Source organism: Erwinia sp. S38, from assembly GCF_016624545.1.
GTDB lineage: Bacteria > Pseudomonadota > Gammaproteobacteria > Enterobacterales > Enterobacteriaceae > Erwinia > Erwinia coffeiphila.
The window spans coordinates 115343-173013 of sequence record NZ_JACVTS010000005.1; the positions used below are offsets into that span (position 1 = coordinate 115343).

At 56.3% G+C, this 57671-nt stretch carries 49 protein-coding genes and 1 riboswitch (2 of these 50 running past the window's edge); of the genes, 28 read left to right on the top strand and 21 right to left on the bottom strand.

Annotated features, from left to right (window positions below):
* The 3 genes in view from IBT46_RS07705 to IBT46_RS07715 are tightly spaced (at most 10 nt apart) and all read left to right on the top strand, a layout consistent with a single transcriptional unit that may run on beyond the window.
* On the top strand, nucleotides 1-810 hold the 3' portion of the coding sequence (locus tag IBT46_RS07705) for a carbohydrate ABC transporter permease (RefSeq protein WP_123337309.1). 114 nt of this gene lie to the left of the window's left edge; only the last 810 of its 924 coding nucleotides appear in the window; the start codon falls outside the window, past its left edge; the stop codon is at nucleotides 808-810.
* Nucleotides 811-820: 10 nt separating this feature from the next.
* Complete coding sequence (locus tag IBT46_RS07710; RefSeq protein WP_105594759.1) at nucleotides 821-1648, top strand: carbohydrate ABC transporter permease; 828 nt, start codon at nucleotides 821-823, stop codon at nucleotides 1646-1648.
* 5 nt (nucleotides 1649-1653) lie between these two features.
* Nucleotides 1654-2730, top strand: a complete 1077-nt coding sequence (locus IBT46_RS07715) for an ABC transporter ATP-binding protein (RefSeq protein ID WP_200545150.1) — start codon at nucleotides 1654-1656, stop codon at nucleotides 2728-2730.
* 3 nt (nucleotides 2731-2733) lie between these two features.
* On the opposite strand, the gene IBT46_RS07720 is transcribed toward IBT46_RS07715, so the two are convergent.
* A complete protein-coding gene (locus IBT46_RS07720) occupies nucleotides 2734-3348 on the bottom strand; it encodes a LysE family translocator (protein WP_200545151.1) in 615 nt (204 codons plus the stop codon).
* Between the two features lie 189 nt (nucleotides 3349-3537).
* Between IBT46_RS07720 and folA the strand changes: the two genes are divergently transcribed.
* Complete coding sequence (gene folA, locus IBT46_RS07725; protein WP_200545152.1) at nucleotides 3538-4020, top strand: type 3 dihydrofolate reductase; 483 nt, start codon at nucleotides 3538-3540, stop codon at nucleotides 4018-4020.
* Nucleotides 4021-4096: 76 nt separating this feature from the next.
* Here folA and apaH read toward each other — a convergent pair whose 3' ends face one another.
* The 6 genes from apaH to lptD all read right to left on the bottom strand — a co-directional run bounded on the left by apaH (nucleotide 4097) and on the right by lptD (nucleotide 10913).
* Complete coding sequence (gene apaH / locus IBT46_RS07730; protein ID WP_105594756.1) at nucleotides 4097-4924, bottom strand: bis(5'-nucleosyl)-tetraphosphatase (symmetrical) ApaH; 828 nt, start codon at nucleotides 4922-4924, stop codon at nucleotides 4097-4099.
* Between the two features lie 83 nt (nucleotides 4925-5007).
* Entirely contained in the window at nucleotides 5008-5385 is a 378-nt protein-coding gene (apaG, locus tag IBT46_RS07735) for a Co2+/Mg2+ efflux protein ApaG (protein WP_200545153.1), read from the bottom strand.
* Nucleotides 5386-5387: 2 nt separating this feature from the next.
* The gene (gene rsmA, locus IBT46_RS07740; protein WP_200545154.1) at nucleotides 5388-6209 is read right to left on the bottom strand and encodes a 16S rRNA (adenine(1518)-N(6)/adenine(1519)-N(6))-dimethyltransferase RsmA; all 822 of its coding nucleotides are present in this window, start codon (nucleotides 6207-6209) and stop codon (nucleotides 5388-5390) included.
* Nucleotides 6202-7194, bottom strand: coding sequence for a 4-hydroxythreonine-4-phosphate dehydrogenase PdxA (gene pdxA / locus IBT46_RS07745; RefSeq protein WP_200545155.1), 993 nt, complete (start codon nucleotides 7192-7194; stop codon nucleotides 6202-6204). Before pdxA ends, rsmA begins: the two co-directional genes overlap by 8 nt.
* Nucleotides 7184-8479 carry a peptidylprolyl isomerase SurA gene (gene surA / locus IBT46_RS07750; protein WP_200545156.1) on the bottom strand — a complete coding sequence of 432 codons (1296 nt, stop codon included), beginning with the start codon at nucleotides 8477-8479 and terminating at the stop codon, nucleotides 7184-7186. The genes pdxA and surA overlap by 11 nt, the downstream gene beginning before the upstream one ends.
* A gap of 55 nt (nucleotides 8480-8534) precedes the next feature.
* Nucleotides 8535-10913 (bottom strand): LPS assembly protein LptD, encoded by a 2379-nt coding sequence (gene lptD / locus IBT46_RS07755; protein WP_200545157.1) that lies wholly within the window; start codon nucleotides 10911-10913, stop codon nucleotides 8535-8537.
* Nucleotides 10914-11135: 222 nt separating this feature from the next.
* Here lptD and djlA point away from each other — a divergent pair, with 222 nt between their 5' ends.
* On the top strand, nucleotides 11136-11960 hold the full coding sequence (gene djlA, locus IBT46_RS07760; RefSeq protein ID WP_105594750.1) for a co-chaperone DjlA: 825 nt from the start codon (nucleotides 11136-11138) through the stop codon (nucleotides 11958-11960).
* Between the two features lie 19 nt (nucleotides 11961-11979).
* Here the strand turns inward: djlA and rluA are convergent, their stop codons facing one another.
* From rluA to polB, 3 genes are all read right to left on the bottom strand, one after another.
* Nucleotides 11980-12639 (bottom strand): bifunctional tRNA pseudouridine(32) synthase/23S rRNA pseudouridine(746) synthase RluA, encoded by a 660-nt coding sequence (gene rluA, locus IBT46_RS07765; protein WP_105594749.1) that lies wholly within the window; start codon nucleotides 12637-12639, stop codon nucleotides 11980-11982.
* Nucleotides 12640-12680: 41 nt separating this feature from the next.
* On the bottom strand, nucleotides 12681-15587 hold the full coding sequence (gene rapA, locus IBT46_RS07770) for an RNA polymerase-associated protein RapA (protein ID WP_200545158.1): 2907 nt from the start codon (nucleotides 15585-15587) through the stop codon (nucleotides 12681-12683).
* A 139-nt stretch (nucleotides 15588-15726) separates the two neighbouring features.
* A complete protein-coding gene (gene polB / locus IBT46_RS07775; RefSeq protein WP_200545159.1) occupies nucleotides 15727-18090 on the bottom strand; it encodes a DNA polymerase II in 2364 nt (787 codons plus the stop codon).
* 170 nt (nucleotides 18091-18260) lie between these two features.
* Here polB and IBT46_RS07780 point away from each other — a divergent pair, with 170 nt between their 5' ends.
* Entirely contained in the window at nucleotides 18261-19022 is a 762-nt protein-coding gene (locus IBT46_RS07780; protein WP_200545160.1) for a DedA family protein, read from the top strand.
* A gap of 12 nt (nucleotides 19023-19034) precedes the next feature.
* On the opposite strand, the gene thiQ is transcribed toward IBT46_RS07780, so the two are convergent.
* The 4 genes from thiQ to sgrR all read right to left on the bottom strand — a co-directional run bounded on the left by thiQ (nucleotide 19035) and on the right by sgrR (nucleotide 24150).
* Nucleotides 19035-19736 (bottom strand): thiamine ABC transporter ATP-binding protein ThiQ, encoded by a 702-nt coding sequence (thiQ, locus tag IBT46_RS07785; protein WP_200545161.1) that lies wholly within the window; start codon nucleotides 19734-19736, stop codon nucleotides 19035-19037.
* Entirely contained in the window at nucleotides 19720-21330 is a 1611-nt protein-coding gene (gene thiP / locus IBT46_RS07790; protein WP_200545162.1) for a thiamine/thiamine pyrophosphate ABC transporter permease ThiP, read from the bottom strand. The genes thiQ and thiP overlap by 17 nt, the downstream gene beginning before the upstream one ends.
* A complete protein-coding gene (gene thiB / locus IBT46_RS07795; protein ID WP_200545163.1) occupies nucleotides 21306-22292 on the bottom strand; it encodes a thiamine ABC transporter substrate binding subunit in 987 nt (328 codons plus the stop codon). The genes thiP and thiB overlap by 25 nt, the downstream gene beginning before the upstream one ends.
* 38 nt (nucleotides 22293-22330) lie before the next feature.
* A riboswitch (TPP riboswitch) is annotated at nucleotides 22331-22449 on the bottom strand.
* A 36-nt stretch (nucleotides 22450-22485) separates the two neighbouring features.
* Nucleotides 22486-24150, bottom strand: coding sequence for an HTH-type transcriptional regulator SgrR (gene sgrR, locus IBT46_RS07800; RefSeq protein ID WP_200545164.1), 1665 nt, complete (start codon nucleotides 24148-24150; stop codon nucleotides 22486-22488).
* Nucleotides 24151-24400: 250 nt separating this feature from the next.
* On the opposite strand from sgrR, the gene IBT46_RS07805 reads away from it, so the two are divergent.
* Nucleotides 24401-25585: an MFS transporter gene (locus IBT46_RS07805; RefSeq protein WP_200545165.1), complete on the top strand. Its 1185-nt coding sequence runs from the start codon at nucleotides 24401-24403 to the stop codon at nucleotides 25583-25585.
* A 440-nt stretch (nucleotides 25586-26025) separates the two neighbouring features.
* Here the strand turns inward: IBT46_RS07805 and leuD are convergent, their stop codons facing one another.
* The 5 genes from leuD to leuL all read right to left on the bottom strand — a co-directional run bounded on the left by leuD (nucleotide 26026) and on the right by leuL (nucleotide 30893).
* A complete protein-coding gene (gene leuD / locus IBT46_RS07810) occupies nucleotides 26026-26631 on the bottom strand; it encodes a 3-isopropylmalate dehydratase small subunit (RefSeq protein ID WP_105595336.1) in 606 nt (201 codons plus the stop codon).
* A 9-nt stretch (nucleotides 26632-26640) separates the two neighbouring features.
* Complete coding sequence (leuC, locus tag IBT46_RS07815) at nucleotides 26641-28038, bottom strand: 3-isopropylmalate dehydratase large subunit (RefSeq protein ID WP_200545166.1); 1398 nt, start codon at nucleotides 28036-28038, stop codon at nucleotides 26641-26643.
* Nucleotides 28039-28040: 2 nt separating this feature from the next.
* Complete coding sequence (gene leuB / locus IBT46_RS07820) at nucleotides 28041-29129, bottom strand: 3-isopropylmalate dehydrogenase (RefSeq protein ID WP_200545168.1); 1089 nt, start codon at nucleotides 29127-29129, stop codon at nucleotides 28041-28043.
* A 2-nt stretch (nucleotides 29130-29131) separates the two neighbouring features.
* Nucleotides 29132-30700, bottom strand: coding sequence for a 2-isopropylmalate synthase (gene leuA, locus IBT46_RS07825; protein ID WP_105595339.1), 1569 nt, complete (start codon nucleotides 30698-30700; stop codon nucleotides 29132-29134).
* A gap of 94 nt (nucleotides 30701-30794) precedes the next feature.
* Nucleotides 30795-30893: a leu operon leader peptide gene (leuL, locus tag IBT46_RS27690; RefSeq protein ID WP_200545169.1), complete on the bottom strand. Its 99-nt coding sequence runs from the start codon at nucleotides 30891-30893 to the stop codon at nucleotides 30795-30797.
* Between the two features lie 728 nt (nucleotides 30894-31621).
* Between leuL and ilvI the strand changes: the two genes are divergently transcribed.
* The 19 genes from ilvI (at nucleotide 31622) to lpxC (ending at nucleotide 53406) form a co-directional block, all read left to right on the top strand.
* Nucleotides 31622-33346, top strand: coding sequence for an acetolactate synthase 3 large subunit (gene ilvI, locus IBT46_RS07835; RefSeq protein ID WP_200545171.1), 1725 nt, complete (start codon nucleotides 31622-31624; stop codon nucleotides 33344-33346).
* Between the two features lie 2 nt (nucleotides 33347-33348).
* A complete protein-coding gene (ilvN, locus tag IBT46_RS07840; RefSeq protein ID WP_105595341.1) occupies nucleotides 33349-33840 on the top strand; it encodes an acetolactate synthase small subunit in 492 nt (163 codons plus the stop codon).
* A gap of 197 nt (nucleotides 33841-34037) precedes the next feature.
* Nucleotides 34038-35048 carry a catabolite repressor/activator gene (cra, locus tag IBT46_RS07845; protein ID WP_105595342.1) on the top strand — a complete coding sequence of 337 codons (1011 nt, stop codon included), beginning with the start codon at nucleotides 34038-34040 and terminating at the stop codon, nucleotides 35046-35048.
* A 562-nt stretch (nucleotides 35049-35610) separates the two neighbouring features.
* Entirely contained in the window at nucleotides 35611-36069 is a 459-nt protein-coding gene (gene mraZ / locus IBT46_RS07850) for a division/cell wall cluster transcriptional repressor MraZ (RefSeq protein ID WP_105595343.1), read from the top strand.
* Nucleotides 36070-36071: 2 nt separating this feature from the next.
* Nucleotides 36072-37013 carry a 16S rRNA (cytosine(1402)-N(4))-methyltransferase RsmH gene (rsmH, locus tag IBT46_RS07855; protein WP_105595344.1) on the top strand — a complete coding sequence of 314 codons (942 nt, stop codon included), beginning with the start codon at nucleotides 36072-36074 and terminating at the stop codon, nucleotides 37011-37013.
* Nucleotides 37010-37330: a cell division protein FtsL gene (ftsL, locus tag IBT46_RS07860; protein WP_105595345.1), complete on the top strand. Its 321-nt coding sequence runs from the start codon at nucleotides 37010-37012 to the stop codon at nucleotides 37328-37330. The genes rsmH and ftsL overlap by 4 nt, the downstream gene beginning before the upstream one ends.
* Nucleotides 37331-37345: 15 nt before the next feature.
* Entirely contained in the window at nucleotides 37346-39112 is a 1767-nt protein-coding gene (locus IBT46_RS07865) for a peptidoglycan glycosyltransferase FtsI (RefSeq protein WP_200545173.1), read from the top strand.
* A complete protein-coding gene (gene murE / locus IBT46_RS07870) occupies nucleotides 39099-40586 on the top strand; it encodes a UDP-N-acetylmuramoyl-L-alanyl-D-glutamate--2,6-diaminopimelate ligase (protein WP_200545174.1) in 1488 nt (495 codons plus the stop codon). Before IBT46_RS07865 ends, murE begins: the two co-directional genes overlap by 14 nt.
* Nucleotides 40583-41944 carry a UDP-N-acetylmuramoyl-tripeptide--D-alanyl-D-alanine ligase gene (murF, locus tag IBT46_RS07875; RefSeq protein ID WP_200545175.1) on the top strand — a complete coding sequence of 454 codons (1362 nt, stop codon included), beginning with the start codon at nucleotides 40583-40585 and terminating at the stop codon, nucleotides 41942-41944. Before murE ends, murF begins: the two co-directional genes overlap by 4 nt.
* Nucleotides 41938-43020: a phospho-N-acetylmuramoyl-pentapeptide-transferase gene (gene mraY, locus IBT46_RS07880; protein ID WP_105595349.1), complete on the top strand. Its 1083-nt coding sequence runs from the start codon at nucleotides 41938-41940 to the stop codon at nucleotides 43018-43020. The genes murF and mraY overlap by 7 nt, the downstream gene beginning before the upstream one ends.
* 2 nt (nucleotides 43021-43022) lie before the next feature.
* Entirely contained in the window at nucleotides 43023-44339 is a 1317-nt protein-coding gene (gene murD / locus IBT46_RS07885) for a UDP-N-acetylmuramoyl-L-alanine--D-glutamate ligase (protein WP_200545176.1), read from the top strand.
* The gene (gene ftsW, locus IBT46_RS07890) at nucleotides 44339-45547 is read left to right on the top strand and encodes a cell division protein FtsW (RefSeq protein ID WP_200545177.1); all 1209 of its coding nucleotides are present in this window, start codon (nucleotides 44339-44341) and stop codon (nucleotides 45545-45547) included. The genes murD and ftsW overlap by 1 nt, the downstream gene beginning before the upstream one ends.
* A gap of 3 nt (nucleotides 45548-45550) precedes the next feature.
* The gene (gene murG, locus IBT46_RS07895) at nucleotides 45551-46609 is read left to right on the top strand and encodes an undecaprenyldiphospho-muramoylpentapeptide beta-N-acetylglucosaminyltransferase (RefSeq protein WP_200545178.1); all 1059 of its coding nucleotides are present in this window, start codon (nucleotides 45551-45553) and stop codon (nucleotides 46607-46609) included.
* Nucleotides 46610-46669: 60 nt separating this feature from the next.
* Nucleotides 46670-48145 carry a UDP-N-acetylmuramate--L-alanine ligase gene (gene murC / locus IBT46_RS07900; protein ID WP_105595353.1) on the top strand — a complete coding sequence of 492 codons (1476 nt, stop codon included), beginning with the start codon at nucleotides 46670-46672 and terminating at the stop codon, nucleotides 48143-48145.
* On the top strand, nucleotides 48138-49058 hold the full coding sequence (locus IBT46_RS07905; RefSeq protein ID WP_200545179.1) for a D-alanine--D-alanine ligase: 921 nt from the start codon (nucleotides 48138-48140) through the stop codon (nucleotides 49056-49058). Before murC ends, IBT46_RS07905 begins: the two co-directional genes overlap by 8 nt.
* Before the next feature lies 1 nt (nucleotide 49059).
* On the top strand, nucleotides 49060-49899 hold the full coding sequence (ftsQ, locus tag IBT46_RS07910; RefSeq protein ID WP_200545180.1) for a cell division protein FtsQ: 840 nt from the start codon (nucleotides 49060-49062) through the stop codon (nucleotides 49897-49899).
* Nucleotides 49896-51152, top strand: coding sequence for a cell division protein FtsA (gene ftsA / locus IBT46_RS07915; protein WP_105595356.1), 1257 nt, complete (start codon nucleotides 49896-49898; stop codon nucleotides 51150-51152). The genes ftsQ and ftsA overlap by 4 nt, the downstream gene beginning before the upstream one ends.
* A gap of 78 nt (nucleotides 51153-51230) precedes the next feature.
* Nucleotides 51231-52385 carry a cell division protein FtsZ gene (ftsZ, locus tag IBT46_RS07920; RefSeq protein ID WP_105595357.1) on the top strand — a complete coding sequence of 385 codons (1155 nt, stop codon included), beginning with the start codon at nucleotides 51231-51233 and terminating at the stop codon, nucleotides 52383-52385.
* 103 nt (nucleotides 52386-52488) lie between these two features.
* On the top strand, nucleotides 52489-53406 hold the full coding sequence (lpxC, locus tag IBT46_RS07925) for a UDP-3-O-acyl-N-acetylglucosamine deacetylase (protein ID WP_105595358.1): 918 nt from the start codon (nucleotides 52489-52491) through the stop codon (nucleotides 53404-53406).
* Between the two features lie 12 nt (nucleotides 53407-53418).
* Here lpxC and IBT46_RS07930 read toward each other — a convergent pair whose 3' ends face one another.
* Nucleotides 53419-53928: a DUF721 domain-containing protein gene (locus tag IBT46_RS07930; RefSeq protein ID WP_200545182.1), complete on the bottom strand. Its 510-nt coding sequence runs from the start codon at nucleotides 53926-53928 to the stop codon at nucleotides 53419-53421.
* A gap of 21 nt (nucleotides 53929-53949) precedes the next feature.
* Between IBT46_RS07930 and secM the strand changes: the two genes are divergently transcribed.
* Complete coding sequence (secM, locus tag IBT46_RS07935; protein WP_200545184.1) at nucleotides 53950-54453, top strand: secA translation cis-regulator SecM; 504 nt, start codon at nucleotides 53950-53952, stop codon at nucleotides 54451-54453.
* Between the two features lie 72 nt (nucleotides 54454-54525).
* Nucleotides 54526-57231: a preprotein translocase subunit SecA gene (gene secA / locus IBT46_RS07940; protein ID WP_200545186.1), complete on the top strand. Its 2706-nt coding sequence runs from the start codon at nucleotides 54526-54528 to the stop codon at nucleotides 57229-57231.
* Between the two features lie 114 nt (nucleotides 57232-57345).
* Here the strand turns inward: secA and IBT46_RS07945 are convergent, their stop codons facing one another.
* On the bottom strand, nucleotides 57346-57671 hold the 3' end of the coding sequence (locus tag IBT46_RS07945; protein ID WP_370569421.1) for an A24 family peptidase. Its footprint extends 451 nt past the window's final position; the window shows 326 of its 777 coding nt (coding positions 452-777); the start codon falls outside the window, past its right edge — the gene reads right to left on this strand; it ends in the stop codon at nucleotides 57346-57348.

The following is a 57671-nucleotide window of genomic DNA, read 5'->3' on the forward strand; positions in this document are numbered from 1 at the left end:
TTTATTTTTGTGCCGATGATGATCGGCATTTCCTACGCCTTCCAGAATATTCAGCTGTTGAATCCCATGGACAGCGGCTGGGTCGGTCTGGATAACTTTCGCCAGATGTTTGACGATCGGCGGTTCTTTAAGGCGCTGGGCCATACCGTGAACTGGACGCTGACCTCGCTGGCGCTGCAGTTCGCGCTGGGCCTGGGGCTGGCGCTGCTGCTGAATCGCGAGTTCCCGCTGCGCCGCTGGGCGCAGGCCTTGGTGTTTCTGCCGTGGGCAGTACCGGCATTTTTATCCGGCCTGACCTGGTCGTGGCTGCTTAACCCGGTAATCGGTATTTTGCCGCACTGGCTGGTGGATCTGCACGTGCTCAGCGAGCCGTACAATATCCTCTCCGATCCGCAGCTGGCACTGTACGGACCGGTGATCGCCAACGTCTGGTTTGGCATTCCCTTTTTTGCCATCACTCTGCTTGCTGCCTTGCAGTCGATCCCGAAGGATCTCTATGAAGCCGCGTCGATGGACGGTGCCAGCGGCTGGCAGCAGTTTAAGCGCGTGACGCTGCCGTTCCTGGCTCCGATGATCGCGATTACCGTGATGCTGCGAACCATCTGGATCGCCAACTTTGCCGATCTGATCGTGGTGATGACCGACGGCGGCCCCGCCGGTTCCACCTCGATCCTCTCCAGCTACATCTTTACCACCGCCTACCGCAAGCTGGACTTCGGCTATGCCTCGGCGATGGCGGTATTCCTGCTGGTGCTGATGACCTGCTACGCGCTGGTGCTGCTACGCATTCGCCAGCGTCTGTTGAAATAAGGAGGCGACGATGAGTGCTCTGTTACGTTTGATTGGCCATCGTGCCGGTATCCTGTGTTATCTGTTATTTGCGCTGTTCCCGCTGTACTGGGTGATCAAAATTTCGCTGACCCCCGATCCCCTGTTGTTCAGCGAGGGCGTCCGGCTGTGGCCAGCGTCGCTGACCCTGGACCACTTCCGCCGGGTGCTGGTGGAGAGTGACTTCCCGACCTTCTTCACCAACAGTCTGATCGTCTCGTTCGGCACCGCTGCGCTGTCGACTGTGGTGGCGGCCGCTGCGGGCTACGCGTTTTCCCGCTTTGGCTTTCGCGGCAAAACGGTGATGGCTGCGGCGCTGCTGTTTACCCAGATGTTCCCGCTGGTGATGATCCTGGCGCCGATTTATAAGGTGATGGCGCCGCTGGGGCTGACCAACAGTCTGTTCGGTCTGATCCTGGTTTACAGCGCGTTCAACGTACCGTTTGCCACCTTTCTGATGCAGTCGTTTTTCGATGCGATCCCGAAAGATCTGGAAGAGTCCGCGATGCTGGAAGGGTGCACCCGCTTCCAGGCGCTGTATCGGGTGCTGATGCCACTGACCCTGCCGGGGATGGCCGCCACGCTGGGGTTTGTCTTTACCGCCGCGTGGAGCGAACTGCTGTTCTCGCTGATGCTGATTAATAAAAACGAAGTGATGACCTTCCCGGTCGGTCTGCTGAGCTTCGTGTCTAAATTCGCCGTTTCCTGGGGAGATATGATGGCCGCCGCCGTGCTGGCGCTGATCCCCGCCTGTCTGTTTTTCGCCTTCATTCAGCGCTACCTGATCCAGGGGCTGACGGCTGGCGCGGTAAAAGGATAATCGTTATGGCTCAAATTTCTCTGTCTCAAATCCAGAAGCGCTACGGCAACGTTGAGGTGCTGCGCAATATCGATCTGACTATCGCCGACGGCGAGTTTGTGGTGCTGGTAGGGCCGTCGGGATGCGGTAAATCCACCCTGCTGCGCACCATCGCCGGGCTGGAGCTGGCCAGCAGCGGGGATATCCGCATCGGCAGCCGCCTGATGAATCAGGTTGCGCCAAAGGATCGCGATATCTCAATGGTGTTTCAGAGCTATGCGCTCTATCCGCACCTGACCGTGGCGCGCAATATGGGCTTCAGCCTGGAAGTACAAAAGCGCCCGAAGGCGGAAATTGATGCAGCGGTGCAGCGCGCGGCGGAGATCCTCAGCCTGACGCACCTGTTGGATCGACGGCCCAAAGAGCTGTCCGGCGGCCAGCGCCAGCGCGTGGCGATGGGACGGGCGATTGTGCGCCAGCCGCAGGTGTTTCTGTTTGATGAGCCGCTCTCTAACCTTGATGCTCAGCTGCGCGGGCAGATGCGGGTGGAGATAAAAAAACTGCATCAGCAGCTGAGTAATACCATTGTTTACGTCACCCACGATCAGGTGGAGGCGATGACGCTGGCCGATCGCATCGTGGTGCTGAATCACGGGGTGATTCAGCAGGTGGGCACGCCGCTGGAGCTGTACGACACGCCAGCGAATAAATTTGTCGCCAGCTTTATCGGTTCCCCGCCGATGAACTTTATTAACGGGCGGGTACAGAGAGGCGATCGCGGCGCGTGTGTGGAAGTGAATACCCGACTGGTGCTGCCGCTGGGCGAACGCGATGGCATCGCGGCAGGTAAAGAGGTGATTTACGGCATTCGCCCGGAAAATATTACGCTGTGCGATCTGGCCGACGAGGGCGCGCTGCCGCTACAGGTGTCGCTGGTGGAGCCGACCGGGCTGTCCGAACTGATTCACGGCACGCTGCACGGCATCCCGCTGATGATTTACAGCACGCTGCGCTCGGGTGCACAGGCCGGGGATACCATCGGTATCGCGCTGGACGTGGCGCGAGTGCAGCTGTTTGATGCGGACAGCCAGATCCGCCTGTAGCGGTCAGGAAAGCGCGACCTTGATACCCAGCGCGATAAGCACGCCGCCCAGCAGCTTATCAACAATGCGCTGGGCCTTAGCCAGCCCGCGACGCACCGGAGCGCTCTGGATCAGCACCACCAGCAGCGGCCACCATAGCGCCGACAGGCCAAGGATGATACCGGCATACAGCAGTTTTTCGCTGATGTCGGAATTCACGCTCAGTACCTGGGTAAAGATCGACAGGAAGAACAGCGTGGCCTTGGGGTTCAGCAGATTGCACAGATAGCCCTGCAGGAACGCTTTCTTCAGCGAGGTCTGTTCCGGGGCAACCTGGCTGAGATCCATCTTGCTGCCGCCGCGAGAAATCAGTGCCTGAATGCCGATGTAAATAAGATAGCCCGCACCGGCATACTTCAGCAGCATAAACAGCCACGGCGTGGTGGTGATCACCACCGCCAGTCCGGCGACGCAGTAGGCCATATGGGTGGCGACGGCGCAGTTAACGCCGAGTGCACTCATCAGCGCCGCGCTGCGGCGATAGCGAGCGGCGTTCTTGATAATCAGGAAAAAATCGGGTCCGGGAGAGAGCATTCCCAGTGCCGCAATGGTCGCGACAAATAAACTGGTTTCTAACATGATGGTGGTCTGCATCTTAACGAAAGCAGAATTTTAGCACGCCGTCGGGGAATTTCATGGCGAAAATGGTGGGGAAAGTGACGCAACCGATAACCTGATAAACCTTTACTGAATAAGCTACGCTTTGCTATCGACGAAACTTTCGCCTTTCCGTATGATGGCGCCAATTTTACCCCTGTTGAGTTTTATATGATGATTAGCCTGATTGCGGCCCTGGCGGCCGATCGTGTAATTGGGATGGAAAATGCCATGCCGTGGCATCTGCCAGCGGATCTGGCCTGGTTTAAGCGCCACACCCTGAACAAGCCGGTGGTGATGGGGCGTCGTACCTGGGAATCCATTGGTCGCCCGCTGCCGGGACGCCTGAATATCGTGATTAGCAGTAAAAAAGGCGATGCGGAAGGGGTGACCTGGGTGACTTCTATCGAAGACGCGCTGAAAGCCGCTGGTGATGTTGAAGAACTGATGGTGATTGGCGGTGGTCGTATTTACGAGCAGCTGTTGCCGCGTGCCGATCGCCTGTATCTGACCCACATCGATGCGGAAGTGGAAGGGGATACCCATTTCCCTGACTATGAGCCGGACGAGTGGCAGTCAACCTTCAGCGAGTTCCACGATGCTGACGACAAAAACTCCCACAGCTTCTGCTTTGAGATTTTGGACCGTCGTTAACGATCGTCGTTAATCGTGAGAAGTTAAAAAGGGCGGACAATGCTGTCCGCCCTTTTGCTTTAAACAAGGCCCGTGCTTACAGGATTTCACTTTCGCGGCTGGAAACCTGGGTAAATACCCGCTTATCTTCCCAGCGCAGCATGGTCAGCGTGCCGCCCCAGCAGCAGCCCGTGTCCAGGCCAATAATTCCTTCCGGAGTCCCTTTACCTTCCAGCGACGCCCAGTGGCCGAATACGATGGTGTATTCACGCGAGACCGGGCCCGGAATGTTGAACCATGGTTTTAACGGTGGCGGGGCGCTTTCCGGCGATTCTTTACTGATCATATCCAGTTGACCGTTGGGGAAGCAGAAGCGCATCCGCGTCAGGGCGTTGCTGCTGAACCGCAACCGTGCCAGGCCACTCAGCTCCGGCGACCAGTTGTTGGGCATATCACCGTACATGGCATCAAGGAACAAAGGATAGGTATCGCTGCTCAGTACCGATTCCACCTCTCGTGCGCACATTTTGGCAGTTTCAATATCCCACTGCGGTGTGATGCCAGCATGCGCCATGACCAGCTTTTTCTCTTCATCGACCTGCAGCAGCGGCTGGCGACGCAGCCAGTTGATCAGCTCATCGGCATCGTCCGCCTGGAGCAGGGGTGAAATGCGATCCTTGGGCTTATTGCGGCTGATGCCGGCATACACTGCCAGCAAGTGCAAATCGTGGTTGCCCAGCACCAGTCTGACGCAGTCTCCCAGCGAACGCACAAAACGCAGTACTTCCAGTGAGTCCGGACCGCGCGCGACCAAATCACCGGTCAGCCATAGCTGGTCCTGCTGCGGATCGAAGGCAACCTGACCCAGCAGCGACCGCAGCTCGTCATAGCAGCCGTGAACATCCCCGATTAGATAAGTACTCATGCATCTGTCCTGAAAATATGAAAGCAGCCCTGGCGATCCCCGGCGATAAGCAGGGTAGTAGAGGCTGAAGGGAAAAGAGCGGATTAATGAATATGGCTGGCAATGGCCAGACGAAATACCGGGATATCCACCCGTAGTTTTTCGCCTTCGCTGTCCACCATCTGATAGTGGCCCTGCATGGTGCCCATTGGCGTTTCCAGCACTGCACCGCTGGTGTACTGGTATTCGCCGCCGGGTTCAATATGCGGCTGTTCACCGATAACGCCTTCGCCCTGAACTTCGGTTTCACGACCGTTACCGTTGGTGATCAGCCAGTAGCGGCCGAGAAGCTGAACGGAAACACGCCCCAGATTGCGGATGGTGATGGTGTAGGCAAAAACATAGCGATCTTCATCAGGTGCGGACTGCGACTCGATATAGACACTCTGTACCTGTACACAAACACGGGGCGTATCGTTCATATTCAGCTCTCCTGCGGCTGTGGATTCGCAGATAACCAGTTAGCCAGCTGGCAGTACTGCGCCACCGTAATGTTCTCGGCGCGCAGGGTGGGATCGATATTCATCTCTTCCAGCGCTTCCAGCGTGAACAGATGGCCCAGGCTGTTGCGCAGCGTTTTACGGCGTTTACCGAAGGCTTCTGTCGTGATGCGGCTCAGCACTCGAACGCTTTCTACCGGGTTAGGCAGCGTGGCGTAAGGCACCAGACGCACTACGGCGGAATCAACTTTCGGTGCCGGGGTGAAGGACTCCGGCGGGACTTCCAGCACCGGGATCACCTGGCAGTAGTACTGCGCCATTACCGTCAGACGACCATACGCCTTACTACCCGGACCGGCAACCAGACGATTCACCACTTCCTTTTGCAGCATAAAGTGCATGTCGCGAATTGAACCGACGTAGCTGAACAGGTGGAACATCAGCGGCGTGGAAATATTATACGGCAGGTTGCCGAACACGCGCAGCGGCTGGCCTTTTTCTGCGGCGAGCGCCGCAAAATCAAAGGTCATCGCATCCTGCTGGAAGATCGTCAGTTTCGGGCCAAGGAACGGATGGGTTTGCAGGCGCGCAGCCAGATCGCGGTCAAGCTCTACCACGGTCATTTCGTCAATGCGCTCGCCAACCGGCTCGGTCAGTGCGCCAAGGCCGGGGCCGATTTCGACAATCGCCTCGCCGCGCTGGGGGTGGATAGCGTTGACAATACTGTCGATAATATACTGATCGTTAAGGAAGTTCTGGCCAAAACGTTTGCGGGCAAAATGGCCCTGATGGACGCGACTATTCATTACTGCTCTTAATCATGGTGATGGCGAGGTTAAGCGCCGTTTTAAAGCTGCCCGCATCGGCCTGCCCGCTTCCGGCCAGCTCAAGAGCCGTACCGTGATCGACAGACGTGCGGATAAATGGCAGACCGAGGGTGATGTTCACCGCGCGGCCAAAGCCCTGATATTTTAGCACCGGGAGGCCCTGATCGTGATACATCGCCAGTACCGCGTCTGCATTTTGCAGATACTTGGGCTGGAACAGCGTATCGGCAGGGAGCGGGCCGGTCAGGTTTAACCCGCGCTGACGCAGTTCGTCCAGCGCCGGGATAATGGTATCAATTTCTTCGCGGCCCATATGGCCGCCTTCTCCGGCGTGGGGATTCAGCCCGCAGACCAGAATATGCGGTTCCCGGCTGCCGAACTTACTTTGCAGATCGGCATGCAGAATTGTAATCACTTCATGCAGGCTTTCACGCGTAATGGCGGCGGAAACGTCCTTCAGCGGCAGATGTGTGGTTGCCAGCGCTACGCGCAGCTCTTCCGTTGCCAGCATCATGACCACGCGATCGCAGCCCGCGCGTTCGGCAAAGAATTCGGTATGGCCACTGAATGGGATACCGGCATCGTTAATGACACCCTTGTGGACCGGTCCGGTGATCAGCGCGGCAAACTCGCCGTTCAGACAGCCATCGCAGGCGCGGGCGAGGGAAGCCAGCACGTAATGGCTGTTGTCCACGCACAGCTCACCGGCGGTCACCGGCTGTGCCAGCGGCAGCGGCAATACGGTCAGCGTGCCCGCGCTCTGAGGCTGAGCGGGCATATCCGGCTGGTATTCACGCAGGGTCAGGGGTAAATGCAAAGCTGCCGCGCGGGTGCGCAGCAGCTCGGAGTCGGCACAGATAACCAGTTCAACCGGCCAGGCCTGCTGGGCCAGCTGAACGATTAAATCGGGACCAATCCCGGCGGGTTCGCCGGGCGTGATAACGACGCGAAAGTTATTGCGCATTGGCATCCAGAATCTTCACGTAGGCGGCCGCACGCTCTTCCTGCATCCAGGTCTGTGCTTCTTCCGCAAACTTGCGGTTGAACAGCAGGCGGTAAGCCCGCTCTTTCTTCGCCGCGTCGGTCTTATCCACCTGGCGCGTATCCAGCAGCTGAATTAAATGCCAGCCGAAAGAAGAGTGAACCGGGGCGCTCATCTGGCCCTTTTGCAGACGCAGGAGCGCATCGCGGAAGGCCGGATCGAAGGTTTCCGGAGAAGCCCAGCCGAGGTCGCCGCCCTGATTCGCAGAGCCCGGATCCTGTGACAGCTGCTTAGCCGCATTGGCAAAGCTCAGCTTGCCGCTGTTGATTTCGTTGGCAACTTCCTGCAGCTTCTGGCGAGCCTGGTCATCGGTCATAATTGGTGACGGCTTCAGCAGAATATGGCGGGCATGCACTTCGGTTACGGAGATGCTCTGGCTGTCGCCGCGCATGTCGTTCACTTTCAGGATATGGAAGCCAACGCCGGAACGGATTGGACCGATAATGTCGCCTTTTTTGGCAGTAATCAGCGCCTGGCCGAACAGTGACGGCAGTTCCTGAATACGGCCCCAGCCCATGTTACCGCCCTTCAGCGCCTGTGGATCGGCGGAGTAGGTGATGGCCATCTTACCGAAGTCAGCGCCGCCCTTGGCTTCTTCAACCAGTTTACGCGCCAGCGCTTCCTGATCGTCAACCTGCTGCTGTGAAGGGTTTTCCGGCAGCGGCAGCAGAATGTGGCTGAGGTTCAGCTCGGTGCCCGCATCGTTCTGCGAGGCCATCTGCGTTGCCAGGGAGTCAACTTCCTGCGGCAGAATAGTGACACGGCGGCGAACTTCGTTATTGCGCACTTCTGAAGTCAGCATCTCTTTACGGATTTGCTCACGGTAGGTGGCGTAGTTGATACCGTCGTAGGCCAGGCGGCTACGCAGCTGATCGGCGCTCATTTTATTTTGTGCGGCGATATTGCCAATGGCCTGATCCAGCTGGGCATCGCTGATCTGAATGCCAGCCTGTTTCGCCATTTGCAGGAGAATGTTGTCCATAATCAGACGTTCAATAATCTGATGGCGTAACGTTTTATCATCGGGTAGCTGCTGTCCTGCCTGCTGTGCCTGACCTTTAACGGACTGCATCATGCCGTCCACATCACTTTCTAACACCACGCCGTTGTTAACAACAGCGGCGACTTTATCAACTACCTGCGGTGCTGCGAACGCGGTGCTGGCTGTCAGCGCGGCACCGAGGATCAGCATTCTCCAGTTCTTCATACTTTTTCCATTCTTCCTATCCGCAATGCGGGTTGGCATATCAAACATTACAACATCAGAAAGCGCGTTGATAAGGCAGGATGCCCTGACGCAGCATTTGACCGGTACCTAAGCCATAACTTGGGCTGAGGCCACGCAGCTCAATGTTGAACGAGACTTTATTATCATACTTACTGCTGTCGTCTTCCCAGCTGGTGATTTTACGTTCATAGCCAAGGCGAATCGCATAACAGCATGAGCTGTACTGGATACCCACCAGCTGATCGGCAGGCTGATTGGCTTTCGTATCGTAATACCACGCACCGACGACGGACCAGGCATCAGCAATAGGCCAGCTCGCTGTGGCACCAACCTGAGAAATACCTTCCTGATACAGCGGGTTAGTATATTGAGTCAGCGTCTGCTGAATATACTCCTCGCTGGTATAACGGTAGTTCAGCTGTACCATGCGGTCAGCATCACGTCGCCATTCCAGCACGGCGTTACCCTGTGAAACATTGTCCAGACGGGTGTCATACTGCAATCCACCACGCGCTGCCCAACGGTCGCTGATTTTCCAGTAGGTATCGCCCGCCCACACCAGGCTGCCCCGATCGTCATCGTCCGTATAGTTTAATCCGGTGCGTGCCGGGGTAAACGAGTAGATTTGACCAATGGAAGCGTTAAAACGTTCAACCAAATCGTTATCAAATATTCGCGTGGTCACACCGGTAGTCACCTGGTTCGCCGAAGCGATGCGATCCAGGCCGCTGTAAGTCTTGTCACGGAACAGACCGGTATAGTCGCTCTGCAACAGCGTTGAGTCATAGGCGTTGATATTGCTCTGGTTACGATACGGAATGTACAGGTACTGCATCCGCGGTTCCAGGGTCTGGGTATAGCCTGGCGACCAGTTCATATCACGGTCAAAGACCATCTTGCCGTCAATTTTAAACTGCGGCATAACGCGGTTAACCGAGTTCTTTAACTGGTTATCCTGGTTCTGGCTCAGCGAGTTGAAGTATTCAACATCATTTTGCTCATAGTGGGTTGCCAGCAGTTTGGCTTCGGTGTTCAGGCTACCCCAACTGTTAGAGAGCGGCAGGTCGATGGTGGGTTCCAGATGCAAACGCGTGGCGTCCGGAAGATCGCCGTTCACGTTGGTGAACTTCACTGCCTGAGCATAAAGATGCGTATCGAACGGACCGATATCATTTTTATAGTAGTTGAAGTCAAACTGCGGCTCTGCGCGATACACATTACGCGTGGAGTTATTGGCGAATATCTGGAACTGTTTGGTCGACAGCGTGGCATCCCAGTTCTTTTCCGCATAGCCCACGCTGAATTTCTGCGTGACATAGCCATCGGTGGTCGAACCGTAGGTGGAGTCAAGATCGGTAAAGTAATACGGATCGCTGACTTTGGTGTAGTCCGCGTTGAAACGCCAGTTCTGCTCGTAGACGCCGGAGTGACGCCAGTGGAACAGCCAGCGGTTCGAATCTTTATCGTCCGCATGCTCACGATTGTAAACGTCATCGGAGTTCATGTAGTCGAATTCCATCAGGCCAGTACCCACACCGGTCAGATAGCGGAACTCGTTCTGCCACTGCATGCCACGGCGGCTGATGTAGTGCGGCGTCAGCGTGGCATCGGCCTGTGGCGCGATATTCCAGTAGTACGGCAGCATAAACTCGAAGCCGCTGCTGCTGCCGTATTTGGCATTCGGGATCAGGAAGCCTGAACGGCGTTTGTCACCCACCGGCAGCTGCAGGTAAGGGCTGTAAAACACCGGTACCGGGCCGATCTTAAAGCGGGCGTTCCAGATTTCAGCCAGCTGCTCATCACGATCGTGGATCACTTCTGAACCCACTACGCTCCAGCTGTTCTGGCCCGGAAGACAGGAGGTGAAAGTGCCGTTTTCCAGAATGGTGTAGCTGCTGTCACCGCGCAGTTTCATCTGGTCGGCATCACCACGCCCCTGGCGGCCCACCATCTGGTAGTTACCGTTCCAGACGTTAGTGTCTTTGGTATTCAGATTTGACCAGGCTTTCGGGCCTTTCAGGATCACCTGATTATCGTCGTAGCGCACATTGCCGAGTGCATCCACGGTACGGGTAGGTGTGGCCTGACCCTGCACGGTTTTCTGGTGCAGCTGAACTTCGTCGGACTGCAGGCGGCTGTTGCCCTGCTGAATATCAACATTGCCGGTAAATACCGCGTTATCGGGGTAGTTTCCCTGCGCTTTGTCCGCATCAATGGTGACCGGCAGCTCGTTGGTTTTTTTTCCCTGTACCAGAGGACGGTCGTAACTAGGTACACCCAGCATACATTGAGATGCGAGGTCATCGGCCAGTCCTTGCTGGCTGTACAGCGCTGAACCGATTAGGGTTGCCAGCAATGTAGGTAGACTTTTTTTCATACGCGGTATCGAAAATTCCGTGGTCACTGGCATCATGCCGACAAACCGTCAGAGACTAACGTACTCAACTGGATTGCGCCAGTCATACCCACCATCTTTCAGGAGGGGGACTATTCGCTTCCGTCGACTCTTTGTCTGTCCGCATCAACCAAACAGGGATACTTCTGGTTGTTTGACCGTGTTGCCAATAGGCTATGGGATGAATGACAGGTATGATAATGCAATTTTTAGCCTTCAGCATGGCGAATTGAGGAGTATATGCGCTATTGGGGAAAAGTATTGGGTCTTGTGCTCGGTTTGTTATCCGGCGCGGGCTTTTGGGGACTGGTGATCGGTCTGTTGATTGGCCATTTGATTGACCGTGCAAGTGTGACCCGACAGCAGGGCTACTTTGCCAATCAGCAGACCCGCCAGGCGCTGTTTTTCCGTACGACCTTCCAGGTGATGGGGCATTTGACCAAGTCAAAAGGGCGGGTGACCGACGCGGATATTCAGATGGCCTCGTTGCTGATGGATCGTATGCAGCTGCATGGCGAGGCGCGTACCGCCGCACAGCGTGCTTTTCGTGAAGGCAAAGAGGGTGACTATCCGTTAAGGGATAAACTTCGCGAACTGCGCAGTGCCTGTTTTGGTCGTTTTGATTTGATCAGGATGTTTCTGGAAATTCAGATCCAGGCCGCGTTTGCCGACGGGTCTCTGCATCCTAACGAGCGCCAGGTGCTGTACGTGATTGCAGAAGAGCTGGGGATCTCCCGCGTTCAGTTCGATCAGTTCTTACGCATGATGGAGAGCGGCCAGCAGTTCGGCGGCGGCGGTTACCAGAGCGGCGGTTCTTCTCAGGGCGGTTACACCCCCGGCAGCCGTGGCCCGACGCTGGAAGATGCCTGTAGCGTGCTCGGTGTTAAAAGCAGCGATGAAGCCACCACTATCAAGCGTGCCTATCGTAAGCTGATGAGCGAACATCATCCCGACAAACTGGTGGCAAAAGGATTACCACCGCAGATGATGGAAATGGCTAAGCAGAAAGCGCAGGAAATTCAGGCCGCGTACGACCTGATTAAACGCGAGAAAGGATTCAAATAGCTCCCAGACAGGCTGCAAATCAAAAATCGGCGGGCTGGCGGAAGGTCATCGGCGTGCCGAACAGCGGATGAGTAATGCTCAGGCTCTCCGCATGTAGCTGCAGGCGCGGTGCCATTGCCCGCGCTTCATCGTGTGCATAGAAGCGATCGCCGAGAATCGGGTGCCCCAGCGCCAGCATATGCACACGAAGCTGGTGGGAGCGCCCGGTGATCGGTTTTAACTGCACGCGTGCGCTGTTGTCAGCGGCGTAGTCCAGCACCTGATACTCGGTCTGCGCCGATTTCCCGGTTTCAAAACACACCTTCTGCTTAGGCCGGTTCGGCCAGTCACATATCAGCGGTAAATCGACCAGGCCGCTTTCCGGCTGCGGATGCCCCCAGACGCGGGCGACGTAGGTTTTCTGCGGCTCGCGCTCGCGGAACTGGCGTTTCAGCTCACGTTCGGCGGCCTTATTGAGCGCCACGACGATCACGCCGCTGGTGGCCATATCCAGGCGATGCACGGATTCGGCTGTCGGAAAATCACGCTGGACGCGCGTCATCACGCTGTCCTTGTGTTCTTCCTGGCGACCGGGAACCGACAGCAGGCCGCTGGGCTTATTCACCACCATAATATGCTGATCCTGGTAGAGAATATGCAGCCAGGGTTCAAGCGGCGGATTGTAGGGTTCCATCATCATTTCTCTGCCTTGGGCCAGCCGGACTGGCCCACTATTATGACTTACTGGTGGGTGACCACGATCAGACGCAGCGCGTCCAGACGCCAGCCGGCCTGATCCAGGTTAGCCAGTACCTGCTCACGATTGCTTTCCAGGGCATCAATCTCATCCTGACGGATGTTCGGGTTGACCGCGCTTAGCGCTTCCAGACGCGACAGCTCGGCACTCAGCTTCTCATTGGCTTCCACGCGGGCGGCTTCGATCAGTTTGCGGGCTTCCACTTCGGCCTGCTCTTCAGAAAGCTTGATGATCTCGTGCACGTTCTGCTGCACCGCGTTCACCAGCTTGCTGCCGGTATGGCGGTTCACCGCGTTCAGCTGACGGTTAAAGCTTTCAAACTCCACCTTACTGGCGAGATTGTTGCCTTTGCTGTCCACCAGCATACGCACTGGCGTTGGCGGCAGGAAGCGGGTCAACTGCAGATGTTTAGGTGCCTGGGCTTCCACCACGTAGATCAGCTCCAGCAGCAGCGTTCCCACCGGCAGTGCCTTGTTCTTCAGCAGCGACAGCGCACAGCTGCCGGTATCACCGGAGAGGATAAGGTCCAGACCGTTGCGGATGATCGGATGTTCCCAGCTGACGTACTGTGCATCTTCACGCGACAGTGCCTGGTTACGGTCAAAGGTGATAGTGCAGCCGTCTTCTGGCAGGCCTGGGAAGTCCGGCACCAGCATATGATCGCCTGGGGTCAGCACGATCAGATTGTCGCTGCGATCTTCCTGATTGATGCCGACGATGTCGAACAGGTTCAGCGCGAAGTTGACCAGCTCAACGTCATTATCCTGCTCGGAGATCAGGTCAGCCAGCGCCTGCGCCTGCTCGCCACCGTTGGAGTTCAGCTCCAGCAGGCGGTCACGGCCCAGTTCCAGCTGTGCTTTCAGCGCGTCGTGCTGTTTGCGGCACTCGTGGATAAAGTCATCCATACCTTCCTGATTTTCCGGCGAGGCCAGATAGGCAATTAACTGCTCATAGGCGCTGTCATAGATTGTACGGCCGGTCGGGCAGGTGTGCTCAAAGGCATCCAGCCCCTCGTGATACCACTGGACCAGCACCGACTGCGCGGTTTTTTCCAGGTACGGGACGTGGATTTCAATGTCGTGCGCCTGACCGATACGGTCGAGACGGCCGATACGCTGTTCCAGCAGATCCGGGTTAAACGGCAGATCGAACATCACCAGCTTGCTGGCGAACTGGAAGTTACGGCCTTCTGAACCGATTTCGGAGCACAGCAGAACCTGTGCGCCGTCTTCTTCGGAGGCAAACCAGGCCGCCGCGCGGTCGCGTTCGATAATCGACAGACCTTCGTGGAAGACGGCCGCGCGAATACCTTCGCGCTCGCGCAGCACCTGCTCCAGCTGTAGCGCGGTGGCGGCTTTGGCGCAGATTACCAGCACTTTCTGGTCGCGGTTGCTGGTGAGGTAGCCCATCAGCCATTCAACGCGCGGGTCGAAGTTCCACCAGGTGCCGCTGTCGCCTTCAAATTCCTGATAAATCTGCTCCGGGTAGAGCATATCGCGAGCGCGCTCGTCGGCGGATTTGCGTGCGCCCATAATGCCGGACACTTTGATTGCCGTCTGATACTGGGTTGGCAGCGGCAGGCGGATCTGGTGCAGTTCGCGTTTCGGGAAGCCTTTTACGCCGTTACGCGTGTTACGGAACAGTACGCGGCTGGTGCCGTGGCGGTCCATCAGCATGCTGATCAGCTCTTTGCGAGCGGCCTGTTTGCCTTCGCGATCGCTGTTAGCGACCTGCAGCAGCGGTTCGATATCCTGTTCGCCCATCAGGTCGTTGATCAGGTTCATCTCATCGTTGCCGATGCTCTTATCCGCCAGCAGCATCGCAACCGCATCGGCAATAGGGCGGAAGTGCTTCTGCTCTTCGGCAAACTGCGCGAAGTCGTGGAAGCGATTTGGATCGAGCAGACGCAGACGGGCGAAGTGGCTCTCCATTCCCAGCTGTTCCGGGGTGGCGGTCAGCAGCAGCACGCCGGGGATATGCTCGGCCAGCTGCTCAATAACCTGGTATTCACGGCTGGGTGCGTCTTCCGACCATACAAGGTGATGGGCTTCATCGACGACCATCAGATCCCATTCGGCTTCGACCAGCTTCTCAAGGCGCTGCTTGTTGCGGCGCACGAAGTCCAGCGAGCAGATAATCATCTGCTCGGTATCAAACGGGTTATCGCTGTCGAGCTGGGCTTCGGCATAGCGGGCATCATCAAACAGTGCGAAACGCAGGTTGAAGCGGCGCAGCATTTCGACCAGCCACTGGTGCTGCAGGGTTTCCGGTACAACGATCAGGATGCGTTCGGCGCGTCCGGCCAGCAGCTGCTGGTGGATGATCATCCCGGCTTCGATGGTTTTACCTAACCCCACCTCATCGGCCAGCAGTACGCGCGGCGCATGGCGGCGGCCGACGTCGTGAGCAATATGCAGCTGGTGCGGGATCAGGCTGGTACGCATGCCGCGCAGGCCGCTGGTGGACAGGCGATACTGCTCGCTCTGATATTTACGCGCGCGGAAGCGCAGCGCAAAGCGGTCCATGCGGTCCAGCTGACCGGCGAACAGGCGATCCTGGGGTTTACCGAACACCAGCTTGCTGTCCAGCATCACTTCGCGCAGGCGTACACCGGTTTCACCGGTGTCGAGGCGGGTACCAAAATAACTCACCACGCCGTTATCGGTTTGCACTTCGTCAACGTCCAGCTGCCAGCCTTCGTGGCTGGTAATGGTATCGCCCGGATTAAAAACGACGCGAGTGATCGGCGAATCATTTTTAGCATAAAGGCGGTTTTCGCCCGTTGCGGGGAATAACAGCGTTACCATGCGGGTATCAACGGCAACAACAGTTCCTAATCCCAGTTCGCTTTCCGTATCGCTTATCCAGCGTTGACCAAGTGTAAAAGGCATAAATATTCGGCTCGATTTTCGTGTAGTCAGTTTCAGGCAATAGTATAACGCCCCGGCAGAATCTGCCCGGCGTGCATGTCAGAACGAGTTATTTGAGGAAGGGCGCTATGGTACTGGAAGGTGGCCCGTTCGTCACCTGTCAAAAAAGCCCCAACTGTCCGGTAACCAGTGTGTCGAAGTCATCTTCCAGAAATGGCAGAATGCCATCGGCGACCGGCTGCAGCTGGCGGGTAAGGTAGTGATCGTAGTCGAGCGGCGTGGTGCGCGCTTCAAGCGGCTCCGGGCCTGACGTGGCAATCACGTAGCGAATTTTCCCGCCGTTCTGATACTGCAAAGGGTGCCCGAGCTTCTGATTCACGTCGTCGGCAATGCGTGCGGCACGTACGTGCGGCGGTACGTTTCGCTGATAGTCACCGAGCGGTCGCCGCAGCCGTTTGCTGTAAACCAGCTGTTCATCCAGTTCGCCGTCCAGCAGCTGCCTGACCGTTTCACGGATATAATCCTGATAGGGCTGCTGTTTAAATATTTTCAGATACAGCTCCTGCTGGAATTTTTGCGCCAGCGGGGTCCAGTCGGTGCGTACCGTTTCCAGGCCTTTAAAAATCATCTTTTCGCCGCCGCTGTTTTTCACCAAGCCGGCATAGCGTTTTTTACTGCCCTGTTCCGCACCACGAATGGTGGGCATCAAAAAGCGGCTGAAGTGGGTTTCATACTCCAACTCCAGCGCGCTGGTCACGCCGTATTCTGAACTCAGATGCTGTTGCCACCACTGATTGACCATTTTCACCAGTCTCTGACCGATAGCGCTGGCCTGTTCTTCATCGTGGGGGGACTTGAGCCAGACGAAGGTCGAGTCGGTATCGCCGTAAATCACGTCATAGCCTTCGGCTTCAATCAGCTCCCGGGTCTGGCGCATGATCTCGTGGCCGCGCAGGGTAATGGAGGAGGCGAGGCGCGGATCGAAGAAGCGACAGGCGCTGGTGCCCAGCACGCCGTAAAACGCATTCATAATGATTTTCAGCGCCTGCGACAGCGGCTTGTTACCCTGCTTTTTTGCCGCCTCTCGCCCGGCCCAAATCTGGCTGACGATGTCCGGCAGACAGTGGTTCGTACGGGAGAAGCGCGCGCCGCGAAAGCCGGGAACGGAATCGGCCTCATCGGGATGTGCTATGCCCTCGACCAGGCCCACCGGGTCGATCAGAAAGGTGCGGATAATTGAGGGGTACAGACTTTTATAGTCCAGAACCAGCACCGAATCGTACAGGCCGGGGCGCGAGTCCATCACGTAGCCGCCCGGGCTGGCCTCCGGAGCTATCTCACCGAGGTTGGGCGCAACGAAGCCCGCGCGGTGCATGCGCGGCAGATAAAGATGGCCGAAGGCGGCCACCGAGCCGCCGTGGCGATCCACCGCCAGGCCGTTAACCGACGCGCGCTCCAGCAAAAACGGCATCAGCTCGGTGTGCTGGAAAATGCGGGTGACCAGCTCGCAGTCCTTCAGGTTGTAGTGTGCCAGCGCCGGTTTATCTTCGGCAAAGCGCTGGTTGATCTCCTCCATGCGCTGCCAGGGATTGTTAATCGCCTTGCCCTCGCCGAGCAGCTCGCGGGAAACGGCCTCCAGACTGAAGGAGTCGAAGTTCCAGAAGGCCGATTTCAGCGCTTCAATACCGTCGATAATCAGCCGACCGCTGGCCTGCGCAAAGAAAATGCCCGGTTTGAAACCGTGTTCGCGCCACTCCAGCACGTTGCTGCTGCCGCGCCCCAGACGCAGCGGAATGCCGTAGCGATCGGCATGCTTTTGCAGCACCCGCAGGTCAAACTGCACCACGTTCCAGCCGATCAGCACGTCGGGATCGTGGCGGGCAAACCAGTCGTTGAGTTTCTCCAGCAGCTGTGGACGGCTGGAAACGTATTCCAGATTAAAATCGATACTGCTGGCATCGCCGTTCGCCGGGCCGAGCATATACACATCGCGCTGGCCGCAGCCCTCCAGGCCGATGCAGTAAAGCTCACCGTGCTGGGTGGTTTCGATATCCAGCGATACCCATTTCAGCGGCGGGCGATAGTCGGGGTGGGGTTTTAAGCGGGTGTTCACCAGTCTTGCACCGGCGGGCTGGCCGCTGAACCAGACGGCGGCAGTGATAAACCGTTCCATCAAAAAACGTTCCGGCGGGCGGACATCGGCCTCGAACAGGACAATGCCGTTTTCGCGCAGCAGTTTTTCCAGCTTCTGTAACTGGCGATACTGCTTGCAGTACAGACCGACCACCGGACGCTGGCGGAAATCTTTCAAGCTCAGGGGGGCAAAGCGCCAGTCGCGTTCGCCGGTCAGCAGCGCACTGGCGGCAGCCTGCTGTTCAGCAGGGAGAAAGGCCACCGACTCCTGCGGCGGCAGCACCACGCACTGCGGGCCGCTGTCGGTTGCCAGCCACAGGGTAACTTCGCTGCCTGAGGGCGTATCTCGCCAGTGGCGGGTTAACAGAAATCCTGCTTGTGCGTTATTCACCCTGACCTCGTTATGCTGTTCATTAGACTATAATAGCATGTTTATTTATACAGTGTTCATCCGGCTGGTGCGTAAACGTTCGCCGCTATGCATTCGTATACAAATCTGGCCTTGACGCTTTTTAACTCTCTCAGGACAATCCGAGGTCCTGAAAATCGTTTTGGAACATTATGGAAGCCTGGCTGCAACACATCATTACTCAATCGCTGGCGTGGTCGCTGCTGGCCGTTGGGCTGGTGACCTTTTTAGAATCTCTGGCGCTGGTGGGGCTGCTGCTTCCCGGCACCGTGCTGATGGCTTCCTTTGGCGCGCTGATTGGCAGCGGGCAGGTGGCGCTGTATCCCGCCTGGCTGGCGGGGATTATTGGCTGCCTGTTGGGGGACTGGATCTCGTATTTTATCGGCTGGCAGTTTAAGGGGCCGCTGCACCGCTGGTCGTTTATCAAACGGCACCAAAAATTAATGGATAAAACCGAGCATGCCCTGCACGAGCACAGCATGTTTACCATTATCGTCGGGCGATTTATCGGACCGACGCGACCGCTGATCCCGCTGGTTGCCGGCATGCTTGAGCTGCCGGTGCGCAAGTTTTTACCGCCGAACATCATCGGCTGCCTGTTGTGGCCGCCGCTTTATCTGCTGCCGGGTATTCTTGCCGGGGTGGCGATTGACGTGCCGAAAGATGCCAGCAGCGGCCTGTTTAAATGGCTGCTGTTGCTGGTGGCTATCGTTGTGTGGCTGGGCTTCTGGCTGAGCTGGCGCTGGCTGCGGGCGAAAAAGCAGCACGACTGGGCCACCCCTTATCTGCCTGCATCCCGTCTGCGCTGGCTGGCTCCGCTGATGCTGGTTCTGGCTATCGGCAGCTTTATTGCCATTCAGTTCCATCCGCTGATGCCGGTGTTCCGCCATCTGCTGTGGCAGGTTTTCTTCTGAGTGTTACGGGGGTTAACGGCGTTTGATCCCCAAAATCTCCGCTTCATCGACTTCGCCCTGCTGTAACTGTACGGTGCTGCCGTCCCAGTAAACTCTGCCGTCCACAATCAGCAGGCTGCGCGGCGCGATGCGCGCCGCATCTTCAATACTGTGTGACACCATCAGCAGCGTGATATTGCGCTCGTTGCATACTTCATCCACCAGTTCCAGCATCTCCTTACGCAGTGCCGGGTCGAGCGCGGAAAAGGGTTCGTCCAGCAGCAGGATCGGCTGTTGCCTGACCAGGCAGCGGGCGAGAGCCGCACGCTGGCGCTGGCCGCCGGAGAGCTGATGCGGCAATCTTTGCAGCTGTTCTTCCAGCCCGACGCGGCGGGTAATCTCCTGAAGCGTCTGTTTTTGCTGGTGGCTCAGCTTCAGGCCCGGATGCAGCCCCAGCCCGATGTTTTGCGCTACCGTTAAATGTGGGAACAGATTGTTCTCCTGAAACAGCATCGATACCGGGCGTCTGGCCGGGGGAGAATCACAATGATCCTGACCATCCAGCAGCAGGCTGCCGCTGCTGGCAGGCAGAAAACCGGCAATCAGGCTCAGCAGCGTGCTTTTACCCGCGCCGCTGGGGCCAAGGATCGCCAGTCGCTCACCCGCCTGTGCGCTGAAGGTAAAGCGCATTGGCAGATGGTTATAGAGGTAGGTCAGGTTAGTCAGGCTTAGCATGGCGCCCCGGCAGTTTTTCAATCAGGGTGAATAACAGGAAGCAGAGCAGCAGCAGTAGCAGCGCGGTGACCGCACCCTCGCTGCTGCGGTAGGAACCGATCTGCTGATGAAGATAAAACGGCAGGGTGCGGAAGTTCTCATTACCGAACAGCGCCACCACGCCAAAATCACCAATCGACAGCACGCAGGCAAACGCCAGCGCCTGGGCCAGCGGCCGCTTCAGCGCGCGCAGCTCAATCAGCTTCAGACGGTTCCAACCGCGAATATCCAACGAAAGACACAGGCGGTTATAGCGTTCGGCAATGTCGCGCAGCGGGTTTTCCAGCACCTTCATCGCGTAGGGAACAGCCATCAGCGCGTTGGTAAAAATCACAATGCCGTCTGCCGACTGCGGCAGGCCCACCGTGGCGTTGAGCAGCAGGAAAAATCCGGTTGCCAGTACGATGCCCGGCATGGCGAGGATCAGCATACCGCTCAGTTCGAGCGTCTGCCCCCAGCGGGGATGCTGGCGCAGACGCAGCTCGCGGCTGCTCCACAGTAGCATCACCGTCAGTATCACGCTCAGCACCCCTGCACCCAGCGCAATGCGCAGTGAGGTGAAGGTGGCCTGCCAGAGCGCGGACTGAATCAGTACGCCGCTCAGCCCCTGGCGCAGCCCGTCAACAACGACCGCCAGCAGCGGCGGCAGGATCAGCAGCAGCGCCAGCGTAATCATCAGACCGTCCAGCAGTCGGGCGCAGCGGCTGTCTTCCGGGTTTCGCCAGCCACCAAGGCTGTCGCTTCCCGCGGGCATCGCTTTGTTGAGACGCTGGCTGAGCAGTACCAGGCCCAGACAGCAGCTCATTTGCAGCAGCGCCAGGAGCGCCGCTCTGCCGGGATCGTAATCAAAGCTCAGCGCCTGGAAAATGGCCAGTTCGATAGTGGTGGCGCGCGGTCCGCCGCCCAGCGACAGCACGGTGGCAAAGCTGGCGAAGCAGAGCATGAAAATCAGCGCACCGGCGGGCAGGATCTGGCGACGCAGCCACGGCCACTCCACAATACGAAAGTGCGTCCAGCCTCGCAGACCAAGCTGTGCCGCAAGCTGGCGCTGCTCGCCGGGGATTTGCTGTAGCGCCTGTAGCAGCAGTCGACTGGCCAGCGGCAGGTTAAAGAAGATATGCGCCAGCAGAATGCCCTGCAGGCCGTAGGGGGTAAAGGTGTAGCTGATGCCGATCAGTGAACAGAATTCCGCCAGCCAGCCGCTGCGGCCATACACGCTGAGGATGCCGAAGACGGCAACCAGCACCGGCAGTACCAGCGTCATGGCGCACAGGCGTAACAGGGTGCTGCGGCCGGGAAAGCGACGGTGATAGAGCGCGCGCGCCAGCGGGATGGCGGGCAGCACCGACAGCAGGGCAGAAAGCAGCGCCTGCCAGAACGAAAAGCGCAGCACGTGCCAGAGGTAGCTGTCCGAGATGAGGCTGTGCCAGTCGCTCTCCGGCGCGTTAAACCACAGCGACAGGAATGCCAGCAGGGCGATCCCGGCCAGCATTATCGCCGTCAGACCGCCCGGGATCAGCCAGCCGGGGATCAGCGGCTGACGGCGCGTTGCCATTCACCGATCCACTGACTGCGCTGGCTGGCAACGTCCTGCGGGCTGTACTGCAGCGTCGTCGCCGGAACGGTAAGCGTATCAAAACCGGCAGGCAGGGTAGTTTTGATCGCCGGATACATCCAGTTGCCGGTAGCAATGGTGTTCTGGAAAGCCGGTGTCAGCAGGAATTGCATAAACTCCTGCGCCAGCTTCGGCTGTTTGCTGGCCTTGAGCTGACCGGCCACTTCCACCTGCAGATAGTGGCCTTCGCTGAAGTTGGCGGCGGCGTACTGGTCTTTCTTCTCTTCAATCAGGTGGTAGGCGGGGGAGGTGGTGTAGCTCAGCACCATATCGCTTTCGCCTTTCAGGAACAGGCCGTAGGCTTCGCTCCAGCCCTTGGTGACGGTGACGGTTTTCTGTGCCAGTTTCTGCCAGGCTGCCGGAGCCTGTTCGCCATACACCTTCTGCATCCACAGCAGCAGGCCCAGGCCCGGCGTGCTGGTGCGCGGATCTTCATAAATCACTTTGAGCGGACGATCGCTCTCAACCAGCTCCTTCAGGCTTTTCGGCGGGTTTTGCAGACGGGTTTTGTCGTAAACGAAGGCAAACCAGCCGTAGTCAAAGGGCACAAAGGTGCTGTTTTTCCAGCCGCCGGGAACGCTGCTGCTGTCGGTATTGACCTGGCTGGCGGCGAACAGACCGGTTTTTTCGGCTGCATCCAGCAGGTTGTTGTCCAGCCCCAGCACCACGTCGGCCTGGCTGTTTTTACCCTCCATCCGCAGACGGTTGAGCAACGAAACGCCATCCGCCAGCGCGACGAACTTCAGCTCGCAGTTGCACTGTGCCTCAAAGGCTTTTTTGACCGCCGGACCGGGGCCCCAGTCGGCGGAGAACGAATCGTAGGTATAGACGGTCAGTACGTCTTTCGCGGCAGCGGCGGGCAGCGAGAACAGCACCAGCAGAGGTAAGATTTTTTTTAGCACTTTGCGTTCCTTGAAAAGAAGATGCGCAAAGGATCTGAGCAGACAGCACTCTCAAATCCCTACGCCGGTATGAGCCGGATCAGGTTCGACGGGTTTTCTCTCAGCGGTATCACTCTGCTGCCGGGCAGCCGGGTTATCCGCACCCCGTTGAGAACGGCTTATTCTAGAGAGTTCACTCCGCTAACGAAAGCACTCATGCCTCATCCGGTGGCGCAAACCAGGCGGATTTGAAATCGAACCAGCCCAGGGTGTTCATTCTTACGCCGCGCATGCTGCGCTGGCCGTGCAGCTGCAGCCAGTGGTGGAACAGCGGGTGTAGATAATGATTGTCGATCAGCTGCTTGCTCCACTCGGCCAGCGGCAGCTTCTGCTCCCGCCACTGCTGCGCATCCTGCTGCCAGTCGATGGGAATGCAATGATGCATTAGTGGAACTTCATACAGCAGCGAGAACAGCGAGAAATCCAGCGGTAGCGTAAAGTTGGCGCTGCCCAGCCAGATATCACTGTCGGCGTTTCCCTGATGCCAGCTCTCGTAGTCCAGTTCCTGGGTTATCAGCTCCACGCCGTGCGCGGCAAGAATGGGGCCCAGAGCGTTGGCGATACCCTGGTGTTCAATCTGATCGCTGTACCAAGTAATGGTCAGCGAATCCAACCCTTCGGGTTTATCGGTCATCTCCATATCGTGGCGATGGTGCCAGCGCGGCAGCAGGCCCCATGCCGGGAACCAGTAACGCTGATAGGCAATCCCGCTGTGGTTGAGCAGGGTAATCGGGTTGAAGATTGAACTCAGCCAGCGGCGAACGGCCTCGTTACGGCCCAGATCGGAGCGCTGGTCAAACAGCAGGAAATAGCAGCCTTCTTCGAGACGGCTCTCCTGCGGCTGCTCGTCGGTATCGTCGCTTTGCAGCTTCACGCCCGAGTAAACCAGCTCATCGCTGATTTCCGGTAGCACCCAGATATTGACCTCATCAATCAATGCGCGGTAGCCAAAATAGTCGTCGAAGGCGCTGATACGCAGCTGGCTTTGTTGATTGTGCTCGACGGCATAGGGGCCGGTTCCTGTTGGCTGGCGGGCGAAATTGCGAATAAACGGCCACTCTTTTGGCAGGATCATCGCGCTGACGCTGGCCAGCAGCCACGGAAGCCAGCTGTCGGTATGTTTGAGGTGAATGTCCAGCGTCCACGGCGCATTGGATTCAATACGTTCGAAGTGGCTGAATAGCGGTTGTTCCTTTAAGCGCTGCAGGCTGGTGATAACGTCTGCCATATCCAGTTCGCGACCGTGGTGGAAGCGAATGGCCGGGCGCAGAAAGAATCGCCAGTGCAGTGGACTCAGCTGTTGCCAGTGGTGGGCGATATCCGGTTCAGCTTCCCCGTTTTCCTCATTTATGCGCGCCAGACCGCTGAATATCTGGCGGGCCAGATGGGTTTCCGATCGCCGCAGCGGCGTGCCCGGCAGCAGGTTAAGCAGTGGGCGATAGTAAAGTACGCGGAGGATATGTTTGCCCTGGCGGAAACTGCGTCCGAGATGGGAAAGCAGCATCTGCCGTACGCGGTTTTTATCCCCCACTAACTGCACCAGCTGGTCGATACGGTCCTGTTCCAGCAGATCCTCAGCACGCTGCTGCTGTAGGGCCAATCCGGTGTAGAGGAAGCTGAGCCGTGAACGCTTGCCGCGCCCGGCTTCCGCCTGCCACTCCAGCCAGCCCGCCTCCTGCATGGCATTCAGCAGATTGCGCATATGGCGCCGCGAGCAGCTGAGCCGTACTGCCAGATCGTTAAGCGTGGTCTCCTGCGGCTGGCCGTCGCAGTATTGCCAGAGCCGGATAAATTGCTGCTGCAAACGCGGTGAGGACATAAAAGAGGAACTCCGTAGTGAAAGCGGTCAGTTTTTCCTGCCGTATATTACGGCGATAATGGCAGCAGATGGAAGAGCGGGAGGCACTCTACGGAGTGGCGCTTGGCCATCTTTAGTGGCTGAGGTCACTGATTTCTGAGTATGGTGCTGTTCACCAGCCAGCGGGCAAAAATGTCGCTGGCTTTTTTCGTCGTTTCTCTTCTAAGCTTTTGCATTATTTCTCCCTTTTTTATGCCAGTGAGGCATTGCTATGAAATCGCTGTTGGCGCGTCATCGTTTTAATCCGGTCTATCTGGCGTTTATGGCGATTACGTTTATGGTCGGCATTGCCGGTGCGCTACAGGCACCGACGCTGAGCCTGTTCCTCAGCCGTGAAGTCGACGTGCGGCCGTTCTGGGTGGGGCTGTTCTATACGGTGAATGCGGTGGCGGGGATTGTGGTCAGCCTGCTTCTCGCGAAACGTTCCGATAATCGCGGCGATCGCCGTATGCTGATTTTGTTTTGCTGCGCCATTGCCGTGGCAAACGCCGTGCTGTTTGCGTTTAATCGCCATTACCTGACGCTGATTACGCTGGGCGTGGTGCTGTCCGCCATCGCCAGCGTGGCGATGCCGCAGATTTTTGCTCTGGCACGTGAGTATGCAGACAGTTCTGCACGCGAAGCGGTGATGTTCAGTTCGGTGATGCGTGCGCAGATGTCGCTGGCGTGGGTCATCGGGCCGCCGCTCTCCTTCTCGCTGGTACTGAATTTCGGTTTCACTCTGATGTTCGGCATCGCCGCGCTGCTGTTTGTGGTCTGCATCGCGATGATCTGGTTTACCCTGCCGTCGGTGCCCCGAGCGCTGCCGACTACGGCGATGCCGGTGGCTGAGGTTAGCGGATTGAAGAACACCGATGTGCGGCTGCTGTTTATCGCTTCGGTGCTGATGTGGTCCTGCAACAGCATGTACATCATTGATATGCCGCTGTATATCAGCAGCACGTTGGGCCTGCCGGACTCGCTGGCGGGGCTACTGATGGGGACGGCTGCCGGGCTGGAAATTCCGGTGATGCTGCTGGCCGGGCGCTACGTCAGGCGTACCGGTAAGCGTAATATGATGCTGCTGGCGGTGGGCTGCGGCGCGCTGTTCTACCTTGGGCTGGTGCTGTTGCAGAATCGCGCAGCGCTGATGGTTTTGCAGCTGTTTAACGCAGTGTTTATCGGCATTATCGCCGGGATTGGCATGATCTGGTTCCAGGATTTAATGCCCGGGCGGCCGGGTGCGGCGACCACGCTGTTTACCAATAGTATTTCGACCGGGGTGATTCTTGCCGGGATATTCCAGGGGACGGTGGCGGAAAACTTTGGTCATCATGCGGTTTATATTCTGGCGCTGGCCCTGGTGCTGGTGTCGTTTGCGCTGTCGTGGCGGATTCGGGAGGCGAGGGCGGTATAGCAATGTTGGGTGCCTGGGTTTGTTTGGCTTGAGCGTTCAATACACGGGATTGTTTTGCTGTGAATCGGGTGCCCTGGCTGACCGTTACGGGCAGATCGCCGGGTCGCCGTGAATCCTCCCTGGAGGCTTGGCTGCCGCAGGTATGCGGCAGCCACCCGGCTAACCTGTCGAGTAACGGTCGGCCTTTCAGACAATGCTGTTGCTGCGGGAAACATCGGTTTTTAACGAGCAGCAACGAATTTGTTAACAGGCAATCGGTGTGGGGCGGGTTCGCGGACCGTCGGGCGCATGGACGCGCCCGTCGAGGCTACATGGAGGTATTCACGCCGAGTCGGCGAACCCGCCCCACACCGATAAGCCAGGCACTGAGCATGTAGCGACAAAAGCCCACACCGATACGCCAGACATCAGGTTTTCCGCGATCTCAAACCCAACTGCAATCAGCGTAAAAACACCGGCTGCTTTTCTTCGTAAGCCCCGATTGCCGCATCATGCTGAAGCGTCAAACCAATCGCATCCAGACCGTTCAGTAGACAGTGACGGCGGAAGCTATCAATCTCAAAACGATACGCCTTGCTGTTCGCCCGCACCTGCTGATTCTCCAGATCGACGGTGATCTGCATTCCCGGATCGGCGGCGACCATGCGGAACAGCTCATCCACTTCGTCTTCCGCCAGCGACACCAGCAGCAGCTGATTATTGAAGGAATTGTTGGCAAAAATATCGGCAAAATCAGAACCGACAATCGCCTGAATACCATAATCGGTCAGCGCCCACGGGGCATGCTCGCGCGATGAACCGCAGCCAAAGTTTTCACGAGTCAGCATAATGCTGGCCCCGCTGAACTCCGGCTTGTTCAGGATGAAATCCGGGTTATCGATCTTGCCTTCTGCATCGCTATAGCGCCAGTCGAAGAACAGATTGCGGCCGAAACCGGTACGGGTCACCATCTGCAAAAACTGCTTAGGGATAATCGCATCGGTATCGACATTGGCCAGATCCATCGGCACGGCAACGCCGGTGTGTTGAGTAAATTTCTTCGCCATATTAATTCCTTACGCCAGCTCGCGGATATCTGCAAAGTGACCGGCTACCGCCGCCGCTGCCGCCATCGCCGGGCTGACCAGGTGAGTACGTCCGCCACGCCCCTGACGACCTTCAAAGTTGCGGTTGCTGGTGGATGCGCAGCGCTCACCCGGGCTTAACCGATCGTTGTTCATCGCCAGGCACATTGAACAGCCCGGTAAGCGCCACTCAAAACCGGCATCAATAAAGATCTTATCCAGACCTTCCGCTTCGGCCTGTGCTTTTACCGGACCCGAACCCGGCACCACATAACCCTGCACGCCCTCGGCAATTTTATGCCCTTTCACCACTGCCGCCGCCGCACGCAGATCTTCAATGCGTGAGTTGGTGCAGGAGCCGATAAAGACTTTATCGATGCGCACATCGGTCAGACGAATACCGGGTTTCAAATCCATGTAGGCCAGCGCTTTCTCGGCGGAGGCGCGCTCAACCGGATCGCTGAATGAAAACGGGTCGGGAATCGGGTCGCTGACGGCAATCACCTGGCCGGGGTTGGTGCCCCAGGTGACCTGTGGTGCGATATCCGCCGCTTCGAGCGTGACCACTTTATCAAAGTGCGCGCCTTCATCGGATTTCAGCGTACGCCAGTAATCCACCGCCTGCTGCCACAGATCGTCTTTTGGCGCAAAACGGCGGCCCTTAACGTAGTTAAACGTGGTGTCATCCGGCGCAACCAGACCCGCTTTCGCACCCAGTTCAATGGCCATATTGCACAGGGTCATACGACCTTCCATGCTCAACGCTGCCACCGCCTCACCGCAGAACTCGACGACGTGGCCGTTGCCGCCACCGCTGCCGGTTTTACCGATAATCGCCAACGCGATATCTTTGGCGGTGATCCCCGGTGCCGTTTTACCGCGAACTTCCACCTTCATGGTTTTTGCTCGTGCCTGCTTCAGCGTCTGCGTTGCCAGCACGTGTTCCACTTCGGAGGTGCCGATACCAAACGCCAGCGCACCCAGCGCGCCGTGGGTCGAGGTGTGTGAATCGCCACAGACGATGGTCATGCCCGGCAGAGACAGGCCCTGTTCCGGTCCCATCACGTGGACGATGCCCTGAAACTGATGGCTGAGATCGAACAGCTGCACGCCAAAGGCTTCACAGTTCTTGATCAGCATCGACATCTGAATTCGCGCCATTTCACCACTGGCGTTAATGTCCCGGCTCTGGGTAGAAACGTTGTGGTCCATGGTGGCGAAGGTTTTTGACGGCTGGCGCACCGGGCGTCCGTGTGCGCGCAGGCCGTCAAAGGCCTGCGCTGACGTCACCTCATGAACGAGGTGACGATCGATATAGATCAGCGGTGTTTCATTGGGTGCTTCGTGCACGACATGCGCATCAAACAGCTTCTCGTACAGTGTTTTCATAATTATGCTTCGCGAATAAACCGGGCAATGATGTTGCCCATTTCATCGGTGCCGATAGCCTTGCCGTTGCCGGCTAAGTCACCGGTGCGATAACCCTCTTCCAGCGCACGACTGATGGCCTGCTCAATGGCATCAGCGGCGTTACCTGCGTCCAGGCTGTAGCGTAACAGCAGCGCCAGCGACAGGATTTGAGCGATTGGGTTAGCGATATTTTTACCGGCAATGTCCGGTGCTGAACCGCCCGCCGGTTCAAACAGGCCAAAGCCCTGTTCGTTGAGGCTGGCAGAGGGCAGCATGCCCATAGAGCCGGTGATCATCGCGCACTCATCTGAAAGGATGTCGCCAAACAGGTTAGAACACAGCATCACGTCGAACTGTGACGGTGCTTTGATCAGCTGCATGGTGGCGTTGTCGATATACATATGGCTCAGCTCAACGTCCGGGTAGTCCTGGGAGACTTCTGTGACGATCTGGCGCCAGAGAATTGAGGACTGCAGCACGTTGGCTTTGTCGATTGAGGTCACTTTCTTACGGCGCTTGCGCGCTGACTCGAAGGCGATTCGCGCAATGCGTTCGATTTCGAAACGGTGATACACCTCGGTATCGAAGGCGCGTTCGTGCATACCGCTGCCTTCGCGGCCTTTGGGCTGACCGAAGTAGATCCCGCCGGTCAGTTCACGCACCACCAGGATGTCGAAACCTTTGTCAGCAATGTCGCGGCGCAGGGGGCAGAACTCTTCCAGCCCCTGATACAGGCTGGCCGGGCGCAGGTTGCTGAACAGCTTGAAATGTTTACGCAGCGGCAGCAGCGCGCCGCGCTCAGGCTGCTCGGCCGGAGGCAGATGTTCCCATTTCGGGCCGCCGACGGAACCAAACAGGATCGCATCCGCCTGCTCGCAGCCTTTTACCGTCGCTTCCGGCAATGGAACGCCGTGCCGATCGATGGCGATGCCGCCAACGTCATATTCGCTGGTGGTAATGCGCAGGCCGAAGCGCTGGCGAATGGCTTCTAATACTTTGCCAGCCTGAGTCATGACTTCGGGTCCGATGCCGTCACCGGGTAATACAGCGAGATGATAGGTTCTGGACATGATTACACGGTTTCCTTTTGATCCTGTTGAGTCGACTTACGTTGTAGTTCCTGCTCGACCTGGCGGGCGCGCCAGATATTGTTCAATGCATGCACCATGGCTTTAGCGGAAGATTCGACGATATCGGTCGCCAGACCGACGCCGTGGAATTTGCGTCCATTATATTTCACCACGATGTCCACCTGGCCCAGCGCGTCTTTACCGTGACCTTTTGCGGTCAGCTGATAGTTAATCAGTTCGGCGTCAAAATCGGTAATACGGTTGATAGCCTGGTATACCGCATCGACCGGACCGTTGCCGGTTGCGGCTTCGGTTTTCTGCTCTTCGCCGCACAACAGCTGCACGGTAGCGGTGGCGATCACGCTGGAACCGGACTGTACGTTGAAGGTATCCAGTGAGAAGAACTCTGGCTCTTCAGACTGTTTGTTGATAAACGCCATCGCTTCCAGATCGTAATCAAAGACCTGGCCTTTCTTGTCCGCCAGCGCTTTGAAGTCTTCGTACAGGGTATCCAGATTATAATCCGATTCGCTGTAGCCCATTTCTTCCATACGGTGCTTAACGGCTGCGCGACCGGAACGAGAGGTCAGGTTCAACTGTACCTGCTTCAGGCCAATGGATTCCGGGGTCAGGATCTCGTAGTTTTCACGGTTTTTCAGCACGCCGTCCTGGTGGATACCGGAGGAGTGAGCGAAGGCATTGGAACCTATTACCGCTTTATGCGCCGGGATTGGCATATTGCAAATCTGGCTGACGGTCTGGCAGGTACGGTAGATTTCCTGGTGGTTGATGCGGGTATGCACATTCATCAACTGGCCGCGGGTTTTAATTGCCATGATGGTTTCTTCCAGCGCACAGTTACCGGCACGTTCGCCCAAACCGTTCATCGCACCTTCAATCTGGCGCGCACCGGCGTTGACGGCGGCCAGCGCATTGCCAACGGCCATACCCAGATCGTCATGGGTGTGTACGGACAGAATCGCTTTGTCGATGTTTGGCACGCGTTCGCGCAGCTGGGTGAAGATGTTGGCGTATTCGTAAGGCAGGGTATAACCGACGGTATCCGGAATGTTGATGGTGGTGGCACCGGCGTTAATTGCGGCTTCCACCACGCGGCACAGATCGTCAATTGGCGTACGCCCGCCGTCTTCGCAGGAGAATTCCACGTCATCGGTATAATTACGCGCACGCTTCACCATCTTCACCGCACGCTCGATGACTTCCGGCAGGGTGCTACGCAGTTTGGTGGCGATGTGCATTGGCGACGTCGCCAGGAAGGTGTGGATACGGTAGGCCTCTGCCACGCGCAGCGCTTCGTAGGCTGCGTCGATATCTTTTTCCACACAGCGTGCCAGGCCACAAACGCGGCTGTTCTTGATCTGACGGGCAATCGTCTGGACGGATTCAAAATCACCGGGTGAAGAAACCGGGAAGCCGACCTCCATCACATCAACGCCCATACGCTCCAGTGCCAGGGCAATTTGCAGTTTTTCTTTCACACTCAGGCTGGCCTGTAATGCCTGCTCACCATCGCGCAGAGTGGTATCGAAAATAATGACTTGTTGGCTCATGGGTTAATTCCTTGTATTGATTACGTCGGGCCTGGCCGCGAGCATAAAAAAACCCGCGCATTGGCGCGGGTTTCTTAGGTCTTGCAGGCCTGAATCAGTGATTGATTCCGCCCACTCGTCTACCGCGCAACGAAGATGCGTTTAGTAGTAGACCGAGTAGGCGGATGGAACGAATCATTGACTCAGACCTCATAAATTCAAAGTGACATTATTGATACCTGATAACGGGGCGGGCTGTCAACTTTCGCTATGGGGTTATTAGTGCGTGACCCACAATGCCTTAAGGAAAATATTCTGGCGGCTGGCTGCACTTCAGAAGAATAGCCAGCTGAAATGTGTTTTCGATCGGGAAATGACGGGCTTAACGATGATTTACTGCGTTATTTTTATTTTTAAATCATTGATTTTAAATCTTTTGTTTGGTTTTTTTATGATGATGATTTGAGGTGGTGCTTTCGCTTTTTTTGGATAAAAATATTATCTTTTCTTTAAAACTCAGAAGATATAACTAAAAAAAACCAACAGCCAGCGTGGCCCTCCATGTTTTTTATCCCGCTCAGTTTTAATAACAAAACGATCGCGCTGATAATTAACTAAAGTGCAGTACATTCAGCTTTTATAACGCTTTATATTCAGTGTTATTGTCGATAGCAGAGGCTGCGGGGCAGAGCCTTAATCATCCCTTTCCGCACCCTGTGTGTGGTTTGCCGTTTGCCTGCCAGGTTTTCTACGGTTATGGTAATCGGCATAACCTCAAACCAAAAAAATGACCAGGGTTCTGCCCTGTACCTGGATTTTGGAAATGACTTCCAATTTCTGAGCATATAAAACACGGGTTTTGATCTTATCTGGCAGCGGGCTCAGCGAGTTAAAGAAATGCTGCTGTCGGATAACTCAGTACCTTAAAGCCTGGAGGCAAAGATGGAGATGTTGTCAGGAGCCGAGATGGTGGTCCGATCGTTAATCGATCAGGGCGTAAAACATGTATTCGGCTACCCCGGTGGAGCGGTCCTTGATATTTATGACGCTCTGCAAACCGTTGGTGGTGTTGACCATATCCTGGTCCGCCACGAGCAGGGCGCAGTGCATATGGCGGATGGTTATGCGCGCGCAACCGGCGATGTCGGTGTCGTGCTGGTGACCTCCGGCCCTGGCGCGACGAATGCGATCACCGGTATCGCTACGGCCTATATGGATTCCATTCCAATGGTTGTACTTTCCGGCCAGGTGATGTCCTCTCTGATTGGCTACGATGCCTTCCAGGAGTGCGACATGGTGGGGATTTCGCGCCCGGTCGTGAAGCACAGCTTTATGGTGAAAAGCGTTGAAGAAATTCCGACCATCATGAAGAAAGCCTTCTGGCTGGCGGCGAGCGGTCGTCCTGGCCCGGTTGTTGTCGATCTGCCGAAAGATATGATGAATCCGGCGAATAAACTGCCTTATGTCTGGCCGGAAGAAGTCAGCATGCGTTCTTATAACCCGACAACGCAGGGTCATAAAGGTCAGATTAAACGTGCGTTGCAAACGCTGTTAGCGGCGAAGCAGCCGGTGATTTATGCCGGTGGTGGCGTGATTAACGCCGCCTGTCATGATGAGCTGCGTCAGCTGGCGGAAAAACTTAACGTACCGGTTACCACCTCTCTGATGGGACTGGGAGCCTTCCCCGGCACGCATCGCCAGTGCGTGGGCATGCTGGGCATGCACGGCACCTACGAAGCGAACATGACCATGCACCATTCCGACGTGATCTTTGCCGTTGGCGTGCGCTTCGATGACCGTACAACTAATAACCTGGCAAAATACTGCCCGAATGCCACCGTGCTGCACATTGATATCGATCCGACATCAATTTCCAAAACCGTGGCAGCGGATGTACCGATTGTCGGTGATGCGAAGCTGGTTCTGCAGCAGATGCTGGAACTGCTGGCGCAAAGCGACGCGCAGCAAAACTATGACAGTCTGCGCGACTGGTGGCAGCAGGTTGACCAGTGGCGCGCGCGTCAGTGCCTGGAGTTCGATCGCACCAGCGATAAAATCAAGCCGCAGGCGGTTATCGAAACCATTTGCCGCCTGACCAAAGGCGATGCCTATGTTACCTCTGACGTGGGTCAGCACCAGATGTTTGCTGCGCTTTACTATCAGTTTGACAAACCGCGTCGCTGGATCAACTCCGGCGGTCTGGGCACGATGGGCTTCGGTCTGCCTGCCGCGCTGGGCGTGAAGCTGGCGCTGCCGCAGGAAACCGTGGTGTGCGTAACCGGTGACGGCAGTATCCAGATGAATATTCAGGAGCTGTCTACCGCCCTGCAATACGGTATTCCGGTGCTGGTGCTGAACCTCAACAACCGTTTCCTGGGCATGGTGAAGCAGTGGCAGGATATGATTTATTCTGGCCGCCACTCACAGTCGTACATGGAATCTCTGCCTGATTTCGTACGTCTGGCTGAAGCTTACGGCCACGTGGGCATCTCTATCAACCGTCCGGAAGAGCTGGAATCGAAGCTGGCCGAGGCGCTGGAGCAGGTGCGTAATGAACGTCTGGTGTTTGTGGACGTGAATGTAGATGGCACCGAACACGTTTACCCGATGCATATTCGCGGTGGCGCTATGGATGAAATGTGGCTGAGCAAAACGGAGAGGACTTAATTATGCGTCGTGTATTATCGGTTCTGCTGGAAAACGAATCCGGCGCATTGTCCCGCGTGGTGGGTCTGTTTTCCCAACGCGGCTACAACATTGAAAGCCTGACGGTTGCACCGACTGACGATCCAACGCTGTCGCGCATGACGATTCAAACCGTCGGCGATGAAAAAGTGCTGGAGCAGATTGAGAAGCAGCTGCATAAACTGGTCGATGTGCTGCGCGTTAGCGAGCTGGGTCAGGGCGCGTTTGTTGAGCGCGAAATCATGCTGGTGAAAATCCAGGCGACCGGTTACGGCCGCGAAGAAGTTAAACGCAGTGCGGAAATTTTCCGTGGCCAGATCGTGGATGTGACACCTTCGCTTTACACGGTTCAGCTTGCCGGCACCAGCGATAAGCTCGACGCTTTCCTCAGCACCGTGCGCGAAGTCGCGGAAATTGTTGAAGTTGCGCGTTCAGGTATCGTTGGCGTGGCACGCGGCGAGCGCATCATGCGCTAATCGTCGCTGACGATTTTACAGACAGTCTGCTAACCCGGCGTAATGCCGGGTTTTTTTATTTTTTGCTCAATTGCCCCCGCCACTGATGAAAAGCTGTTGCCCGCTAAACTATTCTGCGGTTAGATGTTATAAACGACTTATCCATAGATGTACTGTGGCTATTGGCCGCAGATACGCGACAGAAGTGTGGGGTTATTGTGAAACTGGATGAAATTGCCCGCCTGGCCGGTGTATCACGCACGACAGCAAGCTATGTCATCAACGGCAAAGCAAAGCAGTATCGTGTCAGCGATAAAACCGTCGAGAAGGTGATGGCGGTGGTGCGTGAGCATAATTACCATCCGAACGCGGTAGCGGCGGGGCTTCGTGCCGGCCGTACCCGATCAATAGGACTGGTTATTCCTGATTTGGAGAATACCAGCTATACCCGAATAGCGAATTACCTGGAACGCCAGGCGCGTCAGCGCGGCTACCAGCTGCTTATTGCCTGTTCCGAAGATCAGCCGGATAACGAAATGCGCTGTGTGGAGCACCTGCTTCAGCGCCAGGTTGATGCGATTATCGTTTCAACCTCGCTGCCGCCGGAGCATCCGTTCTATCAGCGCTGGATCAACGATCCGTTACCGATTATTGCTCTGGACCGTGCGCTGGATCGCGAACACTTTACCAGCGTGGTTGGTGCCGATCAGGACGATGCTCAGGCGCTGGCTGCTGAACTGCGCAAACTGCCGGTTAAATCGGTGCTGTTCCTCGGCGCGCTGCCGGAACTGTCAGTTAGCTTCCTGCGAGAGCTGGGTTTCCGCGATGCGTGGAAGGGCGATGAACGACAGATCGACTTCGTCTATGCCAACAGCTTTGAGCGCCATGCCGCCGCTGCGCTATTTGAAAAGTATCTCGAAACGCACGACATGCCGGAGGCGCTGTTCACCACCTCTTTCGGTCTGCTGCAGGGGGTAATGGACGTGACGCTGAAATCGGAAGGACGACTACCGCAGGATCTGGCGATTGCCACTTTCGGTGACCACGAACTGCTCGATTTCCTGGAATGCCCGGTACTGGCTGTGGGCCAGCGGCATCGCGACGTTGCGGAACGCGTTCTGGAGTTAGTATTAGCAAGTCTTGATGAGCCGCGTAAACCGAAACCCGGCCTGACGCGTATTCGGCGTAATCTTTATCGTCGCGGGCGTTTAAATCGTAAAGCGCTCTAACTATTCAGAGAGAAAAAGGCAGCTAAGGCTGCCTTTTTGATATCCATGCATTTACTCTGAGTAACTCTCTGAGGGCGTAGCATAAGATGGCAAATTTATCTTGTATTTGAGATTCATCTTATAGGTATTTAGTAAATATAAGTAAATGAGACAGAAAAAGTTGCACCGCTGATTTAATAAGCTAGCGAATAATAATAATTCTGTGAACGTTCGATGTTGTTAGCTGCGCCATGCCTGCGTCGTACTGGGAAAAGCCTCGGAAATACCCTAAAATGCAGCCCGCGTCGCAAAGCTGAGCACTTATTTTCTTTTATCTCTGAGTGGTATATTTTTGAGCAATTTAAATGGCTGGGCAAATTTCCTGCCACTATTCATTAGTTTATTCTCCGGTGCTCTCTTCAGGTGGTTTGTTTTTAACTTCTCCGCATTTTATTCCTCTGAGAAATAATGCCTTTCTGCCATGACTGCGGCTTGACAATGTTTTCCTTCGCTCCGTAAACTCTTTTAGTGGGAATTTGTGGTGTAAAGTGGTGTTTTGGGGTAACTGGGGGAGCAGACTGGCATGTTCCGCGGGGCAACGTTAGTTAATCTCGACAGCAAAGGTCGGCTTGCCGTACCAACGCGTTATCGCGATACGCTGATCGAGGAGTCTCAGGGGCAAATGGTTTGTACCATTGACCTCCACCAGCCATGCCTGCTGCTTTACACGCTGCCCGAATGGGAAATTATCGAACAAAAGCTGTCTCGTTTATCCAGCATGATCCCGGCAGAGCGGCGCGTGCAGCGCCTGTTACTGGGTCATGCCAGTGAATGTCAGATGGACAGTGCAGGTCGCTTGTTGTTGGCGAACACCCTTCGTCAACACGCGGGCCTGACTAAAGAAGTGATGCTGGTTGGGCAGTTCAACAAGTTTGAGCTGTGGGATGAACAGACCTGGTATCAACAAGTCAAGGATGATATAGACGCAGAGCATTCCTCTCAGCAGCCTTTGTCTGAGCGGTTGCAGGATTTGTCGTTATAGCTATGCAGGATACTTTTAATCACACCACGGTGCTGTTGGATGAGGCGGTTAACGGCCTCAATATTAAATCTGACGGCATCTATATTGATGGCACCTTCGGGCGCGGCGGACACTCACGCCTGATCCTCTCCCGGTTAGGCGATCATGGACGTCTTTATGCTATCGACCGCGATCCGCAAGCTATAGCAGCCGCTGCTGAGATTACCGATCCGCGTTTTAGCATCATTCATGGCCCGTTTTCAGCGTTGGCAGAGTACATGGCCGAGCGTGGGCTGAGCGGCAAAATCGATGGAATTTTGCTCGATCTTGGTGTTTCCTCCCCGCAGCTGGATGATGCGGAGCGCGGTTTTTCGTTTATGCGTGATGGACCGCTGGATATGCGTATGGACCCAACGCGCGGGCAATCAGCGGCAGAATGGCTGCTGCAGGCCGACGAGAGCGATATCGCTTTTGTTCTGAAAACCTTTGGTGAAGAGCGCTTTGCCAAACGCATTGCTCGGGCGATTGTAGAACGCAATCGCGTAGAGCCGATGACCCGAACAAAAGAACTGGCCGATGTGATTTATGCCGCAACGCCGGTGAAAGATAAGTTTAAGCATCCGGCAACGCGCAGCTTCCAGGCGATCCGCATATGGGTTAACAGCGAGCTGGAAGAGATTGAACAGGCGCTAAAAGGGGCGCTTAGCGCGCTGGCACCGGGTGGACGGCTGTCGATTATCAGCTTCCACTCTTTGGAAGACCGTATCGTGAAGCGTTTTATGCGCGAGCAGAGTCGCGGACCGCAGGTGCCACACGGCCTGCCGATGACCGAAGCGCAGCTTAGCAGCCTTGGCGGCCGTCAGCTGAAAGCGCTGGGCAAAATGATGCCGGGTGAAGCGGAGACCGCTGAAAACCCACGTGCGCGCAGTTCCGTACTGCGTATTGCGGAGAGAACAGCGTCATGATCGGCAATGAGCGTCACAGTTTACCCGGCGTTATCGGTGGTGACCTGTTACGCCACGGTAAGATCCCGCTGATCCTGCTGATTTCGGTGCTGGTCTCATCGGTACTGGTGGTGACGACCGCGCACAAAACGCGTCTGCTTACCGCTCAGCGTGAGCAGCTGGTTCTGGAACGTGACGCGCTGGATATTGAATGGCGCAACCTGATCCTTGAAGAGAATGCGCTGGGCGATCACAGTCGTGTGGAGCGGATAGCAACAGAGAAACTTCAACTGCAGCACGTTGATCCTTCTCAAGAAAATATTGTGGTACAGCAATAAGGAAACACGGACTCAATGAGAGCCGCAGGCAAAACGCAGAAACTGAAACGCACGGAAGATAAGGCCAGCTTCGTTAGCTGGCGTTTTGCGTTGCTGTGCGGCGGTATTTTCCTGGCGTTAGTCGGACTGCTGCTGCGTGTTGCCTATCTGCAGGTGATCAATCCAGACCGGCTGGTGCGCGAAGGGGATATGCGTTCCCTGCGCGTGCAGGCGATACCGACCTCACGCGGTATGATCAGCGATCGCGCCGGGCGTCCGCTGGCGGTTAGCGTGCCGGTCAATGCCATTTGGGCTGACCCGAAAGAGCTGCACGACAAGGGTGGTATTACACTCGATAGCCGCTGGAAAGCGCTTTCAGATGCACTATCCATTCCTCTCGATCAATTGGCAACGCGCGTTAACGCGAATCCCAATGGGCGTTTTGTCTATCTGGCACGCCAGGTCAATCCAGCGATTGGCGATTACATCAAAAAACTCAAGCTTCCTGGCATCTATCTGCGCGAAGAGTCTCGCCGTTACTACCCGGCAGGGCAGGTGACTTCCCATTTGATTGGTTTTACCAATATTGATGGCCAGGGCATTGAGGGTGTTGAAAAAAGTTTTGATAAATGGCTGACCGGCCAGCCCGGTGAGCGGACGGTGCGTAAAGACCGCAATGGACGAGTGATTGAAGATATCTCCTCCGTAGATAGCCAGGCTGCGCATAACCTCGCGTTGAGTATCGACGAGCGTCTGCAGGCGCTGGTGTACCGCGAGCTGAACAACGCGGTGGCGTTTAACAAGGCTGAATCAGGTACTGCGGTGCTGGTTGATGTGAACACCGGCGAAGTCCTGGCGATGGCCAACAGCCCGGCGTATAACCCGAATAACCTTTCCGGCACCACCAAAGATGTGATGCGTAACAGGGCGATTACCGACATCTTCGAACCGGGTTCCACGGTGAAGCCGATGGTGGTGATGACCGCACTGCAGCGTGGTGTGGTGCGTGAAAATAGCGTGCTGAATACGATTCCTTACCGAATTAACGGCCACGAAATCAAAGACGTGGCGCGTTACAGTGAACTCACCCTGACCGGGGTGCTCCAGAAGTCGTCTAACGTTGGGGTTTCTCGCCTGGCGTTGGCGATGCCATCCAATGCGCTGGTAGATACCTACGCGCGCTTTGGTTTTGGCAAAGCGACCAATTTGGGGTTGGTCGGAGAAAGCAGTGGCTTATATCCTCAAAAACAACGGTGGTCTGACATAGAGAGGGCCACCTTCTCTTACGGCTACGGGCTGATGGTAACGCCGTTACAGTTAGCGCGAGTCTATGCAACCATCGGCAGCTACGGCGTGTATCGCCCGCTGTCGATCACCAAAGTTGACCCCCCTGTGGCGGGTCAACGCGTCTTCCCTGAAGCGACCGTTCGCACCGTGGTGCATATGATGGAGAGCGTGGCGCTGCCTGGCGGCGGCGGGGTGAAGGCGGCCATTAAAGGCTATCGTATTGCGATTAAAACCGGTACGGCGAAAAAAGTCGGCCCGGATGGCAAATACGTCAATAAATACATTGCTTATACCGCCGGTGTGGCACCGGCAAGCAACCCTCGTTTTGCGCTGGTGGTGGTGATTAACGATCCGCAGGCCGGCAAATATTACGGTGGTGCGGTTTCTGCACCGGTATTTGGCGCGATTATGGGTGGCGTGCTGCGCACCATGAACGTTGAACCGGATGCGCTACCGACCAGTGACAAAAACGAGATGGTAACTAATAAGAGTGAGGGATCGCGTGACCGATCGTAATCTGCACGACTTACTGGCACCCTGGGTGACCGGTTTGCCCGCGCGCACGCTGAATGAAATGACACTGGACAGCCGCGTGGCGGCTTCCGGCGATCTCTTTGTCGCGATTAAAGGACATGCGGTTGATGGCCGTCGTTTTATCCCTCAGGCGATAGCCCAGGGGGTAGCGGCGGTGATTGCTGACGCCGATGGCGAAGCCGAAGATGGCAGCGTGGTGGAAATGCACGGCGTGCCGGTGATTTACCTGTCGCAGCTTTCCCAGCGCCTGTCTGCGCTGGCCGGGCGCTTCTATCAGCAGCCCGGTGAAAAGTTAAAGCTCATCGGCGTGACCGGAACCAACGGAAAAACCACCACGACACAGCTGTTGGCACAGTGGGCACAGCTGCTGGGCGAAACCGGTGCGGTGATGGGGACCGTGGGTAACGGTCTGTACGGCCAACTGGCCGCAGCGGAAAATACCACCGGTTCAGCGGTTGATGTTCAGCATCAGCTGGCGTCGCTGCTGGAAAAAGGCGCGACGCTGGCGGCAATGGAAATCTCTTCTCACGGTCTGGTGCAGCACCGCGTTGCCGCGCTGCCGTTTGCCGCAGCGGCATTTACCAACCTGAGCCGCGATCACCTGGACTATCACGGTGATATGGCCCGCTACGAAGCAGCAAAATGGCTGCTTTTCTCCGAGCATCAGGTGGGCGAAGCCATTATCAATGCAGATGATGAAGTTGGCCGCCGCTGGTTGCAGCAGCTACCTGATGCTGTTGCCGTGACCATGGAAAATAATTTGCAGTCTGACTGCCACGGGCGCTGGTTAAAAGCGACCGAGGTGCAGTATCACGACGGCGGCGCGAGCGTGAAGTTTGCCTCCAGCTGGGGCAACGGTGAATTTGAAAGCCGCCTGATGGGGGCCTTTAACGTCAGCAACCTGCTGGTGGCGCTGGCGACTCTTCTGGCATTGGATTATCCCCTGGCCGCGTTGACCGCAACCGCAAACCAACTACAGCCGGTGACCGGTCGTATGGAAGTGTTCACTGCGCCGGGCAAACCGACGGTGGCGGTGGATTATGCACACACCCCTGATGCGCTGGAAAAAGCACTGGCTGCGGCTCGACTGCATTGTAAAGGCAAGCTGTGGTGCGTGTTCGGCTGCGGCGGCGACCGTGACAAAGGCAAGCGTCCTTTGATGGGGGCTATCGCCGAGCAGTTTGCCGATGTGGTGGTGATCACCGACGACAACCCGCGCAGTGAAGATCCGGCGGCGATTGTGGCCGATGTGCTTACCGGCCTGTTGGACCCGAGCCGGGCTCGCGTTGTTCTTGGACGTGCGCAAGCGGTCACTAACGCCGTGATGCAGGCGCAGGAAGGTGACATCGTGCTGGTGGCGGGTAAAGGCCACGAAGATTATCAAATCATCGGCCAGCAGCGTTTTGATTATTCCGACCGGGTCACCGTCGCGCGGCTGCTGGGGGTGGTGGCATGATCGCCATTAGCCTCAAGCAACTGGCAGACATCACCGGAGGAACGCTGTTCGGTAACGATGCCACCATCGACGCAGTGACTACCGACACCCGGAAAAATACCGCCGGTTGTCTGTTCATTGCGCTGAAGGGTGAGCGCTTCGACGCGCATGACTTCGCCGAGGATGCGGTTAAAGCCGGTTCTTCAGCGCTGTTGGTGAGTAAGCGCTTACCAGTAGAGGTCGCACAGGTCGTGGTTGCCGATACCCGCCTCGCGCTTGGCCGTATTGCCGGCTGGGTGCGTCAGCAGTCTTCTGCCCGCGTGGTGGCGCTGACCGGCTCCTCCGGTAAAACCTCCGTCAAAGAGATGACCGCCGCGATCCTGCGCGAATGCGGAGAAACGCTCTATACCGCGGGCAATCTGAATAACGACATCGGCGTGCCGTTGACGCTGCTGCGCCTGACGGCGGAACATCAGTATGCGGTGATTGAACTGGGTGCGAACCACCAGGGCGAGATCGACTACACCACCGAATTAACCCGCCCTGAAGCCGCGCTGGTCAATAATCTGGCCGCAGCGCATCTTGAAGGCTTTGGTTCCCTTGCCGGAGTAGCAAAAGCTAAAGGCGAAATCTTCAACGGGCTGCCGCTGCACGGCACCGCCATTATCAACAGCGACAGCAATGACTGGCCGCACTGGCAGCCGTCGCTTCAGGGCAAAACCGTCTGGCGCTTTTCGCCGGAGCAGCAGGCCGACAGCGATTTTTATGCCAGCAAGGTGAGTTTCAGCACTCGCGGAACGCTCTTCGTGCTGCATACGCCGCAGGGTGAGATCGATATCACGCTGCCGCTGCCGGGCCGTCATAATATTGCCAACGCGCTGGCCGCCGCTGCGCTGGCCCTGTCGGTAGGCGCGCCGCTCAGCGCCATTCGTCAGGGATTGGGTTCGCTGCAGGCCGTTCCGGGCCGCCTGTTCCCTATTGTGCTGGATGACGATCGGCTGCTGCTGGATGACAGCTACAACGCCAACGTCGGATCAATGACGGCAGCCGCACAGGTGCTGGGTGAAATGCCTGGCTACCGTGTGATGATCGTCGGTGACATGGGTGAGTTGGGGGCGGAAGCCGCCGAATGCCATCGTCAGGTCGGTGAAGCGATTCGCCTGGCCGGGATTGATAAAGTTTTAAGTACAGGCAGCCTCAGCCATGACATCAGTGATGCCAGCGGCGTTGGGGAGCATTTCAGTGAAAAGGCATTACTTAGCGCTCGCGCGCTGGCGCTGCTTTCTGAACATCAAAAGATAACCGTATTAGTCAAAGGATCGCGTAGTTCTGCAATGGAGCAGATCGTACGCACCTTACAGGAGAAAGGCGCATGTTAGTCTGGCTGGCCGAGCATTTGGTCTCTTTATATTCTGGCTTTAACGTCTTTTCCTATCTGACGTTTCGCGCCATTGTCAGCCTGCTGACCGCACTGTTTATCTCGCTGTGGATGGGTCCACGGATGATCGCCCGCCTGCAGGAAATGTCATTTGGCCAGGTCGTGCGTAATGATGGCCCGGAGTCGCACTTCAGCAAGCGCGGCACGCCGACCATGGGCGGGATTATGATCCTGACTTCGATCACCATTTCCGTTCTGCTGTGGGCGTATCCTTCTAACCCTTATGTCTGGTGCGTGCTGTTTGTGCTGGTGGGTTACGGCATCGTCGGCTTTGTGGATGATTACCGTAAGGTGGTACGTAAAGATACCAAGGGGCTGATTGCTCGCTGGAAATACTTCTGGCAGTCAGTGATTGCGCTAGGGGTTGCCTTTGCCATGTACGCAATTGGCAAAGACACGCCCGCCACTCAACTGGTGGTGCCGTTCTTTAAAGACGTGATGCCGCAGTTGGGTCTGCTCTATCTGCTGCTGACCTACTTTGTGATTGTCGGCACCAGTAACGCCGTTAACCTGACCGATGGCCTGGATGGCCTGGCCATTATGCCAACGGTGTTCGTTGCGGCAGGTTTTGCGCTGGTGGCCTGGGCGACCGGTAACGTGAAATTTGCTGAGTACCTGCATATTCCTTATCTGCGCCATGCCGGTGAGCTGGTGATTGTCTGTACCGCTATTGTCGGTGCCGGGCTTGGATTCCTGTGGTTTAACACTTACCCGGCTCAGGTCTTTATGGGCGATGTCGGCTCGCTGGCCCTCGGCGGTGCGCTTGGGACTATCGCCGTGCTGCTGCGTCAGGAATTCCTGCTGGTGATTATGGGCGGTGTGTTCGTGGTTGAAACCCTGTCCGTTATCCTGCAGGTCGGCTCGTTTAAATTACGCGGCCAGCGTATTTTCCGCATGGCACCGATTCATCACCATTACGAACTGAAGGGCTGGCCGGAGCCGCGCGTGATTGTGCGCTTCTGGATTATTTCACTGATGCTGGTGCTGATTGGCCTGGCAACGCTGAAGGTACGTTAATCATGGCTGACTATCAGGGTAAAAAAGTTGTCATCATCGGGCTGGGCCTGACCGGCCTTTCCTGTGTTGATTTCTTTTTAGCGCGTGGCGTCACGCCGCGCGTGATGGATACCCGTGTCGTTCCGCCTGGGCTGGAAAAACTCCCGGCGGCGGTTGAACGCTGGCTGGGGTCGCTGAACGACAGCTGGCTTCTGGACGCTGACCTGATAGTCGCCAGCCCGGGAATGGCGCTGGCGCATCCTGCGCTGATGGATGCAGCGGAAGCGGGCGTTGAAATTGTCGGTGATATCGAACTGTTCTGCCGCGAGGCTCAGGCACCGATTGTCGCCATTACCGGCTCGAACGGTAAAAGCACCGTCACCACGCTGGTCGGTGAAATGGCCGAGGCCGCCGGCTGGCAGGTGGGGGTTGGCGGCAATATCGGCCTGCCGGCGCTGATGCTGCTGGATAAACCGGCGCAGCTGTACGTACTGGAGCTCTCCAGCTTCCAGTTGGAAACCACAAGCAGCCTGCACGCGGCGGCGGCAACGATCCTCAACGTGACTGAAGATCATATGGACCGCTACCCGCTGGGCATGCAGCAGTATCGTGCGGCTAAGTTACGAATTTATGAAAACGCTGCGGTGTGCGTGGTCAACGCGGATGACGCTATGACCATGCCGGTACGCGGTGCAGACCCGCGCTGCGTCAGCTTCGGCGTGGACGTTGGCGACTACCATCTCAATCGCCAGCAGGGCAGTACCTGGCTGCGGGTTAAAGGTGAGAAGGTGCTGAATACTGCGGAAATGAACCTGACGGGCCAGCATAACTACACCAATGCGCTGGCCGCGCTGGCGCTGGCCGATGCCGTTGGCCTGCCGCGTGCGACCAGCCTGAAGGCGCTGACGACCTTTGCCGGGCTGGCGCATCGCTTCCAGCTGGTGCGTGAAAATAACGGTGTGCGCTGGATTAACGACTCTAAAGCCACCAACGTCGGCAGTACCGAGGCGGCGCTGAATGGTTTACAGGTTGCCGGCACGCTCTGGCTGCTGCTGGGCGGCGACGGCAAGTCCGCCGATTTCAGTTCGCTGACCCGGTTCCTGCAGGGCGATAACATTCGCGTTTACTGCTTTGGCCGTGATGGTGCTGAGCTGGCGGCGCTGCGGCCGGAAATTTCCGTACAAACAAACACGATGGCTGAAGCGATGGCGCAGATTGCCACTCAGGTGACATCGGGCGATATGGTGCTGCTGTCACCCGCCTGTGCCAGCCTCGATCAGTTCAAAAACTTTGAGCAGCGCGGCGACCTGTTTGCCCAGCTGGCACAGGAGATGGGCTGATGCGATTTCCCGGTCTGAGCCTTGCCGGTGGCATTTCCGATCGCCTGAAGGGCTGGGTGATGGGATCGCGCGAAAGCGATACCAACTCAATGGTGCTGTACGACCGAACGCTGCTGTGGCTGACCTTTGGCCTGGCGATTATCGGCTTTGTGATGGTGACGTCGGCATCCATGCCGGTGGGGCAGCGCCTCTCAGACGATCCGTTTTATTTCGCCAAGCGTGATGCGTTCTATATTGCACTGGCGTTCGGCATGTCGCTGGTCACGCTACGGGTGCCAATGGCCTTCTGGCAGCGCTACAGCAATATCATGCTGATGGTGACGATTTTTATGCTGTTGGTGGTACTGGTGGTGGGAAGCTCGGTGAACGGTGCATCGCGCTGGATTGCCCTCGGGCCGCTGCGTATTCAGCCTGCGGAGCTGTCAAAGCTGTCACTGTTTTGCTATCTGGCCAGCTATCTGGTGCGCAAAGTTGAAGAGGTTCGCCATAACTTCTGGGGCTTCTGTAAGCCAATGGGCGTGATGGTGGTGCTGGCCGTGCTGCTGCTGGCGCAGCCTGACCTGGGAACCGTGGTGGTGCTCTTTGTTACTACGTTGGCGATGCTTTTCCTTGCGGGAGCGAAGTTATGGCAGTTCCTGGCGATCATCGGCTCCGGGATTTTTGCCGTTTGCCTGCTGATTGTGGCGGAACCGTACCGTATGCGACGCGTCACATCGTTCTGGAACCCGTGGGAAGATCCGTTCGGCAGCGGCTACCAGTTAACCCAGTCGCTGATGGCATTTGGTCGCGGTGAATTCTGGGGCCAGGGCCTTGGGAACTCGGTGCAAAAACTGGAATATTTACCCGAGGCACATACCGATTTTATCTTCTCGATTATTGGGGAAGAACTGGGTTATATCGGTGTGGTTTTCGCGTTGTTAATGGTATTCTTCGTCGCTTTTCGCGCGATGTCCATCGGGCGCAAGGCGTTAGAGATCGATCAGCGATTTTCGGGCTTTCTGGCGTGCTCAATCGGCGTCTGGTTCAGCTTCCAGGCTCTGGTTAACGTTGGCGCTGCGGCGGGGATGTTACCGACCAAAGGCCTGACGCTGCCGCTGATCAGTTACGGTGGATCGAGTCTGATTATTATGTCGACTGCCATCGTGCTGTTGTTACGTATTGATTATGAAACGCGTCTGGCAAAAGCCCAGGCGTTTACGCGAGGTTAGTCGATGAGTGGAAAGCGACTGATGGTGATGGCCGGTGGAACCGGGGGGCACGTTTTCCCCGGGCTGGCAGTTGCGCACCATCTGATGGCACAGGGCTGGCAGGTGCGCTGGCTGGGAACCGCAGACCGAATGGAAGCGGATCTGGTGCCAAAACACGGAATCGACATCGAGTTTATCCGCATTAGCGGACTGCGCGGTAAAGGTATCAAGGCGCAGCTGGCTGCACCGCTGCGGATCTTTAACGCCTGGCGCCAGGCGCGGGCGATAATGAAACGCTGGCAGCCGGATGTGGTGCTGGGAATGGGCGGTTATGTTTCCGGTCCCGGCGGCCTGGCGGCCTGGAGCTGCGGGATTCCGGTCGTGCTGCATGAGCAAAACGGTATTGCCGGGCTGACCAACAAGTGGCTGGCAAAAATTGCCAAAAAAGTGATGCAGGCGTTCCCGGGCGCGTTTCCGAATGCGGAAGTCGTCGGTAACCCGGTGCGTACCGACGTGCTGGCGCTGCCGTTACCGGCAGAACGTCTGACCGGTCGCGATGGCCCGGTGCGAGTCCTGGTGATCGGCGGTAGTCAGGGTGCGCGCGTACTGAATCAGACTCTGCCACAGGTGGCTGCGATTCTGGGCGACAGCATTACGTTATGGCATCAGGTCGGCAAGGGTGCGCTGGACAGCGTTAACCAGGCGTATGCGCAGGTGGGGCAGACCCAGCATAAAGTCACCGAATTTATTGATGATATGGCCGCAGCCTATGCCTGGGCGGACGTTGTGGTATGTCGCTCCGGTGCGTTAACCGTCAGCGAAGTCGCGGCGGCAGGATTACCGGCGATTTTCGTTCCGTTCCAGCATAAAGATCGCCAGCAGTACTGGAACGCGCTACCGCTTGAGCAGTCCGGTGCCGCAAAAATTTATGAGCAGCCGCAGTTTACCGCTGAAACGGTTGCCTCAACGCTGGCAGGCTGGGATCGCGCAACGCTGCTGCAGATGGCCGAAAAGGCCCGCGCCGTTGCCATCCCGGATGCGACAGAGCGCGTCGCTGCTGAAGTCAGCAAAGCGGCGCTGTAAACACTATTTGCAGAGTCGGGATTACCCGATTCAAAGAAACACAGGTGTGGCAAAGAAGAGATGAATACACAACAACTGGCAAAACTGCGTTCTATCGTGCCCGAGATGCGTCGCGTCCGGCACATCCATTTTGTTGGCATCGGTGGTGCCGGCATGGGCGGTATTGCCGAAGTGTTGGCGAATGAAGGTTATGAAATCAGCGGCTCCGACCTGGCACCGAATGCGGTGACCCAGCATCTGAGCGCGCTGGGCGCAACGATCTATTTCAACCACCGCCCGGAAAACGTCAGCGACGCCAGCGTGGTAGTGGTGTCGACTGCGGTGGCACAGGATAACCCGGAAGTGGTGGCTGCCCGTGAAGCACGTATCCCGGTGATCCGCCGCGCAGAGATGCTGGCCGAGCTGATGCGTTTCCGCCACGGCATTGCGATCGCCGGAACCCACGGAAAAACCACCACCACGGCGATGGTTTCCAGCATTTATGCCGAAGGCGGACTGGACCCGACATTCGTCAACGGTGGGCTGGTTAAAGCCGCAGGCACCCATGCTCGCCTGGGCAGCAGCCGTTACCTGATTGCTGAAGCGGATGAGAGTGATGCGTCATTCCTCCATCTGCAGCCGATGGTGGCGATTGTTACCAATATCGAAGCCGACCATATGGACACGTACCAGGGCGACTTTGAGAATTTAAAGCAGACGTTTATTAACTTCCTGCACAACCTGCCGTTTTACGGCCGTGCGGTGCTGTGTATTGATGACGCCGTAATCCGCGATCTGCTGCCGCGGGTTGGCCGCCAGATCACCACCTACGGCTTCAGCGATGATGCCGATGTGCGGGTTGAAAATTACGAACAGCGTGGCGCACAGGGCATTTTCACGCTGGTTCGCCACGATAAGCCGCTCATGCACGTCACGCTGAACGCGCCGGGCCGCCATAACGCGCTGAATGCCGCTGCTGCCGTGGCGGTTGCCACAGAAGAAGGCATTGAGGATGAAGATATCCTCAGCGCGCTGGAAAGCTTCCAGGGCACCGGACGTCGCTTTGACTTCCTCGGCGAATACCCGCTGGCAGAAGCCAATGGTCAGGCGGGTACAGCGATGCTGGTTGATGACTATGGACATCATCCGACCGAAGTTGACGTGACGATTAAAGCCGCACGCGCGGGCTGGCCGGACAAAAACCTGGTAATGATTTTCCAGCCGCATCGCTACACGCGTACTCGCGATCTGTATGACGATTTCGCTAACGTGCTGTCGCAGGTCGATGTATTGCTGATGCTGGACGTCTATTCTGCCGGTGAAACCGCCATTCCCGGGGCCGATAGCCGGTCACTGTGCCGCACGATTCGCGGCCGCGGCAAAGTAGACCCGATTCTGGTTTCCGATCATGACGCCGTACTGGAAACCCTGCTGCCGAAGCTTTCCGGCAATGATTTGATTCTGGTGCAGGGCGCAGGAAACGTTGGGCGTATTGCCCGCAAACTGGCAGAGCTGAAGTTACAACCGCAGACGAAAGAAGAGGAATATCATGGCTGATAAAGTAGCGGTATTGCTGGGTGGAACGTCCGCAGAGCGTGACGTATCTCTGTTATCAGGTGCGGCCGTGCTGGCCGGACTGAAAGAAGCGGGCGTGGATGCACATCCGGTAGATATTCGTGATGTTCCTGTTTTGAGCCTGAAAGAACAGGGCTTCACCAAAGCCTTTATTGCTCTGCACGGTCGCGGTGGCGAAGACGGCACGCTGCAAGGCGTTCTGGAGTTCCTGGATATTCCTTACACCGGCAGTGGCGTGATGGCATCAGCGATTACCATGGACAAGTTGCGCAGTAAGTTCCTCTGGCAGGGCTGTGGGCTGCCGGTTTCGCCGTATGTGGCGTTAACCCGCAAGCAGATGGATGCCGGTATCGACGGTGAGGTCGCTGACAGCATTGCTGCATTGGGTATGCCGCTGTTTGTGAAGCCAAGCCGTGAAGGTTCCAGCGTGGGGATTTCCCGCGTGAACCATGCTTCTCAGCTGCATGCAGCGCTGGTGGAAGCCTTCCGCCACGATGACGAAGTGCTGGTTGAAGCCTTCCTCAGCGGTCCGGAATACACCGTTGCGGTGATCGGCGACCAGATTATGCCGTCTATCCGCATTCAGGCAGCCAGCGAATTTTATGACTATCAGGCGAAGTACATTTCTGATGATACGCAATATTTCTGCCCGTCAGGATTAAACGATGAGCAGGAAGCAGAGCTGAGCCAGCTGGTGATCGCCGCATGGCGCGCACTGGGATGCAGCGGCTGGGGCCGTGTTGACGTGATGATGGGCGGTGACGGTCGTTTCTACCTGCTTGAGGTGAACACCTCGCCAGGGATGACCAGCCACAGCCTGGTACCGATGGCGGCTAAGCAGGCTGGCCTGAGTTTCTCACAGCTGGTAGTACATATTCTGGAACTGGCCGACTGATATGTCTCAGGCGGCGTTAAATGTTCGAAACCGCGAGGCGCAGGAGAAAGCGCGAACCGGGCGTAGCAATGGCTCACGCCTGGCCGGGATACTGTTTTTGCTGATGGTTATCGGCACCATGCTGGCCGGCGGTTTTGTTGTATTGAAGTGGATGAACGATGCATCAAGACTGCCGTTATCGAAGCTGGTAGTAACGGGGCAAACCCACTACACCAGGAATGATGATATCCGTCAGGCTATTTTATCGCTTGGCGAACCCGGCACCTTTATGTCGCAGGATGTGGACATTATCCAGCAGCAGATCGAACGTCTGCCGTGGATACAACAGGTGAGCGTGCGCAAGCAGTGGCCGGACGAATTAAAGATTCATCTGGTTGAGTATGTGCCGGTTGCGCGCTGGAATGATGTGCACATGGTTGATGCCGACGGGAAATCGTTCAGCGTTCCGGCCAGCCATCAGGATAAAGAAGCGTTACCGCTGCTGTATGGCCCGGAAGGGAGCGAAACGGAAGTGTTGACCGGCTACCACCAGATGCGGGATGTCCTGGCGGCGAGCAAGTTTAAGTTAAAGGCTGCGTCAATGACTGCGCGTCGGTCATGGCAGCTGGTGTTAGATGATGATACCCGCCTGGAGCTGGGGCGTAGTGAAGATATGAAGCGGTTAAAACGCTTTATCGATCTCTACCCGACTCTGAAACAGCAGGGCCAGGCGGAAAACAAGCGTATCAGCTACGTGGACCTGCGTTATGACTCTGGCGCGGCAGTAGGATGGACACCCGAACTCATTACTAGCGCTGAAAGTCATCAGCAACAGAATCAGGTACAGGCTAAACAACAATGATCAAGTCGACGGACAGAAAACTGGTAGTTGGACTCGAGATAGGCACCGCGAAGGTTGCCGCCCTGGTAGGAGAAGTCCTGCCCGATGGCATGGTCAATATTATCGGGGTGGGCAGTTGCCCGTCTCGCGGCATGGATAAAGGCGGCGTTAACGATCTGGAATCGGTAGTGAAGTGCGTTCAGCGCGCTATCGACCAGGCTGAGCTAATGGCAGATTGTCAGATTTCTTCGGTTTATCTGGCGCTGTCGGGCAAACATATCAGCTGCCAGAACGAAATAGGGATGGTTCCTATTTCAGAAGAGGAAGTAACCCAGGAAGATGTGGAAAACGTGGTTCACACCGCGAAATCCGTCCGTGTTCGTGATGAACACCGCATCCTCCATGTTATTCCGCAAGAATACGCGATCGACTATCAGGAAGGGATCAAGAACCCGGTTGGATTATCCGGCGTGCGTATGCAGGCAAAAGTGCATCTGATCACCTGCCACAACGATATGGCGAAGAACATCGTCAAAGCGGTAGAACGCTGCGGCCTGAAAGTGGATCAGCTGATTTTTGCCGGGCTGGCCTCAAGTTTTGCTGTGTTGACCGAAGATGAGCGTGAACTGGGCGTCTGCGTGGTGGATGTCGGCGGTGGCACGATGGACATTGCGGTTTATACCGGCGGCGCGCTGCGTCACACCAAAGTTATTCCTTATGCGGGTAACGTGGTAACGAGCGATATCGCTTATGCTTTTGGTACACCACCAACGGATGCCGAGGCGATTAAAGTCCGTCACGGTTGTGCGCTTGGTTCTATCGTTGGCAAAGATGAAAACGTTGAAGTACCGAGCGTGGGTGGCCGACCACCGCGCAGCCTGCAGCGTCAGACGCTGGCTGAGGTTATCGAGCCGCGTTACACCGAGCTGCTGAATCTGGTTAACGACGAAATCCTGCAATTGCAGGAACAGCTTCGCCAGCAGGGCGTTAAACATCACCTCGCGGCCGGTATCGTTCTGACCGGCGGCGCGGCGCAGATTGAAGGATTGGCGGCTTGCGCCCAGCGTGTTTTCCACACGCAGGTGCGTATCGGACAGCCGTTAAACATCACAGGATTAACGGATTACGCGCAGGAGCCTTACTACTCAACGGCGGTTGGCTTACTGCACTACGGAAAAGAATCTCACCTCAGCGGTGAAGCAGAAGTAGAAAAAAGAGCCTCAGTGGGTAACTGGTTCAAGAGAATCAACAGCTGGCTGAGAAAAGAGTTTTAATTTTTACCATAGAGATCATGCTAGTCTTATTAGTATTAGTGATCTCCAGGCGAACAGGCACATAAACGGAGAGAAATTATGTTTGAACCTATGGAATTAACCAATGACGCGGTGATTAAAGTCATCGGCGTCGGCGGCGGCGGCGGTAATGCCGTAGAGCATATGGTGCGTGAACGTATCGAAGGCGTTGAGTTCTTCGCGGTAAATACAGATGCTCAGGCCCTGCGCAAAACCGCAGTAGGCCAGACAATCCAGATTGGTAACGGAATTACCAAAGGTCTGGGCGCGGGTGCAAACCCGGAAGTCGGCCGTAACTCTGCCGAAGAAGATCGTGAAGCACTGCGTCAGGCACTGGATGGTGCGGACATGGTGTTTATCGCTGCCGGTATGGGCGGCGGTACGGGAACAGGTGCTGCGCCTGTTGTTGCCGAAGTGGCGAAAGAGCTGGGCATCCTGACCGTTGCCGTGGTGACCAAGCCGTTTAATTTCGAAGGCAAAAAACGCATGGCGTTTGCCGAGCAGGGCATCGCTGAACTGTCTAAGCATGTCGATTCACTGATCACTATCCCGAACGACAAGCTGCTGAAAGTTCTGGGCCGCGGAATTTCCCTGCTTGATGCATTTGGTGCGGCGAACGACGTACTGAAAGGTGCCGTGCAGGGTATTGCCGAACTGATCACCCGTCCGGGTTTGATGAACGTTGACTTTGCTGACGTGCGTACCGTTATGTCCGAAATGGGCTACGCGATGATGGGCTCCGGCGTGGCATGCGGTGAAGATCGTGCGGAAGAAGCAGCAGAAATGGCAATCTCCAGCCCGCTGCTGGAAGATATTGACCTTTCTGGTGCACGCGGCGTGCTGGTTAACATTACCGCCGGCTTCGATCTGCGTCTCGACGAATTCGAAACCGTGGGTAACACCATCCGTGCCTTCGCCTCCGACAATGCCACCGTGGTTATCGGTACATCACTCGATCCAGAAATGAACGACGAACTGCGCGTTACCGTGGTGGCAACCGGTATCGGCATGGACAAGCGTCCAGAAATCACGCTGGTGACTAACAAGCAGTCTTCTCAGCCTGTGATGGACCATCGTTACCAGCAGCACGGTATGTCGCCGCTGCCGCAGGAACAGAAACCTGCTGCAAAAGTGGTTAACGATCAAAGCCCTCAGACTAACAAAGAGCCAGATTATCTGGATATTCCGGCCTTCCTGCGTAAGCAGGCGGATTAAGAATTTACCTAAAAAGTGGGAAAATTCACTCTTTGTGTTAAACTATTCGCCCGCCAGTGCAGTAAACTGGCGATCGGATAGGATTTTTTTGCGAGATAATGCGATGATCAAACAACGGACATTAAAACGTATTGTTCAGACGACTGGCGTCGGTTTACACACCGGCAAAAAAGTCACGCTGACGTTACGCCCTGCGCCGGCTAATACCGGGGTCATCTATCGCCGCACTGACTTGAATCCACCGGTAGATTTTCCGGCTGATGCAAAATCCGTGCGTGATACCATGCTCTGTACTTGCCTGGTGAATGAGCATGACGTGCGTATTTCGACAGTCGAACATCTGAACGCTGCCCTTGCCGGCCTTGGCATCGATAATATTGTGGTGGAAGTTAACGCGCCTGAAATTCCAATTATGGACGGTAGCGCAGCACCCTTTATCTATCTGCTAATGGATGCCGGTATTGAAGAACTGAACAGCGCTAAGAAATTTGTCCGCATCAAACAGCCTGTCCGGGTTGAAGACGGCGACAAATGGGCCGAGCTTTCGCCGCATAATGGTTTCTCTTTGGATTTCACCATTGATTTTAACCATCCGGCAATCGACTCCAGCTCTCAGCGCTACCGCATGGACTTCTCTGCTGAGGCCTTTGCGCGTCAGATCAGCCGTGCTCGTACTTTCGGTTTTATGCGTGATATCGAAGCGCTGCAGTCTCGTGGCCTGTGCCTGGGCGGCAGTTTTGACTGTGCAATCGTGGTGGATGACTACCGCGTATTGAACGAAGACGGTTTACGCTTCGAAGACGAATTCGTACGTCACAAAATGCTCGACGCGATCGGTGACCTGTACATGTGTGGCCACAACATCATTGGTGCGTTTACCGCATTCAAATCGGGTCATGCACTGAACAACAAGTTACTGCAGGCGGTTCTGGCTAAGCAGGAAGCGTGGGAATGGGCAACGTTTGAAGACGAAGCTGAACTCCCGGTGACATTCAAAGCACCAAATCTGGTTCTGGCATAAGCCATAACTACTCTAACGACTGGTTGAGCTGGTACTCTCTCCGGCCAGCGAGGCCAGTCGTTCTAATATCTTTTTGAGCTTTTCCGGGCTTTGGCTCGCGACACTGCGTAAAATCTCCGCACTATGTTCACTCAACTGCCTGATTGGCGGTTTTTCTGCTTTTTGCGCCTGAATGCTGCTTTCTTGAACGGATTCATGTCCTTTTGCCGCGAGGGAAGGATTAATCCTGATGTCGATCGACGTCAATGATGGTAATATTTGGGCTCGTAATGCTGACAGCAGGCTGGATTGTTCATAGCGCAAACGCATCAACCAGCTGGCGTTAGCCGTTTCGATCACCAGAATTCCCTGGCGAAAATTAGCCACACGGCACCAGGGATGCAGCTGAGCAGGAATAACTCCCTGCACTGCGCGATTCAACTTGTTCAGGGCAATTGCGCGCTGCTGAATATTTTGCAGCATGCTTTTATCCTGGGCCTGGTCGAAATAACTTTCAATTGATTGTGGGCGACTATCACGCATAGCTAGCTCCGGCGGAACACAGTGATCGGTATTCTAAATCGTTGGCGACAATTTGGCAGACGCTATTTCTGGCCGCATCTCCTGTTGGGGATGGTCGCGGCGAGTCTCGGCCTGCCTCAGGCGTCAGCGCATGACCGCACTACCTTAGCAGAAACCTCTTCCAGAAGCCTGAATATCGGCAGCGCTGCGCGTTTTGACAGCCTGGCACTGCTACAGGAAAGCGTTCGCCGCCCTTCATTTAGCGTAGACTACTGGCATCAACATGCGATTCGCACGGTCATCCGCCATCTGTCGTTTGCCCTTACCCCTTCTGTCGTTCCGGCCGCTGAAGAAGTTCAGCCGCTGCAGGCGCAAAAGCTGGCTCTGCTGGACACCCTTAACGCGCTACTGACACATGAGGCCCGGCCTCCGGTCATTATTCGGCGTACCGCTCCGCGTGAAGTGGCTGTTCTTCCGTCTCATCATATCGGCCTGTGGCTGGCCCAGGTTCGCGGTATTCGTGCCGGACCCTTTCTTCTCAGCTAAATTCATATAAAAATCGTTAATAATCAAACAGTATGACCGCGGAAAAGCCGTGGCTGAGAGAAATTACTTATTATGTTTACAAAATTACTGACTAAAGTTTTTGGTAGCAGCAATGACCGTACCCTGCGTCGCATGCGCAAAGTCGTTGAGCAGATTGGCAAGATGGAACCGGATTTCCAGAAGCTAACCGATGAAGAGCTGAAAGCGAAAACCGGCGAGTTCCGTGCCCGCCTGGAAAAAGGTGAAGTGCTGGAAAACCTGATCCCGGAAGCCTTCGCTACCGTACGTGAAGCCAGCCGTCGCGTGTTCGGTATGCGCCACTTCGACGTCCAGCTGCTGGGCGGTATGGTGCTGAACGATCGCTGCATCGCTGAGATGCGTACCGGTGAAGGTAAAACCCTGACGGCAACCCTGCCGGCCTACCTCAATGCCCTGAGTGGCAAAGGGGTTCACGTGGTGACCGTCAACGACTATCTGGCTCAGCGTGACGCCGAAAACAACCGTGGGCTGTTCGAATTCCTTGGCCTGAGCATCGGTATCAACCTGCCGGGTATGCCTGCACCCGCAAAGCGTGCCGCCTATGCTGCGGATATCACCTATGGTACCAACAACGAATACGGTTTTGACTATCTGCGCGACAACATGGCGTTCAGCCCGGAAGAGCGCGTACAGCGTAAGCTGAACTATGCGCTGGTGGATGAGGTGGACTCAATCCTGATCGATGAAGCGCGTACGCCGCTAATCATCTCCGGTCCTGCGGAAGACAGCTCAGAACTGTACATCAAAGTTAACAAAATCATTCCTCATCTGATCCGTCAGGAGAAAGAAGACTCCGACTCATTCCAGGGCGAAGGTCACTTCTCTGTTGATGAAAAAGCGCGTCAGGTTCACCTGACCGAGCGCGGCCTGGTGACGATTGAAGGGCTGATGGTCAGCGAAGGCATTATGGAAGAAGGCGAGTCCCTTTACTCACCGGGCAACATTATGATGATGCACCATGTGACTGCTGCGCTGCGTGCCCATGTGCTGTTCACCCGCGACGTTGACTACATCGTAAAAGACGGTGAGGTGATCATCGTTGATGAACACACCGGCCGTACCATGCAGGGGCGTCGCTGGTCTGACGGCCTGCATCAGGCGGTAGAAGCCAAAGAAGGCGTGGATATTCAGAACGAAAACCAGACGCTGGCTTCGATCACCTTCCAGAACTACTTCCGCCTTTATAACAAGCTGGCCGGTATGACCGGTACTGCGGATACCGAAGCGTTTGAATTCAGCTCGATCTATAAACTGGATACCATTGTTGTACCAACCAACCGTCCGATGGTGCGTAAAGATCTTCCTGACCTGGTCTACATGACCGAGAAAGAGAAAATTGATGCGATCATTGAGGACATCCGCGAACGTACCGCTAACGGTCAGCCGGTGCTGGTCGGTACTATCTCGATTGAAAAATCAGAAGTGGTTTCCAACGAGCTGACCCGCGCGGGCATCAAACACGAAGTTCTGAACGCCAAATTCCACGCCCGTGAAGCGGATATCGTGGCGCAGGCCGGTCAGCCGGGTGCAGTAACTATCGCCACCAACATGGCCGGTCGTGGTACAGACATTGTGCTGGGCGGCAGCTGGCAGGCAGAAGTTGCCGAGCTGGAAGAGCCAACGCAGGAGCAGATCGACGCAATTAAGAGCGCGTGGCAGATCCGTCATGATGCAGTGCTGGCTTCCGGTGGTCTGCATATTATCGGTACCGAGCGCCATGAATCCCGCCGTATTGATAACCAGCTGCGCGGACGTTCCGGTCGTCAGGGTGATAACGGTTCATCCCGTTTCTATCTGTCGATGGAAGATGCTCTGATGCGTATTTTCGCCTCTGACCGCGTTTCCAATATGATGCGTAAACTGGGGATGAAGCCGGGCGAAGCTATTGAGCACCCATGGGTGACCAAAGCGATTGCCAATGCGCAGCGCAAAGTGGAAAGCCGCAACTTCGACATTCGTAAGCAGCTGCTTGAATATGATGACGTAGCTAACGACCAGCGCCGCGCTATCTACACCCAGCGTAACGAACTGCTGGATGTTTCCGACGTGTCAGAAACTATTATCAGTATTCGCGAAGATGTCTTTAAAGCCACCCTCGACAGCTACATTCCACCGCAGTCGCTGGAAGAGATGTGGGATATTCCTGGCCTGCAGGAGCGTCTGAAAGCTGATTTCGACCTCGATCTGCCGATTAGCGAATGGCTGGATAAAGAACCAGATCTGCATGAAGAAACGCTGCGCGATCGTATTATGGACCAGGCGAAAGAGCAATATCAGCGTAAAGAAGAAGTCGTTGGCGCTGAAATGATGCGCAACTTCGAAAAAGGCGTGATGCTGCAAACGCTGGACTCACTGTGGAAAGAGCACCTGGCCGCTATGGACTACCTGCGTCAGGGCATCCATCTGCGTGGTTATGCGCAAAAAGACCCGAAGCAGGAGTACAAGCGTGAATCCTTTGCCATGTTTGCCGCGATGCTGGAGTCGCTGAAGTATGAAGTTATCAGCACGCTGAGCAAGGTTCAGGTACGTATGCCGGAAGAAGTTGAGCAGATGGAAGAACAGCGCCGTCAGGAAGCTGAACGCCTGGCTCAGCAGCAGCATCTCAGCCATGTCGATGATGAAACTGAAGCCGCTCAGGAGCTCGCTGCGCAGACCGGTGAGCGTAAAGTGGGCCGTAACGACCTCTGCCCGTGTGGTTCAGGTAAAAAATATAAACAGTGTCACGGCCGTCTGGCGTAATTTGCCAGCCAGCTAAACGCTTAAACAGGGCCGGGTGATTACCCGGCCTTTTTTTGTCTGAAGGAAAAGTAAGAAAGAATAAGCAAAGAGGCAGCGAAGGTCGGAGAATGATCCTTATGCCGCATTTCTGGAAATAAACAGAATGAGCCCGGCAGCGGCGAGTCCTGGCCCGAAGGGAAAGGGGGCTGATAACGAGCGCCGGTAAATCAGACGGCTGGCACAAAGCCAGATAAGGCTGCTGAGTGATGCCAGCAGCAATAGCAATGGTAAGGCCTGCCAGCCCAGCCAGGCGCCTAAGGCTGCCAGTAGCTTGGCATCACCCAGTCCCAGTGCCTCTTTCCCCCGCATCAGGCGATAGCCATACGCAAGCAGCCACAGCACCAGATAGCCGACCAGTGCGCCGATTACACTCTGCTGTAATGAAATATGCGGCAGACAGT

What these genes read in the sequence shown, in the direction of transcription:
- IBT46_RS07720 (WP_200545151.1), bottom strand. Translation starts at nt 3,348, where the DNA reads ATGTTAGAAACCAGTTTATTTGTCGCGACCATTGCGGCACTGGGAATG.
- IBT46_RS07865 (WP_200545173.1), top strand. Translation starts at nt 37,346, where the DNA reads ATGAGAGCCGCAGGCAAAACGCAGAAACTGAAACGCACGGAAGATAAG.
- IBT46_RS07930 (WP_200545182.1), bottom strand. Translation starts at nt 53,928, where the DNA reads ATGCGTGATAGTCGCCCACAATCAATTGAAAGTTATTTCGACCAGGCC.
- mraZ (WP_105595343.1), top strand. Translation starts at nt 35,611, where the DNA reads ATGTTCCGCGGGGCAACGTTAGTTAATCTCGACAGCAAAGGTCGGCTT.
- ftsL (WP_105595345.1), top strand. Translation starts at nt 37,010, where the DNA reads ATGATCGGCAATGAGCGTCACAGTTTACCCGGCGTTATCGGTGGTGAC.
- IBT46_RS07715 (WP_200545150.1), top strand. Translation starts at nt 1,654, where the DNA reads ATGGCTCAAATTTCTCTGTCTCAAATCCAGAAGCGCTACGGCAACGTT.
- murC (WP_105595353.1), top strand. Translation starts at nt 46,670, where the DNA reads ATGAATACACAACAACTGGCAAAACTGCGTTCTATCGTGCCCGAGATG.
- IBT46_RS07805 (WP_200545165.1), top strand. Translation starts at nt 24,401, where the DNA reads ATGAAATCGCTGTTGGCGCGTCATCGTTTTAATCCGGTCTATCTGGCG.
- leuC (WP_200545166.1), bottom strand. Translation starts at nt 28,038, where the DNA reads ATGAAAACACTGTACGAGAAGCTGTTTGATGCGCATGTCGTGCACGAA.
- rluA (WP_105594749.1), bottom strand. Translation starts at nt 12,639, where the DNA reads ATGATGATGGAACCCTACAATCCGCCGCTTGAACCCTGGCTGCATATT.
- ilvI (WP_200545171.1), top strand. Translation starts at nt 31,622, where the DNA reads ATGGAGATGTTGTCAGGAGCCGAGATGGTGGTCCGATCGTTAATCGAT.
- ftsA (WP_105595356.1), top strand. Translation starts at nt 49,896, where the DNA reads ATGATCAAGTCGACGGACAGAAAACTGGTAGTTGGACTCGAGATAGGC.
- rsmA (WP_200545154.1), bottom strand. Translation starts at nt 6,209, where the DNA reads ATGAATAGTCGCGTCCATCAGGGCCATTTTGCCCGCAAACGTTTTGGC.
- murF (WP_200545175.1), top strand. Translation starts at nt 40,583, where the DNA reads ATGATCGCCATTAGCCTCAAGCAACTGGCAGACATCACCGGAGGAACG.
- pdxA (WP_200545155.1), bottom strand. Translation starts at nt 7,194, where the DNA reads ATGCGCAATAACTTTCGCGTCGTTATCACGCCCGGCGAACCCGCCGGG.
- leuA (WP_105595339.1), bottom strand. Translation starts at nt 30,700, where the DNA reads ATGAGCCAACAAGTCATTATTTTCGATACCACTCTGCGCGATGGTGAG.
- ftsQ (WP_200545180.1), top strand. Translation starts at nt 49,060, where the DNA reads ATGTCTCAGGCGGCGTTAAATGTTCGAAACCGCGAGGCGCAGGAGAAA.
- apaG (WP_200545153.1), bottom strand. Translation starts at nt 5,385, where the DNA reads ATGAACGATACGCCCCGTGTTTGTGTACAGGTACAGAGTGTCTATATC.
- rapA (WP_200545158.1), bottom strand. Translation starts at nt 15,587, where the DNA reads ATGCCTTTTACACTTGGTCAACGCTGGATAAGCGATACGGAAAGCGAA.
- IBT46_RS07905 (WP_200545179.1), top strand. Translation starts at nt 48,138, where the DNA reads ATGGCTGATAAAGTAGCGGTATTGCTGGGTGGAACGTCCGCAGAGCGT.
- apaH (WP_105594756.1), bottom strand. Translation starts at nt 4,924, where the DNA reads ATGAGTACTTATCTAATCGGGGATGTTCACGGCTGCTATGACGAGCTG.
- djlA (WP_105594750.1), top strand. Translation starts at nt 11,136, where the DNA reads ATGCGCTATTGGGGAAAAGTATTGGGTCTTGTGCTCGGTTTGTTATCC.
- murG (WP_200545178.1), top strand. Translation starts at nt 45,551, where the DNA reads ATGAGTGGAAAGCGACTGATGGTGATGGCCGGTGGAACCGGGGGGCAC.
- rsmH (WP_105595344.1), top strand. Translation starts at nt 36,072, where the DNA reads ATGCAGGATACTTTTAATCACACCACGGTGCTGTTGGATGAGGCGGTT.
- surA (WP_200545156.1), bottom strand. Translation starts at nt 8,479, where the DNA reads ATGAAGAACTGGAGAATGCTGATCCTCGGTGCCGCGCTGACAGCCAGC.
- sgrR (WP_200545164.1), bottom strand. Translation starts at nt 24,150, where the DNA reads ATGTCCTCACCGCGTTTGCAGCAGCAATTTATCCGGCTCTGGCAATAC.
- lpxC (WP_105595358.1), top strand. Translation starts at nt 52,489, where the DNA reads ATGATCAAACAACGGACATTAAAACGTATTGTTCAGACGACTGGCGTC.
- secA (WP_200545186.1), top strand. Translation starts at nt 54,526, where the DNA reads ATGTTTACAAAATTACTGACTAAAGTTTTTGGTAGCAGCAATGACCGT.
- mraY (WP_105595349.1), top strand. Translation starts at nt 41,938, where the DNA reads ATGTTAGTCTGGCTGGCCGAGCATTTGGTCTCTTTATATTCTGGCTTT.
- leuB (WP_200545168.1), bottom strand. Translation starts at nt 29,129, where the DNA reads ATGTCCAGAACCTATCATCTCGCTGTATTACCCGGTGACGGCATCGGA.
- IBT46_RS07780 (WP_200545160.1), top strand. Translation starts at nt 18,261, where the DNA reads ATGGAAGCCTGGCTGCAACACATCATTACTCAATCGCTGGCGTGGTCG.
- ftsW (WP_200545177.1), top strand. Translation starts at nt 44,339, where the DNA reads ATGCGATTTCCCGGTCTGAGCCTTGCCGGTGGCATTTCCGATCGCCTG.
- lptD (WP_200545157.1), bottom strand. Translation starts at nt 10,913, where the DNA reads ATGATGCCAGTGACCACGGAATTTTCGATACCGCGTATGAAAAAAAGT.
- folA (WP_200545152.1), top strand. Translation starts at nt 3,538, where the DNA reads ATGATGATTAGCCTGATTGCGGCCCTGGCGGCCGATCGTGTAATTGGG.
- thiP (WP_200545162.1), bottom strand. Translation starts at nt 21,330, where the DNA reads ATGGCAACGCGCCGTCAGCCGCTGATCCCCGGCTGGCTGATCCCGGGC.
- murD (WP_200545176.1), top strand. Translation starts at nt 43,023, where the DNA reads ATGGCTGACTATCAGGGTAAAAAAGTTGTCATCATCGGGCTGGGCCTG.
- IBT46_RS07710 (WP_105594759.1), top strand. Translation starts at nt 821, where the DNA reads ATGAGTGCTCTGTTACGTTTGATTGGCCATCGTGCCGGTATCCTGTGT.
- leuL (WP_200545169.1), bottom strand. Translation starts at nt 30,893, where the DNA reads ATGAGGTCTGAGTCAATGATTCGTTCCATCCGCCTACTCGGTCTACTA.
- ilvN (WP_105595341.1), top strand. Translation starts at nt 33,349, where the DNA reads ATGCGTCGTGTATTATCGGTTCTGCTGGAAAACGAATCCGGCGCATTG.
- thiQ (WP_200545161.1), bottom strand. Translation starts at nt 19,736, where the DNA reads ATGCTAAGCCTGACTAACCTGACCTACCTCTATAACCATCTGCCAATG.
- ftsZ (WP_105595357.1), top strand. Translation starts at nt 51,231, where the DNA reads ATGTTTGAACCTATGGAATTAACCAATGACGCGGTGATTAAAGTCATC.
- leuD (WP_105595336.1), bottom strand. Translation starts at nt 26,631, where the DNA reads ATGGCGAAGAAATTTACTCAACACACCGGCGTTGCCGTGCCGATGGAT.